This window comes from Acidovorax sp. Leaf73 (genome assembly GCF_916855635.1).
In the GTDB taxonomy this organism is placed as follows: Bacteria; Pseudomonadota; Gammaproteobacteria; order Burkholderiales; family Burkholderiaceae_C; genus Acidovorax; species Acidovorax facilis.
This window is the reverse complement of record NZ_CAKASI010000002.1, coordinates 401207-456298: the sequence shown is the minus strand read 5'-3', so window position 1 is coordinate 456298 and position 55092 is coordinate 401207. Positions and strand designations below refer to the sequence as shown.

Genomic DNA, 55092 nt, shown 5'->3' with positions numbered 1-55092 from the left:
CTGCGCCCGCCGGAATGCTGCCCCAGCGTTTGCCCCCTGCGCGTTACCTTTTGCAAAAGGCAGGCAGGTGGGCCGGACGCAGGCACCCGGCTTCGCATAGGCCATGTGTTTCATAGAAAGCGGCGGATCGTAGGAGCCGCCCCTGGCTGCCGTCATCATCTACCCGAATGAGAACATAGCGAGCGAGGCTCCTCCAGGTAGCGGATGGGCAAGGGCGCCGGGGCTTTCTACAGTCCCTGCGTGTCGCCGCTCGCGCCAGCGGGCGGCATGGTCCATTTTTTTCCAAGCCTCGCACCCATGAAACTCCGCCGCCGCATTTTCCGCGTTGCCCTGTTCCGCTCCGTGTCCGTCAGCGCCTGCCTAGCCGCAGGAAGCGCCCAGGCCCAGTGGGCCACCATCAACACCATCAGCAACCCGCCCGGCGCGTTCACCATTACCTGCACCGATTTCCCGGTGCCCGGCCCCCAACAGGTCTGCGCCGTTTCGCCGCCACTCCCCGTGGGCAGCACGGTCCGCGGCAACTGCGGCGGCAACGTCCGCATGGTCGATGACCCGGCCCGCCCCAACACCTGGCTGTACCAGGTGGGCCCCCGGCCCGCCAACCCACCCACGGCCACCTGCGACTTCACGGTGAACGCGCCCAACGTTCCCCCCGTCGGCGCCACCGCCGTGCCCACCCTGGGTGAATGGGCGCTGATCCTGCTGTCGCTCGCGGCGGCCACGCTGGGCATGGGGGCACTGCGTCGCAAGAAGTTTTAGAAATTTTTGGGTGCCAGCGCTTATCCATCAAGCGCTAATAGCTACACAAAACATAGCAAATCCACGCAACGCCGTCGCTCATCGTCGTTCATGTGAACGATGGCGGCTGCCGGGCCACAGCCTACGATCCGCAGCCCACCCCAGCCCGGCCTGCGCCGTTCCTTCCTTGTGATTCCCCGTCCGCCCCAGCCCACTCCCACCACCGTCAGCGACACGCTGTTCGACACCCAGGCCTGCTTGAACTGCGGCGCGACGCTCTCTGGCCCGTTTTGCGCGCAGTGCGGGCAGAAGAAGGCCGCGCGCATGGGCAGCAGCACCGTGCGCAAGGAAGCTTGGGAGCGTTTTCGCTGGTTTGAATGGAACACCCTCCGCAACGCACTGCGCGTGCTGCCCCAGCCCGGCACCACCGCACGCGAATACGTGCTGGGCCAGCGCAAGGACCACCCGCACCCGCTGACCCTGCTGTGCCTGGCCATCGGCTTCCTGCTGATCGTGCTGGGCCACACCGACTACTTGCGGCCTGAGCTACCCAGCGAAGAGGCGCAGCGCATGGTCGCTCTGGTCACGGGCTACTCCAAGTGGTCGTTCTCGCTGGGCGCGGTGGCGGCGTTTGCCAGCATGTGGCTGGTGTTCCGCCGGTGGGGCTACAACGTGGCCGAGCTGCTGACCCTGGCACTGTATTGCCAGGCGGTGTTCATTGCGCTGCAGATGGTCAACCAGCTGCCGCTGGTGCTGGCGTCGTCGCCCGAGCTGTTCAGGTGGCACAAGGCCTGGTCTCCCTGGTACATGACGGCGCTGCAGACGCTGATGCTCATGGTGGCGCTGCGGCAGTTTTTGGTGCTGGATTGGCGGCGCGATGGCTGGCGGCTGCTGCTGGCCGGTGCGCTGTTCGCGGCGCTCAAGTGGCAGGCCACCCAGCTTTATGCCCGCGCAGTGGTCGAACTCGTGCTGTGGCAAATGGGCGCGTGAAAAGCGTGAACAAGTTCATGAAAACCTGTCGGGCCGCAGCCACATCCTTCACCTGAATGATGTTGCCGCGCAGGCATCAACCCTACCATCCGGCGCAGTTCATTCAACCTGATGAGGAGGCACCCATTGAGCGGTGAAGAGCGGGACCCGCAGCCTGTGGGAATACCGGGTTTCGAGACCCTGATGGCCGAAAGTCTGGAGGCCCTGGGCGAGCCCGGCATGGTGGAGCGCCTGCTGCACCGCGTGGGCGAATCGCTGGGCAGCCACAAGGTGGTGCTGTTTTGCCCCCTGCCCGGCTCGGACGACCCGCTGGCCGCCTACCAATGGGGCATGCCCGATGATTTTCTGGCGCGCTATGCGAACCTGATCCAGGGCAGCGATGCGTGGAGCGAAGCACTCGTGCGCCAGCAGGGTGAGGCGCTGGCACGCGGCGGTTCGCTGAGCCAGCAGCTCGTCAGCACCCCAGCCCTGCGCCGTGGCGCGTTCTATGCCGACTACCTCAAGCCCCTGGGCATCGATGCCATGGTCAACAGCATCGTGGAGGCCTCGCCCGAGGTGGGCATGCACGTGCTGGCGATGTACAACGACCTGGGCCAGAACGAGTTCACGCCCGAGCAATTTGCCCGGCTGCGCGCCGTGACGCCCTGGGTGCGCAGCCTCATGCGCGCCCAGCGCCGTCTGCAGCAGGCCCGCCGCCACAGCAGTGCGCTGGAGCGCACGCTGGACCAGCTGCCGCTGGGGCTGATGCATGTGAACCAGCGTGGCGAGGTGCGCTACCTGAACGAACACGCCCGCGCCTGGCTGGGGGTGGAGGACGAATGCCGCATCCTGCTGCGCAACGCCACGGGCTGGCAGGCGCGCCAGCCCTTGCAGCTGGCGCAGATCCACCCCGGGCTGACGCCACTGCTCTCCGCCAGCCTGAGCACACGCTCGCCCGTCTCGGCCCGGCTGCAGACCCAGAACGACACCGCGCCGGGGACACTGGTGGCCCTGGCCGCGCCGCTGCGCAATGGCCCGGGGCCCGCCGCCGAGCCGCTGGCCCAGTTCATCCTGGTGCCCGAGGCGCCGCCGCACGCGGGCGCCACGGTGTCGGTGTGCAGCGCGCTCTATGGCCTGACCCCTGCCGAAGCCGCCCTGCTGCCCCTGCTGCTGCAAGGCATGACGCCGCGCGAAATGGCCGACAACCGGCACGTGAAGATGCCCACCGTGCGCTCCCAGCTGGCCAGCCTGTACGCCAAGACCGGCACACGCGGCCAGGCCGAACTGGCCCAGCGCGTGCTGCGCGTGGCGGCCCTCGTGACAGCATGAGACACCCCCTGAGTCGCCTTCGGCGCCTTCCCCCCCGCTCTCGCATTGCTACGCAATGCGGGCAGGGGGACGCGGCCCTCACTGCGGGGCGGCCGTTGCTCGGCCGCCCTGGCTTGGGGCGCGCCAGTTTCGACGGCTGCGCGCAACACGCAGCGCAACCGGCCACCGCATTCACTGATCCCAACCCAAGGAACCCATCCCCATGAAACACCGCATTGTTCGCCCTGTCGCCTTCGCCTGCGCCACCATGCTGGGCCTGGCCGTGGGCGGCCTGGCCATGGCCCAAAAGACGGCTGCCGTGGCCAAGCCCAGCAAGGCCCAGCTGGCGGCCGAGCTGGCCGCCACGCTGCAGGCCTGCTCGTACGACGGCAGCCCGCTGGCCTTCTCGCCACCCGACCTGTCCAAGGGCGGCGGCACCGGCAAACAGGTGGTGGCCGAGATCATGAAATACACCGGCCTGCCCGCCAACTTTGTGGTGGTGGAGGGCAAGGTGCCCAACGCGGCGGCGGTGATCATGCAGGGGCCTGACAAGGTGCCGCGCCGCGTGATTGCCTACAACCCGGCCTTCATGGGCGAAGTCATTCAGGCCACCAAATCCAACAACTGGGCGCCCGTGAGCATCATGGCCCACGAGATCGGGCACCACCTCTCGGGCCACACCATCGTGCCCGGCGGCAGCCAGCCGCCCATCGAGCTGGAGTCGGACAAGTTCAGCGGCTTTGTGCTCTACAAGATGGGCGCGCCGCTGGCCGACGCCCAGCGCGCCATTGCCACGCTGATCCCCGAGAAGGACGGCGAAACCCACCCGGGCCGCAAGAAGCGCCTGGCCGCCATTGCCAGCGGCTGGACAGAAGCCTGCGAGCTGCAAGGCGGTGGGCCGCAGTGCTCTGGCGGATTGCCGGTGCGCACCGCAGCGGCTGCCCCCGCTGCACCGGCACCGGCTGCCGCATCGCCCGCCCCGGCACCCGCCACCACGATCGCCAAGGCGCCAGCGCCCACGGCAGCACCGGCGGTCCCCTCGGCCAAGACGCCCGCCCCAGCCCTCGCCGCCGCGGCCGAAACCCTGCCCAAGGTGGACGCGGCCGCCATCCCGTCCAAGGGCACCCAGTTCATCTACGACGAGTTCGGCATCCTGGACCCGGCCATCCGTGCTCAGTTTGAAAAGCAGATGTACGAGCATGCGCAGAAAACGGGCGTGGAGATCGTCACCCTGCTGGTGAAAGACCTGGGCGGCAAGAGCGCCAATGAATATGCCCACGCCATGATGCGCCAGCTGCGCGTAGGCAAGCTCGATGTGGGCAACGGCGCCGTGCTGGTGGTGGCCCCCGAGCAGAACCAGGCCGCCGCCGTGCTGGGCGCGGGCGTGGCGCTGGAGATGGACGGCCACCAGGACAAGGCCGAGCAGCTCAAGCGCTGGATCAGCACAGCCTGGCCGCTGTGCAAGAAGAAGAACGCCTGCGGGGGCTGGACGGAAACCCTGATGCTCGCCGCCGACCACCTGCGCCGCGATACCAGCCACGCGGACTGGACCATCGCCTACCAGTCGCTGGGCGACATTCAGAAGGCCGATGCCGCAGAAAGCGGCAAGGTCACCAACCCGAAGGACAGCAAGGTCTGGCGCAAGATCGTGCGCCTGTCGGGTACCGTGGAAAGCCTGAACCCGCCCACCGGCAACAAGGCGGCCTGGGTGAGCGATATCAAGGTGAAAAACGGCAAGCAGGCCGTGCTGCTTCGCAGCGCCGAAGGGTTCACGGCCATGCTCTACGTAGACCCGCGCACCGCCGCCCTGCAACCTGGCGGCAAGCTGGAACAGGGCAGGGTGTACACGGTGATCGCCCGTGCGGACTGGATCTCGGGCAACCCCCAGCACACGCAGTCGCTGGATGTGCTGAGCTACGCCGTCACGGAGTAAGCCGCAGGCCCACCGCATGTCAGCCACGACCCTCACCATGCTCCTGGCGGGCGCTGCCAATCTGCTGCCCGCGCTGTTTTTCATGTTTACGGCACTGACCGGCAGCAACGGGATGAACTCCACCCAGGGCGGAAAGCTGCTGGGCGCCTTGGCCGTGCTGCTGGTGCTGGGCTGGCTCGCCGCGCTGGGGCTGGCCCGCCACCTTGCCCACTGGGGCCAGGCGCGCGGCTGGTCCACCGTGGTCAGCGTGGCAGCGGCCAGCGGTGGCGCGGTAGTCGCTTTCACCGTGCTCGCGCTGCTGTCCACCCTGGCAGCGCTCCTGTGGGTGGGCGCATGAGCTTCCTGCACTCCCCCTGAAAAGAGAAGAACGCCAGAAAGAAGGCCCCCCATGCACCACCCCCTGCACCAGCCCTTGTACAACACCACCCTTGCGCTGCTGGCCGTACTCACCCTGATGGCCGCCGGGACACACACAGCCCACGCCGCCGAACACTTCTGCGGCCAGACCTCTGCCCACCCCATCGACAAGACCCTGGCTGCAGCCGCCGAACGCAGCGGTGGCGTGACGGTGGACCTGCGTGACGCGCAGTCGGCCGCCTACGCCGCGTGGGACAAGGAGCTCAACCGCGTCTACGCCCAGGCCCTCAAGGCCGCTGGCCCCGCACGGCGTGACGCCCTGCGTTCGGCGCAGCGCGCATGGCTGGCGTTCGACACCGCGCAGGGCCAGTGGGACGCCATGCTGCATGCCGACCAGGGCACATCGGCCGCGCTCAACATCGCCGGTGCCGCGCTGGAACGCCGACGCGCGCGGGTGTGCGACCTGAGCAGGGACCTGCAAAACCTGAAGGATTCGGAATGATGCGTCGCACACTCCTGCGGCTGCTGCCCGTGCTGGCACCCGGACTGGCCCACGCGCAGGACCACCCCACGGTGTGGCTGCGCGTGCGCAACAACAGCCAGGAGGTGTTCGAGCATGTCTGGCAAGGCCTGCCGCGCACCCGCAGCGATGTGGACCTGGGCCCCTTGCGGCCCGGCCAGACCAGCCGGTGGCACGCCGTTCCGGCCACGCTGGCGCACTACCGCAAGACGCGCATCCAGCTGGCCCAGCGCCAGCTCACCGACGTGACCGACACCTCCTTCCCACAAGGCCGCGCCACCCTGGAGCCGGGCCGCTACACCTTCGCCTACACGCTGGAGGGAGATGCATTGCGGTTGACGGTGATACCGGAAGCCGAGACCACCGCGCCGGACAGATCACATCAAAAACAATAGCTGCTACCGCTTATCAGATAAGCGCTAGAGCCCAATTTCATTCAAAAAATGGCGTCCATGAACACCTTCAGCACCTTGCACCCCGTCCGCATGGCACGGCTCACGGCCCTGGCGGCCGCCCTGTTTGCGGCGGCCTGTGGCGGCGGGGACGCCAACGAGGCACCTACTCCCACTCCCACGCCAGCCCCAGGCACGGCGCCCGCACCAGGGCCCACGCCGGAACCCCCACCACCGCCCCCGCCGGCCCCCACAGCACCGCCGGTGCAGCCCCCGTCTGCACCACCCCCATCGCCGCCGCCGTCGCAGCCACCCTCGGTACCACCGCCGCCGCCACCTCCTGCGCCCCCGCCGCCCAGCGCGGGATGGAGCGTGGTTTCAGTGAACTCCCTGCTCGCGCCCCTGGCCATCGCCAGCGACCTGACCCCCAACCCCGGCCGGGGCTACTACCAGTGGCGCTCGGACCCGGGTGACGTGCCGCTCGCACAATCGGCACCACCCCAGGCCGCCTACCAGCGCTACCTCTGGAAAGACCTGGAACGCAACACACCCGGCCAATACACCCTCGGCAACCTGGTGGCCGCGCGCGATGCCGCCCGGGCCGCTGGGCGGCAGTTTGCGTTTCGCATCCAGGCCATGCGCGGCTACGGCACCAACACGCTGGACGTGCCCACCTACCTGCACGGTGCGGGCACGGCGCAGCCGCAATGCTCGGCACCCAACCCCGCCTGTGTGTGGGCGGCCCCGATGCCCGCCCCCACCCCGCCCGCGCCCGCATTGCCTCCCACGCTGGTGCCCAACTGGAACCACCCCTATGTGCTGGAGCGCATGCAGGCCCTGCTGCAGGCCGTGGCCGCCGCGCTGGGCGACACGTCGGACCTGGCCTGGATCGACGTGGGCCTGTACGGACAGTACGGCGAGTGGGCCATGAACACCACCAACGTGGTCTACACGCCGGCCCTGGAAACCCAAGGCATCACCCCGGCCTCCAACCCCACCAAGCGCAGCATTGCGCAGATGCATTTCGAGAGGTTCCCGGATGCGCAGCATGCAATGTTCATCCCGCATGCCAACCTGGACACGCTGCAGTACGCGTTCTTCCAGCAGACCACCACCACGCTACCGGTGGGCCTGCGCTGGGACTGCCTGGCGCAGGACGGCTTCATGAAGCAGTGGACCGACCGCCCGAGCGACTGGGCACAGATCTCGGACCGCTGGAAGACCGCCCCCTGGATCGCGGAGTTCTGCCCCTTCGGCCCCGGCGAGTCCAAGACCAACGCCGCCACCGCGCTGCAGCAGGTGCGCGACTTCCATGTCTCCACCGTGGGCAATGGCAACCTGAACGCGCCGTGGTCCAGCTTTACGGGCACCGAACAGGCCCACCTGGCCGCCGTGGGGCGCGAGGCGGGCTACCGCTTTGCGCTGGGGCCCATCACTGTCACGGCCCCCACGCCCAGCACAGTGCAGGTGCAGGTGCGCGTGGACAACACGGGTAACGCACCGCTCTACACCCCTTGGCAACTGCAGGCCCAGCTGCGCGATGGCACCGGCCAGGTGGTGGCCAGCCGGGAGCTGCTGAGCACCGCCCAGGCGCGTGCCATTCTTCCGGGTGCGCCCGCGCAGATCAACACTGCCTGGACCTTGCCGAGCCCACCTGCGGGCAGCTACACGGTGCACCTGGCCTGGGTGCGCCAGCCCACGCTGGCGGGGCTGCCGCAGATGCTGCGCTGGAACATGGCGGGCATCGAAGCCGACGGCAGCGCCCGGCTGGCGACGTTGAAAAGGTAGGCCGCTGCGGGTCTGCGGCCCTGCGTGCTTCAGGCGCTGCGCTGAAGCAGGTGCGCGTGCACGGCGCCGGCCTTGAGGTGGCGGTACAGCACCAGGCCACTCGCAGCCAGCTCCTCGTCCGTCCAGGCGCGGGGCGCTTCGAGGTAGACAAAGCCCTGGGCGGCCACAGCCTTGGAAGCGGCCTGCAGGGCAGCGACGAACAGGTCGCTGTCAAACGGCGGGTCCAGCAGCACCAGGTCGATGCTGGCGGGCGCCGCCTGTTTGAGGGCGGCAATCCCGTCGCCACGCTGCACGCGCACGGCCGTGGCCGAAAGGCGCTGCTGCAGGGTGTGCAGCTGGGCCACCAGAGCGGCATCGCTTTCCACCAGCTGCACGGCGGCCGCTCCACGCGACGCGGCTTCGAGCCCCAACGCGCCCGTGCCCGCAAAGGCATCCAGGCAGCGCCAGCCGGTCAGGTCCTGGCCCAACCAGTTGAACAGCGTTTCGCGCACGCGGTCGGGCGTGGGGCGCAGGCCGGGGCGCTGGGCCACGGGCAGGCGGGTGCGTTTCCATTGCCCGCCAATGATGCGGATTTCGCCCGCGCCCTTGGGCGCTGCTGCGGCAACGGCCTTGTCCTTGGGCGCGCCCTTTTTGCCAGCGGCAACCGGGGGGGTGGCCGCTGCAGCCTGGGCTTTGCGGATCTCGGCGTTGATGGCGGTGGTCTTCAGGGTTGAGCGGCTCATGGCTTGCCCCCCACCACCACGGTCACCATGCGTTCGGGTTGCAGCTTCTTGGCCATGGCCGTGCGCACATCGGCCACGGTAAGGGCTTCGACCTTCTTCGTCCACTGGTCCAGGTAGTCCAGCGGCAACTCGTTCCAGGCGATGTTGGCCACGTTGCCCAGGAGCTTCTTGTTGCTGTCGATGCGCAGCGCAAAGCCGCCGATGAGGTTGTCCTTGGCAGCGCGCAGCTCGGCCTCGGTGGGGCCTTCGGCCACAAAACGTGCGATCACGTCGCGCGAGACCTTCACGGCCTGGGCCGCCTGGTCGGGGCGCGTCTGCAGGCCCACGGTGAAGGCGCCGGCGTGGATGCCAGCGGCAAAGTAGCTGTACACGCTGTAGCTGAGGCCGCGCTTTTCACGCACCTCGTTGGTCAGGCGCGAGACAAAACCGCCGCCACCCAGGATGTGGTTGCCCACCAGCAGTGCCACAAAGTCCGGGTCGCGCCGCTGGAAGCCCGGCTGGCCAATCAGCACATGGGCCTGGGCCGAGGTGAAGGGGATGTTCTGCTCGGCGGGGGCAGCGAGCGCTGCGATCTCGCCCACGGGCGGCAGCGGCGCGCAGCCGGTGCTGGCGGGAAGGCGCGACAGCAGCGTGGCCACCAGCGCCTGGGCCTGTGTGCGCGACACGGCGCCCACAATGCTGACCTTGGCGCGGCAGGCGCCGATGTGCTGGGTGTGAAACGCCTGCATGTCGGCCACGCTGATGCGCGCCAGCGTCTCTGCGGTGGTCTGCACGCCGTAGGGGTGGCTGCCGTACACGGCGGCTTCAAACGCGTGGTTGGCCACGGTGGCCGGGCGTGTCAGCGACTCTTTGATGCTGGCGCTCCAGCGGGCGCGGTCGCGTGGCCACACGTCGGCCGGAAAACTGGGCTCGCCGATCTGGCGCGCGGCCAGGCGGGCGGCCTTGTCGAGCAGCGGCGGGTCGGTGAGCGAGCGCAGTGAATACTGCAGCCTGTCGTTGTCGGCGGCCACCTCGAAACTGGCGCCCAGGTCGGCCCAAGCCTCGCCCAGGCCGTTTTCGTCCAGCGCGGGTTCGGTGCTTGTGTCGCGCCCGGCCTTCACGCCCTTGCTGGCCATGGCGGCCACAGCGCTGGCCAGGCCCGACTGGCCCGCCGGGTCGCGGCGGCTGCCAGCATCAAAGTCGATCTGCACGTCCACCATGGGGATGACCGGGCTTTCGACCAGGTAGACCTTGGCGCCGTTCCCCTCCGTCCAGTGCTGAATGGGCAGCAGCGCCCAGGCAGAATTTGAATAAAAAACGGCTCCAGCGCCTATCAGTAAAGCGCGAGCAGCTATGTTTTTAATAGTAATCATGAAATAGGGCGCAAAGCGGGTTCAGTGGCGGGACGCACCGGGTGCGGGCTGTGCGCGGGGGCGGGGGGAATCCAGCGGCTGGGGCAGCAAGGTGGCCACCGTGAGCTGGTCGTCGCCAAAATATTTGGCGGCCACGGCCTGCACCTGGGCGGGTGTCACGGTGCGCAGCAGTTCCAGAAGGCGTTCGTTGGCGTCGAGCGGAAAGCCCTGAATCCAGTTGCCCCCCAGCTCCTGCGCCTGGTTCATCACCGAGTCGCGTTCGTACACGGTCGAGGCGATCCACTGCGTCTTCACGCGGGTCAGCTCAGCCTCGCTGACCCCATCGCGGGCGACGCGGGTGACCTCGGCGCGCAGGGCGTCTTCCACCTGCTGGGCCGTCTTGCCTGCAGCGGGAACACCGCTGAGCATGAACAGGCTGGGGCCACGGCCCGTGACCATGGCGCCGCTGCTGGCGCTGTCGGCCACGCGGTTTTCGCCCTGGGTCAGCGCGCGGTCGAGCCGCGCGCCGTCGTAGCCGTTGAACACCGCCGACAGCACCATGAGCGCCAGAGCGTCGCGGTCGGTTTCGGTCAGGTTCTCCACACGGTTCAGGCTGGGCGCACGAAACGCCAGCGCCACGTAGGCCTGCTCGGCCGGGGCCTTGACGGCGATGCGGCGCAGGCCCTGCTGCGCGGGCTCGGTGCGGGGCTTGCGCTCGGGCAGCGCGTGGGCGGGCAGGCTGCCGTAATACTTCTCGGCCAGTGCGCGGACCTGGGCCACGTCCACATCGCCTGCCACCACCACGGCGGCGTTGGTGGGCGTGTACCACTGGCGGTAGAAGGCGCGCGCATCATTCGGTGTCATGGCATCCAGGTCGCTCATCCAGCCCACGATCGGGCGGCGGTAGGGCGATGCGGTGAAGGTGGCGGCAAACAGCTGCTCGGCCAGCATGGCGCGGGGCTGGTCTTCGGTGCGCAGGCGGCGCTCTTCCTTGACGACCTCCAGCTCCTTCTTGAACTCGTCATCCGGCCAGTGGTTGTTGGCAAACCGGTCGGATTCGAGTTTCATCACATCTTCAAGCCGGTTGGACGGGATCTGCTGGTAGTAACCCGTGTAGTCGCGGCTGGTGAATGCGTTTTCGCGCCCGCCCAAAGCCGCCACACGCCGCGAGAACTCGCCCGGCGGCAACGTCTTGGTGCCCTTGAACATCATGTGCTCCAGCACATGGGCCACACCCGTGGTGCCGTCCACCTCGTCCATGGAGCCCACGCGCACCCACACCATGTGCACCGCAGTGGGGGCACGCCGGTCGGGCTGCACGATAAGCTGCATGCCGTTCTTGAGCGTGAACTGCTGCGCGCCAGAGGCCGTGGCGGACGGCGTGGTGGAAGGCGCAGCGGGGGGTTGAGAGGCGGGAGGCGTTGCCGCAAAGGCAGCCCCGGACGAGAGGCAGGCCAGCAGGCCCAGTAGGGTGAAAGCACGTTTCATAGAATGGATGATTCTAAGAACCCTCCAATGTTCAGTTTTTTCAAGAAAAAGCCCGCCGCTCCGCCATCGACGCCTGCACCGTCCGATGCGCCCTCCCCGGCCGTTTCGCACGGCGCTCCGGCGCCTGCCGCCCCCCACACCCCGGTCGTGCCAGCGGCGACAGCTGCGGTGGCGCAGCCGCCGTCTCCGGCTACTTCGCCCGCCCCGGCACCCGTGCCCGCGCCACCGCCCGTCGAAGCCCCGGCTGCAGCACCGGCAGCGTTTGGCTGGCTGCGCAACCCGTTTGCCCCCAAGGCGCCCGAGGCAGCTCCGGCGCCCACGCCCGCAACAGCGCCAGCCCCACCGCCTGCGCCAGTGCCAGCCGCAGCGCCCCCAGCCACACCCGTTCCCACACCTGTGCCGGTGGCAGCCCCGGTTCAGGCAACTCCTGCGGCACCCGTGCCGGTGGCAGCCCCCGCCATCGCTGCCCTAGCACCCGCTTCCGCACCGGCAGCCGCCCCCACGGAACGCAAGGGCTGGCTGGATCGCCTCAAGGCCGGCCTGCGCAAAACCGGCAGCAGCATCACCACGGTGTTCACCGGCACGCAGATCGACGATGCGCTGTATGAAGAGCTGGAAGAGGCCCTGCTGATGGCCGACACCGGTGTCAAGGCCACCACCCACCTGCTGGCCGACCTCAAGCGCCGCGTGAAGGAGGCCAAGGCAACCGACCCCGCCGCTGTCAAGGGTTTGCTGGCCGACGCACTGACCGACCTGCTGCGCCCGCTCGAAAAAGCCCTGGTCATCGGCGAACACACCCCCACGGTGATCATGGTGGCGGGCGTCAATGGTGCGGGCAAGACCACGTCGATTGGCAAACTCACCAAACACCTGGCAGGCGAAGGGGCGGCCGTGCTGCTGGCGGCGGCCGACACCTTCCGCGCGGCAGCGCGCGAGCAGCTCGGCGTCTGGGCCGACCGCAACACGGTCGAGATCGTGAGCCAGGAAGGCGGCGACCCGGCCGCCGTGAGCTTTGACGCCGTCACGGCCGGCAAGGCGCGCGGCAAGGATGTGGTGCTGGTGGACACCGCCGGCCGTCTGCCCACGCAGCTGCACCTGATGGAAGAGCTCAAGAAGATCCGCCGCGTGGTGACCAAGGCCGACGCCACGGCCCCGCACGAGGTGCTGCTGGTGATCGACGGCAACACTGGCCAGAACGCTCTGGCCCAGGTGCGGGCGTTTGACGACGCGCTGCAGCTCACCGGCCTCATCGTGACCAAGCTCGACGGCACGGCCAAGGGCGGTGTGCTGGCCGCCATCGCGCAGGAGCGCCCGATTCCGGTGTATTTCATCGGCGTGGGCGAAAAGCTCGAAGACCTGGAAACCTTTAACGCGCGCGAGTTCGCGCAGGCGCTGCTCACCTGATGCAGCCCGGCGGTCCGGGCCGCCCCCTTCCCCCGCCAGCGTGATCCATGGCCCCTTCGGGGCCATTTTCACGTTTACGAACTGCGGCAATTCCCCCATGATGGGCTTCCCCCTGGAAAGGCACGGAGGCCCATGTTCATTGAGCTGGTCAAAGGTGTTGCCCTGCTGCTGGCGCTGTGCTTTCTGCATGGGTTCAACATCCGCGTCTGGCGCCAGCACCCGCGCACCGGGCAGGTGTTCTCGGGCATTCTTTTTGGCACCATCTGCGTGGTGGGCATGCTCACACCGGTGGTGCTGATGCCAGGGGTGATCTTTGACGCCCGCTCGGTGGTGCTGAGCATGGCAGGCCTGTTTGGCGGCCCGCTGGTGGCCTGCATCGCCGCCGCCATGGCCGCCACCGGCCGCCTGTGGCTGGGCGGCGCGGGGGCGGAGGTGGGCCTGATGGTGATCGCACTGTGCACCGCACTGGGCCTGGTCTACCGCGAGGGCCGGGCGCGCGGGCGCCTGGGGGTCGAGCCCGTGACGCTGGCGCTGTTCGGGCTGCTGGTGCACACCGCCGTGCTGGCGGTGTTCCAGCTGCTGCCGACCGAAGTGGTTCAGCGCGTCAACCAGACCCTGGCCCTGCCCTTTCTGCTGACCTTCACACCCGCCACGGTGGCGCTGGGCCTGCTGCTGCACGACGTGGAAGAACGCCTGGCCACCGAACGCGCACTGCACGGCACGGCCGCCCGGCTTCGGGCCATTGCGCAGGCCATTCCCGACGTGCTGCTGGTGCTGGATGCCCAGGGGCGCTATGTGGAAGTGCTCTCGCCCGACGACGCCCCGCTGGCCGCCAGCCCTGCCCAACTTGTGGGCAAGCGGATGCATGACGTGCTGCCCGCAGAGCAGGCCGACAGATTTGTGGAACTGATCCGCAGCACCTTGCTGTCGGGCCAGACGCAGAGCGTGGAATACGAGATGCAGACACTCTCGGGAACGCGGCAATTTGAAGGGCGGGCGCAGCCCCTGGGTGTGAAAGTGGGAGGCCAGGCGGCCGTGGTCTTCCTGGCGCGGGACATCACCCAACGCAAGCGCGCCGAAAGTGCGCTGCGCGAGTCAGAGCTTCGCTTTCGCTCGCTGCTGCGCAATATCCCGTCCATCTCGGTGCAAGGCTATCTGGAAGATGGCACCACGAGTTACTGGAACCAGGCCTCCGAGGAGCTGTATGGCTACACGGCCGAGGAGGCACTGGGCAGCAACCTGCTCGACCTCATCATTCCGCCCCCCATGCGCGACGGCGTGCGTGAACACGTACGCCACATGTTCGCCACGGCCGAGGTGATTCCCGCTGGCGAGCTGCAGCTGCAGCGCAAGGACGGTACGCCCGTGCACGTCTTCTCCAGCCATGCCTACATCCGGGTGCCAGGCCACCCACCGGAGATGTTCTGTATCGACATCGACATCTCGGGCCGCAAGGCGGCCGAGGACGAGGCCCGCTACCTGGCCTTCTACGACGCCCTCACGCAGCTGCCCAACCGGCGCCTGCTGGTAGACCGCCTGCAGCAGGTGCTGGCCAGCGGCGCACGCTCGGGCTTGACCACAGCCGTGCTGTTTGTGGACCTGGACAACTTCAAGACCCTGAACGACACCCGGGGCCACGAGGTGGGCGACCTGCTGCTCAAGGAAGTGGCCCTGCGCCTGCGCGGCTGCGTGCGGGAGCAGGACACGGAGGCCCGGCTGGGGGGCGACGAGTTTGTGGTGGTGCTGCAGAACCTGAGCAGTGACCCGCCGGAAGCCGCCGCCCAGGCTCGCACGCTGGGAGAACTGATCCTGGCCCAGCTGCGCCAGCCCTACGACCTGGCCGGGCATGAACACCACTTCACAGCCAGCATCGGGGTGACGCTGCTGCGCGAGCACCGTGACTCGGTGGACGAGGTGCTCAAACAGGCCGACATGGCCATGTACCGCGCCAAGGACGCGGGCCGCAACACCCTGCGCTTTTTTGACCCTGACATGCAGCAGGCCGTGAACCGCCGCGCGCTGCTGGAAACGGAGCTCCACAACGGCCTGCGCCAGTCGCAGTTCCTGCTGCTGTACCAGCCCCAGGTGAACGCGCAGGGGCGGGTTACCGGCGCAGAGGCGTTGGTGCGCTGGCAACACCCCGCGCACGGCATGGTGCCGCCATCGGAGTTCATCCCGCTGGCAGAGGAATCCGGCCTCATCCTGCCCTTGGGTTATTGGGTGATGGAAACCGCCCTGCGCCAACAAGCCCGGTGGCGGCTGGACCCGGCAATGGCCCACCTGAGCCTGGCCATCAACGTCAGCGCGCGGCAGTTTCTGCAGGAAGACTTTGTGACACAGGTACTGGCCTTGCTGCAGCGGACTGGCGCCGACCCGGCGCACATCAAGCTGGAGCTGACCGAAAGCCTGCTGCTGGACAACGTGGACAGCGTGATCGCCACCATGCGCGCGCTCAAAGCCCAGGGCCTGGGCTTTTCGCTGGATGACTTTGGCACCGGCTATTCGTCCTTGAGCTACCTCAAGCGCCTGCCGCTGGACCAGATCAAGATCGACCAGGGTTTTGTACGCGACGTGCTGCTGGACCCCAGCGACGCGGCCATCGCACGCTCCATCATCGCGCTGGCCGGCAGCCTGGGTCTGGACGTGATCGCTGAGGGGGTCGAAACGGCGGCGCACCACCAATTTCTGCTGGCGCACGGCTGCAAGGCGTTTCAGGGCTATCTGTTTGGCAGGCCGATGGCGCTGGAAGACTTTGAACGGGTCGCGCGGGAGGTGCTGGGCCCGGAAGGCACCTCCAGCTGACCTTGGGCCGGTATCGGGATTGCATTCAAGGTGCCGCGCAGAAGTGCCGATAACCAGGGGCCACGCCAGCCCGCACCGCGCCGGACCTCCGTGGAAACCATGGAGGTGCCCCATGAGAATCGAGTCGTCCACCCTGCAGATGCAGTCCCAGCATGTCGCCACGCGCATGCACAGCCAGACAAGCCGCCTGGAAATGTGGGTGGGCGACCGCCCCGCCAGCACGCCCCTCGCCCGCCAGGCACCGCCGCTGCAAATCTCCACCGCTGCCCGCCTGGCCCAGGCCGCCCATGCACCCCATGGGGTCACCACCTCGGTCGAGCCTCTGCCGGAGCGCGCCCGCGACGAGGGCCTGACGCCCCAGCTCGCCATGATCCGCGATCTGATCGAACGCATGACCGGGGTGCTCGTCCGCGTCTATGCCGGGCCGCAGTCCACCGACGCGCCCTCAGCTCCCCCGCCCCCCTTGGCCCCAACGGACAGCACGGCCGCAGCCCCGCGCCAGCGCGCGGGCTTTGGCCTGATCTATGAGCAGCGCGAAGTGCTGGAAGAAACCGAGCGCACCCAGTTTGCTGCAGCGGGCACTGTGCGCACCGCCGATGGCCGGGAAATCCGGTTCACGCTGCAGCTGGATATGCAACGCAGCTACCGCGAGGAATCCTCCGTGAGCCTGCGGCTGGGCGACGCCGTGGCGGTGGACCCGCTGGTCATCAACTTCGACGGCACCGCCGCCCAATTGCAGGACCTGCGCTTTGCCTTCGACCTGGACGGCGACGGGCAGACCGAACAAGTGCCCTTGCTCGCTGGCAACCGGGGTTATCTGGCGCTGGACACCAACCAGAACGCGCGCATCGACAGCGGCCTGGAACTCTTCGGCCCGGACACGGGCAACGGCTTTACAGAACTGGCCCGGCATGACAGCGACAGCAACGGCTGGATCGATGAGGCCGACCCGGTCTTCCATCAGCTGCGCGTGTGGACCCCGAATGCAGATGGCAGCGGTAGCCTGCAGACCCTGGAGGAACTGGGCGTGGGCGCGGTGCAACTCACCGCCCAGGCAACGCCCTTCGCCCTGCGCACGGCGGACAACCACAGCCTGGGCGCCGTGCACTCCACCAGCATCTACCTGCGAGAAAACGGCAGCGCGGGCACGGTGCAGCAGATCGACCTGAGCGTGTGATCGCGATCCAAGAGTCTGAGCGACCCGTACCAGCAGCCGAGACGTCGGCAAACTGGGGAATGCCCAAGCTTCAGGCCAGCACCGTAGCGTGGGCCACCTGCGCATCCACCCAGTCAGCATATTCCGCAGACCCCTGCAGCGCGTGCGTGACCAGCTGCGGCAGCGCATAGGGATGCTGCGCCCGCAGCAGCGCCAGCAGCGGGTGCAGCGCACGGGGCACGGTCTTGCACACCAGCCGGAGCTCGCGGTCCTCCTGCAACGCGCCCTGCCAACGGAAGTAGGCCGTGATGGGCTCCACCTGCACACAGGCCGCCAGCCGCGCCTGCAACACCAGTTGCGCCAGCCGCCGCGCTTCCGCTTCGGTGGCCACCGTGGTAGTGACAACGAGAATGTCGCAAAGTGCGGTCGGCTCAGTCATGCGCGTCTCCCGAAGGCGTTGGGCGGTGCAGTCTGCCATAGCGGGGGATGCAATGCCAGCGGCGCGAAAACCGCCAGGGATCCTCTGCACGAATCGAGCGGTAAGTGTGTGCTGCGGATCGGGAGGGGCTGCCAGGCGCAAGACGCAGCAATAGCCGTAGCTATTGCGAGTACTTGCAACACCGCAGACCACGCGAGTCCGCAGATGCAGACGGCGCGGTGATTCGTGCAGAGGGTCCCTAGGGATGTCCTGCACAACCCTCGCGAGGCGGTGGCAGTGCGGATCGGGATGGGGCGCAAGGCGTCATTTGACAGCCAATAGACGGCCTATTGGCAAGAAAAGCAACGCAGCGAAACGCCTGGGGCCATAGGGAGTTATGCAGGTCATCCCTAGATCATGAAAACACTGTTCTATTTGTCGCAACAATCGGAAAAACTTGGCTACAAAGGGCTGGAACCCTGAACCCAGAACGCGCTCTGACAACGAAATACTGCGTTCATCGCGGCCTCTGCAGCCATAAAATTTCTTTTTGAATCAATGGCTTAGCAAAACCATCCAACCATATCGCGTTCGGATTCCTGGGCCAATGGTCCAGGCGACAGGCAGGCGGCATCGCCCACAACCGGAGGGGAACTCCTGGCTTAGCACTCTATCCTATGGAGTGCTAATATCATGGCTTAGAGGAAAGGATTCCCGGAATGAACATTCAATCTGGAACCGCTACGACGACTTTGGCGCCCGCCAACCCCTGGGCGCTGGTGCCCCCATTGGGCAACCTGGACGCATACATCTCCGCCGTCAATCGCCTGCCGCTGCTCACGCACGAAGAAGAGCAGACCTACGCGCGGCAGCTCAAGGACAACAACGATCTGGACGCCGCCGGTCGGCTGGTGATGTCGCACCTGCGCCTGGTGGTTTCGATTGCGCGCCAGTACCTGGGCTATGGCCTGCCCCATGGCGACCTTATCCAGGAAGGCAATGTGGGCCTGATGAAAGCCGTCAAGCGCTTTGACCCCGACCAGGGCGTACGCCTGGTGAGCTATGCGATGCACTGGATCAAGGCCGAGATCCACGAGTACATCCTGAAAAACTGGCGCATGGTGAAGGTTGCCACCACTAAGGCGCAGCGCAAGCTGTTCTTCAACCTGCGTTCCATGAAGCAGGGGTTCAAGGCCGATGCGTCTGCCGCCGATGCGGCCACACACCGCGATACGCTGTCGGACCAAGAAATCGACACGGTGGCTGCGCAGCTCAACGTCAAGCGCGAGGAAGTCATCGAGATGGAAACCCGCATGTCGGGCGGTGATGTGCTGTTGGACCCCGCACCCTCGGACGATGGCGAACAGGCTTTTGGGCCGATTGCCTATCTGGCCGACGCCTCGCACGAACCTACGGCCATGATCGAGTCGCGCCAGCGCGATGCCCTGGCCACCGATGGCATTGCCACGGCGCTGGGCAGCCTGGACGACCGCAGCCGCCGCATCGTGGAAGAGCGCTGGCTCAAGGTCAACGATGACGGCACGGGCGGCATGACGCTGCACGAGCTGGCAGCTGTGTATGGCGTGAGCGCCGAGCGCATCCGGCAGATTGAAGTGGCTGCAATGAAGAAGATGAAGAAGGCGCTGGCGGAGTACGCCTGAGCCTGAGGGCGGCGGGGTTAATATCCCCGGCTGCAGAAGTTGCCTCACGGGGCCCCAGTTCTGGGGCCCCGTGTCGTTTTGGCCCCTGAATGTTCTTGTTGAGGAGACCCCTTCCCATGTTGTCGTCACGTCCTGTTGTTTCTCGCCGTGCGTCTACGCTGCTGATTGCGCTGGCAGCCGCCTCCCCCTGGGCTCTCGCCCAGAACGCCGCCAAGCCCGGTGCCGCAGCAGCCGCCGCGCCCCTGGCATGGCCCACCAAGCCGCTCAAGATCATCGTGGGCTTTCCGGCCGGGTCTTCGCCCGACCTCACGGCGCGCACGTTCAGCGAGCCACTGTCCAAGGCCCTGGGCCAACCGGTGATCGTGGAAAACAAGGTGGGCGCAGGCGGCAATATTGCGGCTGATGCCGTGGCCAAAGCGCGTGATGACCACACCATCGGCCTGATGATCAACGGCAACATGACAATTGCCAAGCTGCTGAACCCGGCCGTGCCCTACGACCCGCTCAAGGACTTGGCACCGCTGAGCCTCATCGGCACCTCGCCCCTGATCCTGACAGCACCCGTGATCCAACCCGGGGTGCCCGCCAACAGCAGCGCCCGCGACTTCTTTGTGGCAGCCCGCAATGGCGGCGACAAGTGGAGCTATGGCACGCCCGGCGTGGGCACGGTGGGCCACATTGGCACCGAGTTGCTCAAGTCGCGCAGCAACATCAACCCGGTGCATGTGCCCTACCCGGGCTACCCACAGGTGGCCACCGCCATGCTGGGCGGGCAGTTGCAGATGGCCTTGCTGCCCCCGGCCCTGGCGCAGGCCCAGGTGCGTGCGGGCAAGCTGCGCGCGATTGGCGTGACGTCTTCCGGGCGCAGCCCGCTGGCACCCGATGTGCCGAGCCTGGTCGAGGCTGGCATCAGCAACTTCAACCTGGAAATCTGGAATGCCTTTGCGGCGCCTTCGACCCTGCCCAAGCCCATCCAGGCCAAGCTGGCGGCGCTGATCAGCGAGATTGCGCGCAGCGAAGAGGTGCGCGGCAAGCTGTTCCAGCAGGGCTGGCAGACGGTGGGCTCGTCGCCCGAGGGGCTGGCCAACCGCGTGAAGGCCGACACCAACTTGCTGGGCGGCGTGATCGCGATGCGCGGCATCAAGGCGGAATAAATCTGCGCGACGGAAACGCCGCACGCCTTTGCTGCTAGCACACATCAACCCGGGTCTGGCCGATGCGCCTGCCCGGGTTTTTTGTTGCAGGTGCTGTCAAACCAGCAGGCGGACTGGCGGGCCCGCAGAAACCTCAGCCCGCCTCGGCCAGCAGTGCCTTGACGTCTGCCGCCAGGGCCTGCGCGCCACTGCCATAGCGGTTATAGATGCGCAGGCGCCCCGCCGTGTCATACACGTAGCTGCCCGCCGAGTGGTCCATGGTGTAGCTGGTGGGCGTTTTGCCATCGACCTTCTTGTAGTAGATCTTGAAGTCCTTGGCGACCGCAGCCAGTTGCTCTGGCGAGCCATACAGGGCCAGAAAACTGGGATCGAAATTGGCCATGTAGGCCTTGAGCACTTCCGGCGTATCGCGTTCGGGGTCTACCGTGACGAAGATGCCCTGCAGGCGGTCGCCGTCCTTGCCCAGCATCTTCTTCACCTCGGCCAGCTCTTGCATGGAGGTGGGGCACACGTCCGGGCACTGCGTGAAGCCGAAGAACACCACCACCACCTTGCCCGCAAAGTCCTTGAGGTGTCGCGCCTGGCCGTTGTGGTCGGTCAGCGGGATGTCACGGGCATAGTCCGCACCGGTGATATCCACGCCACGAAACTCTGCCTTTTTCTCCGAACAGGCACTAAAAATGCCCGCAGCGCTTATAGATAAAGCGCTAACAGCTATCATTTTGAGAGCACTTCTTTTCAGCATGGTCATGGCGGTCTTCACAGCACGTAGTGGTCCACCAGGAGGGCGGCAAACAGGGCGCTCAGGTGGATGAGGGAAAAGCGGAAGGTCTTGCGCGCGAGCGCGTCCGAATAGTTGCGCCACAGGGCAAAACCGTAGCCGCAGAAGCCTGCGCTCAGCACCACCGCGGCGGCCAGGTAGATCCACGAGCTCATGCCGTAGACGAAGGGCATCAGGCACCCGGCAAACAGGATCAGGGTGTACAGAAACACCTGCAGGCGGGTGAACTCGTTGCCATGGGTCACCGGCAGCATGGGCAGGCCAGACTTGCGATAGTCCTCCACCCGGTACAGGGCCAGCGCCCAGAAGTGAGGAGGCGTCCACAGAAAGATGATGAGGAACAGGATGAGCGCTTCTGGGCCGACATCGTTGGTCATGGCCGCCCAACCGAGCACGGGCGGCATGGCGCCTGACGCACCACCAATCACAATGTTCTGCGGCGTAAGGGGCTTGAGAATCACTGTGTAGATGACCGCATAGCCCACAAATGTGGCGAACGTGAGCCACATCATGAGAGGGTTCACCCAGAAGTACAACAGTGCGGACCCCGCACCACACAACACGGCAGAAAACAGCAGCGTCTGGGCGTTGGACAACTGGCCCTTGGCCGTGGGACGCCAGGCGGTGCGCTTCATCTTGGCGTCGATGCCCTGCTCCACGATGCAGTTGAAGGCGGCGGCAGCGCCCGCCACCAGCCACACCCCGGCACAGGCCAAGGCCATCAGCCCAAGTTGCGAGGCCGACGGAAGCCCAGGCACAGCCAGCACCATGCCAATGAGGGCACAAAACACAATGAGCTGGACCACGCGCGGCTTGGTCAGCGCATAGAACTGCGCAATGCGCGACGGCGTAGAAACAGCGGCGGGGGCAGCAACACTCATGCGGAAACTCTCGATGCACCCGAAGGCGCGGAAAACTCTTGCGGCGCGGACACCGCGCGGCTGGACACCAAGGCCCAGGTCAACACCACCACCAGCGCCGCAGCGCCACCGGTATGCAGCACGGCGGCCAGCAGCGGCCAGTCCAGCACCACGTTGGAGAGACCGGTGGCCAGTTGCAGCAGCGCCAACGCGGCCAGCCAGCGGGACTGAACCCGGAGCACGCCCGCCTGGCGAAGGCGCCAGCAAACGATGCCCAGGGCCAAGAGGACCACATAAGCCATGAGCCGGTGTACATAGTGGATGGCTGTGAGCCCGGCAAAACTGATGTGGCTGCCGTCCTGCAGCATACCCAGCGCGCGCCAGACCTGAAAACCCTGGCCAAAGTCCATGGCAGGCCACCAACTCCCCTGACAAGTGGGAAAGGTGGTGCAAGCCAGCACCGCGTAGTTGGTGCTGACCCAGCCACCCAGCACCACCTGCACCGCCACGAGCACGCCGGTGATCACCAGGCCCCAGCGCACCCCGGTGGAGACACGCACAGGCAGCTTGCCCTGGGCGCTCTGGGTGTGGCGCACTGCCTGCACACACAGCAGCGCCAGCAGCACCAGCCCCCCGATGAGGTGCAGCGTGACGATGGCCGGAAAGAGTTTCATCGTCACCGTCAGCGCCCCGAAAGCCCCTTGCAGACACACCCAGAACAGCGTGAAGGTGGGCCACCACGGGCTGATGGGGGGACGCTCGCCCCCCATGCGCAAGGCCTTGCGGTGCTGCACCCACGCCGACACCGTGAGCACGATGATGAGCACGCCCACGCCCGTGGCCAGGTAACGGTGGATCATTTCAACCCATGCCTTGCCATGGGTCACAGGGCCGGTGGGCATGGCCTCCTGGGCCGCCGCGATCTCGGTGCGCGCCCCCACGGGGCTGGCGCTGCCGTAGCACCCGGGCCAGTCGGGACAGCCCAGGCCCGAGTCGGTCAGGCGGGTGAAGGCGCCAAAAAGCACCAGATCAAACGTCAGGAACAGGGTGAGCACCGTGAGTGCCTGCAAGCGCCGCATGGGGGAGCTGTTGCGGTTGCGCCAGCCCACCCAGGCGAGCGGCCCGAGCGCAATCAGCACGCCCAGCAGCATCAGCCGGGCGATGGGCGCCAGATCGTAGAGCGGCTGTGGGGTGTCCATCACGGCTTCCCGGGACGCCCGGCCTCATCCCATGACGAGGACGCACGCAACAGGCGTTCAAGATCCCGCTTGGCCTTGGCCGCGCCTGCCGCATCCATGGCTGCCGGAAAACGCATCATCCAGTTGCCCATCGGGTCCACCACATACAGGTGGTCCGCGATCTGGTGCCCCTCGGCAGGCGCAAGCCACGCATTGAGTGCAGCAGCATCCATGCGCAGCACCGTCGCTTTCTGCAATGCGGGCGTGAGCTCCGGGGGCACGCTGGTAGCGTCGTTCACCAGCCAGACCCAGTCCACGCGGTCTTTCTCCTTGCCCACACTTTCGCGCAGTTGCCGCTGCAGGTACAGGTGCTTCTGGCAGGCGGCATCACAGGCCCCTCCCGCAACGCTGACCAGAAGCCATTGCCCCTTCAGCGAAGCCAGGGGAACGGCCTTGCCATCGAGTGCCGTGGCGCTCAGGTCCGGCAGGGTGCGCTGCGGGTTGATCAACTCGCCATAGTTGCGCCGGCCTTCGGGGCGGATGACGTAGTACGTGAAATACGAGGCGATGACCGGCGCCGCGCAGATGAGCAGCACGCCCAGCATCTTCAAACGCCCATGGCGCGTGCGCTGCGTCAGGGCCACGGCGCCCGCCGCTTCGGGCAGCGTGTGCACGGTGAGCCCCAGGGGATGGTCCCCCTGGGCTTCAGGCGGCAGGGTGGCTGCGCGGGCGAATGAACCGTCGGACGATTTGGAACCAGACATAGAGAAGTGCAATCAGGCCGCAGAGCCCGAACCATTGAAATGCGTAACCGTAGTGTTTGTCGACGCCTGCGCCGACCACGGGCCAGTCGCGTTGAAGCCCCTCGCCCGCTTCGCCCGTCTGCAGCACCGTGAGGTGGGCAAGCGCCAGACCGGTTTCGGTGCGAAACGCCGCCAGGTCGAGATTTTGCCGGATGCGAGAAGACCCCTGGGCACTGTCGGCGCCCTGGAACTCATACAAACGTGAAGGCGCGGGCGCCACACGGCCTTGCACCCGCACCGCCACATCCTGTGGCGTCTGCACCTGTGGCAATTGCGTGCGGTCCTGGAAATTGCGCGGCGCCCAGCCACGCTGCACCAGAACCGCCGCGCCACTTTGCCCTGCCAGCTGCAAAGGCGTCACCACAAAAAAGCCCGGGCGCCCGTGCATCTGGCGGTTGTCGAGGTACACCGTGTGCTCCGACAGCCACCGCCCCTCCAGAACCACAGCACGGTGCACCAACGAAGAGGCGTCCTTCGAGGATGGATCTGCCACCGCAGCAGCAAGCAAGGCGCGGCCGTCAATGGCAGGCATGCGCCCCCGTTCGTCCAGCGCGGCCTGAAGCGCCTCTTTTTCGGCTGCGCGCGACAGCTGCCAGCGGCCCAGCGATGCCGTGACCAGCATGCCCGCCACTGCGGCGAGTGTGATCAACCAGAAACGCAGGCCTGCGGGACGGCGGAAAGTGGTCACGGGATAATGTGCTCCATGAAATACCTCGTAGTGCTGGCGTTCATCGCCATTCTTGCCAGCCTGGCATCCGCCCTGTTCTTCATGATGCGCAATGGACGCGATGACAAGTCCAAGGGCAACCACATGGCCAAGGCGCTGGCCGTGCGGGTGGGGATCTCCATCGTGCTGTTCCTGTGTATCCTGGTCGCCTGGCAGCTGGGCTACATCCAGCCTACTGGCCTGCCGGCAACCGCCCGCTAACCCCCTCCAACCGTGGCGAGCAGGACGCCGCCAGCGATGGACCAGGGTCTGCGCTGACAGCATGCATGCCAACAAAAAAAGCGCCGCGAGGCGCTTTTTTTACATGGCAGGCGCGGTTTACAACCAGTAGACCAGCACGTACAGACCCAGCCACACCACGTCCACAAAGTGCCAGTACCAGGCAGCGCCCTCGAAACCGAAGTGCTTGTCGGCGGTGAAATGGCCCTTTTGCAATCGCAGCGTGATCACCAGCAGCATCAGCATGCCCAGGAACACGTGGAAACCGTGGAAGCCGGTCAGCATGAAGAACGTCGAACCGAACACGCCCGAGTTGAGCTTGAGGTTCAGGTCGGTGTAGAGGTGGTAGTACTCATAGCCTTGCACCAGCAGGAAGACAAAACCCAGCAGCACGGTTGCCCACATGAAACCAATCGTCTTGCCACGCTGGTTCTCGCGCAGGGCGTGGTGGGCAATGGTCAGCGTCACACCCGATGTCAGCAGCAGAGCCGTATTGATGGTGGGCAGCCAGAAGGGACCCACCGTCTGGAAGGGCTCGACGATGCCAGCCGGCGAACCGGTCACGCCAGCAGCCAGACTGGGCCAGACCGCCTTGAAATCAGGCCACAGCAGTGCATTGTCCAGGCTTCCCAGGGCAGGTACAGAGTGCGAACGCGCCCACCACAGGGCCGTGAAGAACGCGCCGAAAAACATCACCTCCGAGAAGATGAACCAGCTCATGCTCCAGCGGTACGACAGATCGATCTTGTGGCCATACAGGCCACCTTCACTCTCACGCACCGCATCGCCGAACCATTGGTACAGCGTGAACAGCCACCACACCAGGCCCAGCGCCAGGGAATACTTGCCCCAGTCGTGGCCGTTGATCCACTGCCCTGCGCCCAGAATGACGAAGAACAGGCCTGCAGCCGCCATCACAGGGTGACGCGACTCGGCAGGCACATAGTAGTACGGGGTTCCGCCGTGGGTTGATGCACTCATTTCAGCTCCTGACTCTCAAAATCTTTGTTTTCAGTATTTGTTCGTACCAACCAACACACACTCACTCACACGATCCAGTTCACCAGCCCGATCAGGCCGATGACCAGCAGAAAGACCGCGATCAATCCCACCACGATGATGTGCAGTGGGTTGAGTTTTTCGACATCCTGCTGGTATTCGCTGCCCTTGCGCAGGCCGATGAGCGACCAGGCCACGGCGCGCACGGTGCGCAGCAACGAGCCTTTGCGCGCATGCGGCTTCACCACGGGCTGCTCCAGTGGGGTATTCATGATCCAGCCCTTTCCAATGAGGAAATGGCCGGAAGGGATACATCCACGGCAGCTGTGGACTGCGGTGCTGCGGGTGTCTTGCCACCCACTTCAAAGAACGTGTAGGACAACGTAATGGTCGTCACGTCCTTCGAAATACGGGGGTCAATCACAAACGCCACCGGCCATTCCTTTTTCTCGCCGGGCTCCAGCGTGTACTGGTTAAAGCAGAAGCACTCCAGCTTGTTGAAGTGTGCAGCAGCCTGGCGGGGCGCGTAGCTGGGAATGGCCTGCGCAGCCATGCGGCGGTTCTGAATGTTCTGAAACTGGTACATCACCGTGGTCAGCTCACCCGGGTGCACCTGCACCGATCGCTGGGTAGGTTTGAAATCCCAGGGACCCCGCGCGTTGGCATCAAACTCCACCGTGATCGTACGGGTCCTGTCCACCTGCGTGTTGGCAGGAACCTTGACATCCTTGCCCGCAACGCCGTTACCAGGCACCTGACGCTCAGAGAGCGACAGGATGTTGATGCCCGTCATCTCGCAGATGTGCTTGTAGATGGGAATCAGCACATAGCCGAAGGCGAACATGCCAGCCGCGATCACGACCAGCTTGCCGACCATCTTGGCGTTTTCGCGGTGCAGGCTCATGGCAGGTGTGGACTCAACGGGAAAGGAAGAACACCTTGGCCATGAACCCGACGAAGAACACCACCGCAATCGACGCCAGGATCAGCGCCATCCGCAGGTTGCTCTTTTTCTGCTCGGGTGTCATCGTCGTGGCCCTCAGCCGATCACACGGGTTGCCGTGGCATCCAGCTTGGGTGGATTCTCAAAAGTGTGGAAAGGCGCTGGAGAGGGAACTTCCCATTCCAGACCTTCAGCACCGTCCCAAGGCTTAGCAGCTGCCTTTTCACCCTTGCCACGCATGGCAGGAACAATCACCGCCAGGAAGAAGTAGACCTGCATCAGACCGAAGCCCAGCGCGCCGACCGAGGCAATCGCGTTGAAGTCAGCGAATTGCATGGGGTAGTCGGCGTAGCGACGGGGCATACCGGCAAGACCCAGGAAGTGCATGGGGAAGAAGGTGATGTTGAACGTGATCAACGAGCCCCAGAAGTGGATCTGGCCGCGCGTTTCAGAGTACATCACACCCGTCCACTTGGGCAGCCAGTAGTAGACGCCAGCAAACATGGAGAACAGGGAGCCTGCCACCAGCACGTAGTGGAAGTGGGCCACTACGTAGTACGTGTCTTGCAGCTGGATGTCGATGGGAGCCATGGCCAGAATCAGGCCGGTGAAACCACCCATGGTGAACACGAAGATGAAGCCCACCGCAAACAGCATGGGGGTCTCAAAGGTCATGGAGCCGCGCCACATGGTGGCGATCCAGTTGAAGATCTTCACGGCCGTGGGCACGGAGATCAGCATGGTGGCGTACATGAAGAAGAGCTGGCCCGTCACGGGCATGCCCGTCGTGAACATGTGGTGGGCCCACACGATGAACGACAGGATGGCGATGGACGACGTGGCGTACACCATGGAGGCGTAGCCGAACAGCTTCTTGCGGGCAAACGCAGGCACGATCTGGCTGATGATGCCGAAGGCCGGCAGGATCATGATGTACACCTCAGGGTGGCCGAAGAACCAGAAGATGTGCTGGTACATCACCGGGTCACCGCCGCCAGCGGGGTTGAAGAAGCTGGTGCCGAAGTGGCGGTCCGTCAGCGTCATGGTGATGGCGCCAGCCAGCACGGGCATCACGGCGATCAGAAGGTAGGCGGTGATGAGCCAGGTCCAGGCGAACATGGGCATCTTCATCAGCGTCATGCCGGGTGCGCGCATGTTCAGGATGGTCACGATGATGTTGATCGAGCCCATGATGGACGAGGCACCCAGGATGTGCATCGCGAAGATGCCGGCATCCATGGAGGGGCCCATCTGCAGCGTCAGCGGCGCATACAGCGTCCAGCCCGCAGCAGGAGCGCCACCGGGCATGAAGAACGATGCCACCAGCATGATGGCAGCAGGGATCATCAGCCAGAAGCTGAAGTTGTTCATGCGGGCAAAAGCCATGTCGGATGCGCCGATCTGCAGCGGGATCATCCAGTTCGCAAAGCCCACGAAGGCCGGCATGATGGCGCCGAACACCATGATCAGACCGTGCATGGTGGTGAGCTGGTTGAACAGCTCGGGGTTCACCAGCTGAAGGCCGGGCTGGAACAGCTCGGCGCGAATCAACAGCGCCAGGACGCCGCCCACCATAAGCATGGCGAAGGCAAACAGCAGGTACAGGGTACCGATGTCCTTGTGGTTCGTGGCATACACCCAGCGGCGCCAGCCGGTGGGACCATGGTGTCCATGGTCGTCGTGTGCGTGGTCGCCCGCGTGCCCGTGGTTGTCGAGAACTGCACTCATCTTGGATTCCTCAATACGTTAGGGCGCTGATTACTTGCCGCGCTGGGCCACGATTTCAGCAGGCTGCACCAGCTGGCCGGTCTTGTTGGACCACGAATTCTTGGTGTAGGTGGCAACGGCTGCGATGTCGGTATCGCTCAGTTGCGCCCATGCAGGCATGGCACCATTGGCTGCGCCCTTGAGCAGAACCTGGATCTGCTTGACATGGTCCGCGTCCAGCACGATGGCCGAACCGTCCAATGGCTTGATGGGGCCAGCGCCCTTGCCGTTGGCCTGGTGACAGGCCGCACAGTTGGCGGCATACACCTTCTCGCCACGCTTCATGATGTCGTCCAGCGCCCAGACCTTGGTGGGGTCGTCCAGCTTGGCAGCAGCCTTCTTCTTCTGATCAGCCACCCAGGCGGTGTAGTCCTCAGCAGACACGACCTTCACATGGATGGGCATGTAAGCGTGCTCCTTGCCGCACAGCTCGGCGCACTGGCCGTAGTAATCGCCAATCTTCTCGGCGCGGAACCAGGTGTCGCGCACAAAGCCGGGGATCGCATCCTGCTTGATGCCGAAGGCGGGCACCATGAAGGCGTGGATCACGTCGTTGGCCGTCGTAATGATGCGGATCTTCTTGCCCACCGGTACCACCATCGGGTTGTCCACCTTGAGCAGGTAGTCGGTCGGCGCATCCTTGACATTGCCGCTGTCAGACATCACGCGGTGGCTGCTGTCCAGCGTGGAGATGAAGGCCAGACCCTCGCCCTCGCCGGTGATGTAGTCATAACCCCACTTCCACTGGTAGCCCGTGGTCTTGATGGTGAGGTCGGCGTTGGTGGTGTCCTTCTGGGCCACCAGCACCTTGGTGGCAGGCAGGGCCATCAGGATGACGATGATGAACGGAACAATGGTCCAGACCACTTCCACCGTCACGGATTCATGGAAATTGGCCGACTTGGCGCCCTTGGAACGGCGGTGTTTCCAAATCGAGTAGAACATCACGGAGAACACTGCAACAAAGATCACCGTGCAGATGATCAGCATCATCCAGTGCAGAAAATGTTGCTCTTCTGCGATCTTGGTGACCGGGGGATGCAGGTTCAGCTGGTTGACTGCAGGGCCGCCAGGCAGGTCCTGAACGGCATGGGCTGCGGAGCCCACCCATGCACCGGCAATCAGCAGCAGAGAAGCCAGCTTGTTGGAAATGCTCTTCATAGTTCTCACTTACTTCTAAGCCTCAATTTAACCAATCCCTTTCGCGCGCCTGCGTGGGGTCAGGCTGCGCGCAAGGCCATGCGGATCTCCGATGCCAGAGCCGGTCGAAGTTCGGGGCGCATGAAGCGCCCCACTTCGACCGTTCGGCCCTGCGCAGACAGCATGATCAGCGAACGGTCCCCAGACTTGGGCTCTACGCGAACCCAACTCCGGTCAAACTCGGCGCGCTCCAGCTTGCCTGCTGTCTCCAGTTCCACCACAAGGCGTGAACCCTGCAGCGAAATCCTCTCGCCATCCGCCGCATGGCGACCGTACATGGCGAATGCAATTCCTACCGCCACCATCTCCAGCCACGCAAAGGGCATGACCAGGCGGGCGCCGAGTATCCAGAAGCACGTTGCAATACCCAGGGACACCACACACAAGGACAGATACATCCAGCCCAACTGCACCGGCGTGACCGAACAGTTGCGAACGAGACGCCAGTCAATGCGTTGACCCGACACCGTGGCAAAACGAAAAACCAAGCCCGTCACCAGAAGTGCTCACAATACTGCCAGCTGAGTGCCTGTCATGCCCAAGGCAAGACAGGCGCAGCCCGCAAAGTTGCGCGGGAAGATGCCCGAAATCTCAATAACCCAGAATTGTAGCGTGCCTTGTTCCATGTCATTGACACGCCGTTACAGGCTAGTTCTCTTTGCCGCCCTGGCGCAACATGGTGCGCATGTCCTGCAGCGACACAGCGCTGCTGGAACTGACGCGCACCCGAGGCGCGGGCTTGAAGGCATGGCCATAAATGATTTCGAAAGTCAGTGCCAACTGACCACCTTGTTGCGGATCTGCCAACCGGTCGGACAGCACTTGGTAGAGCTTCTCGCGCCAGCGCCGACCGCGCAATGAGGGAAAGCGATCAGGGTGCAGATTGCAACCCAGCTCGCGCAGCTCTTGAATCAGCCGCTCGGGCGTGGCAAACGTGAGCGTTATGCGCTCCATGTCCATCACCGGTTCGGCAAAACCGGCGTGCACCAGCATGTCACCCCAATCGTGCATGTCGGTGAAGGCATGCCCGGCCGGGGGCCAGCCCAGCTCGGCATACACCGCATGCAGTTCACGCAGGGTGTCGGGCCCCAGGCACGAGAACATCAGGTAGCCATCCACCGCCAGGGCACGGTGCCATTGCGCGATCAGCGCCTGCGGGTCGGCTGCCGTGTGCAGCGCCATGTTGGCCCACAGCATCCGCACACTCGCATCTGCTGGCATACCCAGCTGGGGGTTGCCTGCGCTCCAGCGTGCAGGGCTCCACCACGGCTTGGCCAGCGCCTGCCGGGCAGAGTCCTCGCAATGGGCTGCCGTTTCGTAGATCTGACAACGCGCTTTGGGATAGCGTGCGCTCACCAGCGCATGCGCCTGCAGGCCGCCACGCACTGCGTCCCAATGGCACCACGATTCAGGGGCCTGGCGAATCCATTGCAAGCGGTCCTCCATGCGGCGGGCCACTTCTTCATGAAGCCAGGGAGATACGGCGGGGGCTGCTGCATGCCAGCGGGCCGCAGCAACGGGATCAATGGTGGGGGGGCGCTCGGAGGACGTCATGGGCCGCGCGAGTATATTGATTCATGCTTTTTACGGGCCTGACAGGGATTTCGCGCCGTTTCCACACCTGGGCCCACCAGGTGCCCAGCCAGTGCGCGTTCTGCCACACCTGGCCCTCGCAGCGCATCTGCAACGCCTGCGTGGCGCGGTTTGCCCAGCCCACCACGCGCTGCCAGCGCTGCGCCCTGCGGGTGCCCGCAGGGGTAGAGGTCTGCGGCGCCTGCATCCAGACCCCGCCCAGCTTCGATGCCTGCATTGCCGCAGTGGACTACGCCTACCCCTGGGCCGATGCGCTGGCGCAGTTCAAGTTTCGCGGTGATCCGGGCTGGGCCAAGGCGCTGGCCACACTGATGCGCAGCACGCCGTGGATGGAACCGGCGCTGGAAGCGGCTGACCGCGTGCTTCCGGTGCCGCTGTCCACCGAGCGCCTGCGCGAGCGGGGCTTCAACCAGTCGGCCCTGCTGGCAAGGCACTTGGCAGGCCCCAAAACCGACCTCCACACCCTGCTGCGCCTGCACGCCACCGAGGCGCAAAGCAGCCTGCCCCGCGCCCAGCGCCTGCGCAACCTGCGCGGCGCCTTCGCCGTTGAACCCAGCCGCGCGGCAGCCCTGCGCGGCCAGCGGGTGGTGCTGATCGATGACGTGATGACCACCGGTGCCACGCTGCAGGCGGCCACCCTGGCGCTGCGCGAGGCAGGCGTGGCGCATGTCACCGCCGCCGTCCTGGCGCGCACAGGGCTCGACTGAGCCCCGCAACCTCGAAGTACCAGCGGGATACTTTTGATTACGAGCGGTTGCTCAACTCACACGCCCAGCGATGACAATTGGCGGCATGTTCCATATCGTCCTCGTCGAACCCGAGATACCGCCCAACACGGGGAATGTGATTCGCCTGGCGGCCAACACGGGGTGCACTCTGCACCTGATCGAGCCGCTCGGGTTCTCGATGGAAGACCGCCAGATGCGCCGTGCGGGGCTGGACTATCACGAATACGCCCAGGTGCAAGTGCATGCAGGCTGGACCGCCTTCCTGCGGGATACCCAACCAGACCCGACCCGCATGTTCGCGATGACCACACACGGCTCGCAGCCCGTGCATTCCACCTGCTTCCTGCCGGGCGACTGGATGGTGTTTGGCGCTGAAACGCGGGGGCTTCCGCCCGAACTGCGCGAGAGTTTTCCGCCCGCACAACGCCTGCGCCTGCCCATGGTGGCGGGCCAGCGCAGCCTGAATTTGTCCAACGCCGTGGCTGTGACGGTGTTCGAAGCCTGGCGCCAGAACAGTTTTGCTATGCCCGACGGCGAAATCGCCGTGGAGCCAGAGGGCACCATCATCAGCGGATTTGCGCAGCTGGGTTGATGCCTGGCTGATTGTTGGTGGGCGCGCCACCCTGGCCGATGGGCTTGGGTTACTTGGCCTGCTGCCCGCGTTGGTCCGCCACGGCCAGCGGCACCTGCTCGCTGAGAAAGTCCAGAAACACCTTGGTGCGCGCGGGCAGCATGCGGCCTGACGGCAGCGCGGCATAGATGGTGTAGCGCGAAAAAATCCACGCCGGCAGGATGTGCACCAGTTCGCCACGGGCCAGGTGTTCCTCGGCCAGCAGGCGCGAGGTGACGGCCACCCCCGCGCCGTCTACCGCCGCGCGCAGAAGCAGCTCGGTGCTGACCGACTGCAGCACTGCCGGCACATCGACCTCTTGCGCGGGCATGCTGCCGTTGAGCGATTGCAGGCGCAGCTTGCGCGCTGGCCCCAACTGCGCTCGCGCGGCCATGCCGGAGTCGCGCAGATAGTCGTGTTGCAGCAGGTCTTGCGGCTCGCGCGGAATGCCCTTGCGCTCCAGGTAGTCGGGTGATGCAACAACAATCGCCTCCCCCTTCAACAGGGGGCGTGCCACGATGTTGGCATCAAAATCCTCGCCCGCCACCATGATGGTCACATCATATTCATCCACCCTCGCCGAGGCATAGGCGTCCAGGTCGATGTCAAGCAACAGCTTGGGGAATTCCGCATGCCACAGCGCCACCATGGGCGCCAGAAAGTTGGTCGCCAGCACCGGCGCCGCAACGATGCGGATGGTGCCGCGCAGATCGCGCGTGTTGGCCGCCGCTGCCGCTTCGGCGTCGTCGATCTCGTGCAGGATGGTGCGTACGCGCTGCAGATAGGCATCACCCGCGTCGGTGAGCGCCAGCTTGCGGGTAGTGCGCTGCAGCAGCCGCGTGCCCAGATGCTGCTCCAGCTCGGCCACCATGCGGGTGACCACAGGGGGTGACATGTCCATGGCGCGGGCGGCGGCGGCAAAGCCGCCCTCCTCCACCACACGCTCGAAAATTTTCATGGCTTGCAGGCGGTCCATGGTTCAGACCTCCTGCCCAAAAACACGAGCATCTAACGAGAACACAGTCCGTGGAACACGCTGGATCCAGGCCAGCGACCGCCGCGCAAGGGCCGCCCCGCCGCGCTGGCGGTGTCTCCCTTCCCGAATGGCGCAGCCATTCGAGAGAAGGGGGAAGCGGCGCAGCCGCTCAGGGGGTTGTCCTGCTACGCCGGAGCGCCGAAATTGCGCGCCAAAGACTCGGCCACGCACACCGGCTTGTCGCTGCCCTCGCGTTCCACCGTCACCAGCCAGGTCATCTGCATGCCATCGGGCGCCACGGGCTCGGCAGCCTGCAAGGTGAGACGCGCGCGCAGGCGGCTGCCCACCGGCACCGGTGCCGTGAAGCGCACCTTGTTCAGCCCGTAGTTCACGCCCATGCGCGCACCCTCGATGGTCAGGCCCGTCTCGAAAAACTGCGGGATCAGCGACAGCGTGAGAAACCCGTGCGCAATGGGCGCGCCAAACGGCCCGGCCTTGGCACGCTCGGGGTCCACATGGATCCACTGGTGGTCGCCCGTGGCCTGGGCAAACAGGTTGACCTGTTCCTGCGTGATGGTGATCCAGTCGGTCACGGCGACCTCCTGGCCCACGCAGGCGCTGACTTCGGAATAAGAGCGGAAGATTTTCATCGTCGCAATGTAGCCCCGCACCCAGGCGCGCCTTGTCTGCCGGGTGACAGGTGTTTTCCCGAGGGGCTGGTTGTACGTTCTGCTTCACGCTGTCCTTCAAGAATTGAGCCAGGCACAAATGCCTTGCCACTGCTCCAGGTCGCGCGCCACGCGGCCGGGCGCCACGTCAAACAGCGTGAGACCATGCGCCGCCAGGTGGATGTAGTTCTGCGTATCGCGCAGGTAGCCCAGCACCGGGAAGCCCAGGCTGTCCACAAAGTGGTGCAGCTGCTCGGCGGCCTTGGTACGGGCGTCCACGCGCATGCCCACAATGCCGATCTGCACCCCTTCAGCGCGGCGGTGCTCGGCCAGTTGGTCCAGAAAACTGCGTGTGGCAAAGATGTCGAACACGCTGGGCTGCAGCGGCACGATGATCTTGTCGGCCAGCTTGAGCACATCGTTCAGCCGCCAGCCGTGCAGCCCGGCAGGGGTGTCGAGCACCGCGTGCGTGGTGCCCTTGGGCGGGCGGCTGATCACGTCCGAGCTGATGCCATCCCAGGCGCCAATGGGGCGCGCGGCTGGCGGGCGCAGACCCAGCCAGAGCTTGGCGGATTCCTGCCGGTCGGTGTCGCCCAGGATCACGGGATGCCCCTGGCTCGCGTAGTAGCCCGCGATGTTGGTGGACAGTGTGGACTTGCCCACACCACCCTTCGGGTTGGCGACAACAACTACTGGCATGACAACCTCCTTGGAATCTGCGTATCCATGAAAAACCAAGCCAAATCAGCCTCTAGCGCTTTATAGGCAAGCGCAAGCAGCTATTAAAATCGAAGCGCAACCATCCTATCAAGCGTGCTGCCCGCCGCGCTTGACGAAGAACAGCCCGGCGCCCACCGCCATCAGCAAGCCGCCAAACACACGGTTTTGCGCCCGCACCGCACGCGCGCTGCGCATCAGGCGGCGCAGCGCGCTGGCACCCGCAGCGTAGCCGTGCATCACCACCACGTCCACCGTCACCGTGGTGGCGGCCATCACCAACAGTTGCGTCCACAGCGGGCGCGTGTCGGTCATGAACTGGGGCAGCACCGCCACCATGAAGATGATGCCCTTGGGGTTGGTGGCGTTGGTCAAAAAACCCGTGAGGCAGCGTTTTTGCCAGGTGCCGGCCGACTCTGCTTCATCACCCTGCACCGGCGATTTGTCCCCGGCACGCCACTGCGCAAAGCCCACATAGATCAGATAACAGGCGCCCAGCACTTTCACCACGCTGAAAGCCACCTCGGACGCCAGCAGCAGCGAACCCACGCCCGCCCCGGCAATCAGCAAAATCAGCAACAGGCCCAGCTGCAGGCCCAGGATGGTGGCGCCCGTCTTGCGCACGCCGTACGACAGCCCATGGCTCATCGACAACACGGCCCCCGACCCCGGCGACACCGCAATCAGGCACGATGCCGCAAAAAAAGCCAGCCAAGTCTGAAAGTCCATGAATCACCAAGCCCGTGTGCGAAGAAGGGCGAGCATCTTAACAACGCCCCCGTGCCGCTGCCATGATCTGGATAAAAATGCCTGCTAGCGCTTGACCATAAAGCGCTATCAGCTATCAAAATAGAAGCATTTCAATGGCATGCCACGTGCACCCCCGCATCGCTACGGCAATGCCAGAATCCTGACACGCCCACGCCCGCCCGTCCGCCCCCTGCGACGCCCCTCCCAACGCCACCACTATTGCCGCGCCTCCATGGAACACGCCCCCACCTGGCTCACCTACGGTTTCCTGTACCTCACCGCTGCCGTGCTGGCCGTGCCCACCGCCAAGGCGCTGGGCCTCGGCGCCATCATTGGCTACCTGGCGGCGGGCATCGCCATCGGGCCCTGGGGCCTGGGGCTGGTCAGCAACGTGCAGGACATCCTGCACTTTGCCGAGTTTGGCGTGGTGCTCATGCTGTTCCTGGTCGGGCTGGAGCTGCAACCCAGCCGCCTGTGGGCGCTACGCCGCCCCATCTTCGGCACCGGCACGGCCCAGGTGCTGGGCTGCGCGGCCGTGCTGTTTGCGCTGGGCGCGCTGGCAGGCCTGCCCTGGCGCGTGAGCCTGGTGGGGGCGCTGGGCCTGGCGCTGTCGTCCACGGCGATTGCGCTGCAGTCGCTGGCCGAGCGCAACCTGATGCGCACGCAAAGCGGGCAGGCGGGCTTCTCCATCCTGCTGTTCCAGGACGTGGCGGCCATCCCCATCCTGGCCCTGCTGCCCGTGCTGGGCGCAGCCGCTGGCGAAGGCGCGGGCCACACGCCGGGCGAGATGGTGCTGGAGGTGCTCAAGATCGTCGGCGTGATCGCCGCCATCATCCTCGGCGGGCGCCTGCTGCTGCGCCCCGTGCTGCGCTGGATCGCCAAGAGCAACACCCCCGAGATCTTCACCGCCGCCGCGCTGCTGTTGGTGGTGGGCATCGCCTACCTGATGGTGCTGGTGGGCCTGTCGATGGCGCTGGGCGCATTCCTCGCCGGTGTGCTGCTGGCCGACAGTGAATACCGCCGCGAGCTGGAGGCCGACATCGAGCCCTTCAAGGGCCTGCTGCTCGGCCTGTTCTTCATCGCCGTGGGCATGAGCATCGACTTCGGCGTGATCCTGCGCTCGCCCGGGCTCATGGCAGCCATCCTGGTCTGCTTTCTGGCGGCCAAGGCCGTGGTGATCTACACACTGGCCAAGATCGTCGGCATCCCCTACCAGGAGCGGCCGGTGTTCACCCTGCTGCTGGCCCAGGGCGGCGAGTTTGCTTTTGTGGTGTTCCAGGCCGCAGCCGGTGCCAGCGTGTTCCCGGCCGAGACCGCGTCGCTGCTCATCGGCGCAGTGGCGCTGTCGATGCTGATCAGCCCGCTGCTGCTCGTGGTGATGGACCGCGTGCTGCTGCGCCGCTACGCCAAACTCAAAACCACCACGCCCCAGGCCGAGGAAATCTCCGAGCCCCAAGAGGCGCCCATCATCATCGCGGGCTTCGGCCGCTATGGGCAGATCGTCTCACGCGTGCTGCTGGCCCAGGGCATCCCCACCACCGTGCTGGACCACAGCGTGGACATGCTGGAGGTAGCGCGCACCTTTGGCTACCGCGTGTTTTATGGGGACGCCACGCGGCTCGACCTGCTGCGCATCGCCGGGGCCGAACATGCGCGCATCCTGGTCATTGCCGTGGACGATGCCGAGCAGTCCCTCCAGATCGCCAAGCTGGCGCGCGAGCACTTCCCGCACCTGCAAATCGTGGCGCGCGCGCGCGACGTCACGCACTGGAACAAGCTGCGCGACCTGGGCGTGACGCTGGTGCAGCGCGAGCTGTTCGAGTCCAGCCTGCAAAGCGCCCACACCGTGCTGGAGCTGATGGGCCTGCCACCCGCGCAAGCCACCGTCATCACCCAGCGTTTTCGCACCCACAACATCGCCCTGGCCGACCGCATGTACCCGCACCACAAGGACCGCGCCAAGTTCATCGCCGTGGCGCGCGAAGGCCGCAACCAGTTTGCGGAGCAGATGGCGCGTGAGCGGCAGGAGAGTGCGGCGCTGGGTGCGGCCGCTGGTGCATACCCGGGCTACGGCGCAACGGAGGATGGCCCTGGCGGGGACGCCCCCTTGAACACCAGTACCTCTGACAAAAACAAACCTTAGCGCTTATCTTTATTGCCCGCATTGCTATTCATTCAATAGCATCCAACAGCACCCCAGGAAAGTAGCCAACGCTATCGACTCAGGGCTGCAGCCCCTTGTGGCCTCAGTGCTTGCCCTCAACGCAGCCGGCTACCGCCGGCACAAGGGGGCGGCCTCATGGACCCGGCTGTATCCGAACACAGGGCTCAATGAAATACAGCCCGCCCCGGCATCACCGCTCGGCACCCAGGCAACGATGTCGGAGCTGCCCGGCGCTTGCTTCACAAACTCGCGCATGCGGCCATGCTCGTAGGACGCGTTGGCAGGCGATTCACAAAAGAGCTTCGTGCTCGTGTACCGCCGTCCTTCCAAGACATACGAAAACTGCACGTCTGGTACGCCCACCCGGTTGCCTCCTCGGGGGTGCTGCCGGGGCACCACGGAGGTGAAGGTCACGGGAACGGTGTAGAAGTTGCACGCAGGTGGAGGGCCGTCGTGGAACAGCATCATGGCCGTGACCCACAGCAAGGGGCCCAGGATAAGGGTCAGTCCCAGGACTGCAGCAAAGCGTCTCACCAGACGTCCTCTCAACGATCAGCAGCCCGGGAGTTTGCCCCAATTCGCCATCCCCAAGAAAAGCTGGCGGCCGGTCGCACGCGACCAAAGCCGGAGCAAAGGAATGCAGCGCCATCGCCGCAAAAGATAATCATTCGCATTACAATCCATCACCTTAAGCCAGCCAGCGTCCCGGGACATCACGCGAGCCAGTGCACTCCGCGTTTTGCCCACTCTCCAACGGGACACCCATGCCTTTCCAGCCCTCTCGCGCAGCCCTGGCGTCCAGCGCTGCCCGCACTTTGGCGCATGCCATTCCTTCGGTCTGCCAAGCCCGTCTGTTCGCCCTGACACCCCTTGCCCTCTGCCTGGCCCAGGCCGCAATGGCCCAGCAGGCTGACGCACCGGCAGCAGAGGCCGCGGCCTCTGCCCACAGCGCCACCGCCCCCCAGCTCCAAGAAGTCCGCATCAACGCCAGCACCGAAAAAGACATGGGCTTTGCACCCGTGGAGGCCCAAACCGCCAGCAAGGCGCCCATGCGGCGGCTGGAGACGCCGCAGTCCGTCAGCGTGGTCACGCGCGAGCAGATGGAGTCGCGGCAGATCACCAACGTGCAGCAAGCGCTGCAGACGGTGGCGGGGGTCAGCCCGGTCAACTTTGGGCGCCGGGGGTTTGACGATCTGAATATCCGGGGCTTTCGCTCCACCGAGTCCATCCTGGTCGATGGCCTGGTGCAAAGCCCGGGCATGTGGGCCAAGCTGCAGCCTTATGGCTACGAGCGCTTCGAGGTGCTCAAGGGCTCGGCCTCGGTGCTCTACGGGCAGGTGCAGCCGGGCGGCATCGTCAATGCGGTGAGCAAGCGGCCCAAGAAGGAGGCGATCAACGAGGTGGGTGTGGAAGTAGGCAGCTTCGGCCAGCGCACGCTGCAGGCCGACATCAACCGGCCCTTGTCCGAATCCGGCAAGACGGCGCTGCGCATCAATGCGCAGGTGTCCAACGCCGACGACCCCACGCAGTTCGTTTACCGCAAGGACCGGTGGTTTGCCCCATCGCTCTCCATCGACCTGGGCGCGCAGACCGACCTGGTCCTGTTTGCCACCTACAGCCAGAGCGAGTGGATGCGCCAGCAGGGCATCACGCCCTACGGCACGGTGCTGCCCAACCGCAATGGCACGTTGTCACGCACGATGTTCACGGGCGATCCGAGCTTCGGTGTGTATGACGTGGAAAGCACCACGGTGGGCTATGCGTTGGAGCATCGCCTGTCGGATGCCATGACCTTCCGCCAGAACGTGCGCTACGAGACCGAGAAGGGCACGGGCAACTTCGTCTCCAACCAGGCATTGCAGGCCAACCAGCGGCAGCAGAACCGCCAGGCCTCGCGCCAGTACATGGACTACGACCTGCTGGCCACCGACACCTCGCTGCTGTCACGTTTCGAGGCCTTGGGCGTAAAGCACCAGCTGGTGACGGGCCTGGATGTGCGCAGCGGCACCAGCCTGCTGGCCAGCCGTACCTGCCGCATCGGCGCGCTGGACCTGTTCGCGCCCGTCTACGGCATGCAGGCCACCTGCCCCGAGGCGCTGACGCAGGATGCGCCCGCCAAACTCACCGTGGCCGGGCTGTATGCGCAGGACCAGATCAAGTTTGGCCAGGGCTGGACGGCCCTGGTGGGCCTGCGCCGCGACTGGTCCACCACCGATACGAACAACCGCGTGGCCAACACGCAGACGCGCCAGAAGGACAACGCCACCACGCTGTCGGCCGGGCTGGTGTACGAGTTCAAGCCCGGCTGGGCCGCGTATGGCAGCTATGGCGAGTCGTTCCTGCCCCAGTCGGGCCTGACGTTTGGCGGATCGACCTTTGTGCCCGAAACTGGCAAGCAGTGGGAGGCGGGCGTGAAGTACGAAGCCCCCGGCGGCCAGGTCACCGGCGCGCTCGCCGTGTTTGACCTGGTGCGCGAGAACGTGACCACGGCCGACCCGGTGAACACGGGCTTCAGCGTGCAGACCGGCCAGCAGCGCGCTCGCGGGCTGGAGCTGGAGCTGGGCGCGGACCTGAAGAACGGCTGGAAGCTGACCAGTGCCTACACCTACACGCAGACCAAGGTCACGCGTGACACCAACGCCGCCATCGTGGGCAAGCCACTCAACCTCACGCCACGCCACACGCTCACGGCCTGGGCCACGTACAAGCTGCCGCAATACCAGCGGGTGACGCTGGGCCTGGGCGGGCGGTATGTGAGCGAGCAGATCGGCTCGTACCCGTTCACACTGCCTTCGTACTTCGTGGCCGATGCGTCCGTGAGCTACGTGGGCGAGAACTACCGCGTGACGGCGGGCGTGAAGAACGTGTTCAACAAGGCGTATTACGACGGCGCGATCAATGCCAACGTGGTCTCGCCCTCGCTGCCACGCAACTTCAACCTGGGCGTGACCTACTTCTTCTGACGCACTGCTCCACCCCTGCCGCCCGCACGCCATGACCAGCCAGCGCACGCTCAACCGCCTGTTCACCCTGCACTCTTGGGCAGGCATCGTCACGGGGCTGCTGATGTTCATCGTGTGCTTTTCGGGCGCGGTGGTGGTGTTCAAGCACGAGATCGACCTGTGGGCCAATCCGTCGCTGGCGCAGCTGCCGCGCTCTGACAAGCCTGCGTCGCTCGACACGGTGCTGACCCAGCTGCACACCCGCTACCCCGGCGCCACGGTGGAGACCATCGCGCTGCCGGATGCCGTCAACCCCAGCTACTTCGCCTTTGTGCGCGAGCGTGGCGCGCCCGCCAACACCCGCACCAAGGTGGCCTTGCGCTCCGACACCGGCACGGTGGTGGGCCCGTTGGACAGCCAGCTCGGCCAGTACCTGCGCATGCTGCATGTGTTCCTGTTCTTCGGGCCGCGGTGGATCGTGGGTTTCCTCGGGGTGGCGATGCTGGTGCTGATTGCCACGGGCATCGTCATCCACCGCAAGATCCTGGCCGAGCTGTTCACCCAGCGCTGGGGTCGCAGCTTCCGCGTGGTGATGTCGGACCTGCACAAGTCCGCAGGCATCTGGGGGCTGGGCTTTCACATCCTGATCGCGGCCACGGGGGCGTGGATGGGACTGGCGCCGCTGTTTGAGCAGGGCTACAAATACGTGACCACCAGCACCGATGCCACCGCCTCCAAGCCAGCGCGCAAGGCGGGCGGTGACGCCACCGAGCCGGTGCCCATGCAATCGCTGGATGCGCTGTACGCCACAGCGCAGCAGGCTGTGCCCGGCCTGGAGGCGCGCTACGTGTCGCTGCGCCGCTGGGGCACCAGCACGGCCGAAGCGGGCTTTACCGGCAATCTCAGCAACCATCTGGCCAGCACGGCGCGGGTGGACATCCACGCCACCACCGGCGTACCCAAGAAGGTGCACGACCCGCGCACGGCGGGCTTCTGGTCGCTGGTCAACGGCCTGATGGAGCCGCTGCACTTTGGCGACTTTGGCGGGCTGGCGCTGAAGTGGCTGTATTTCTTTCTGGGCATGACGCCCGCGTTCCTGTCCATCTCGGGCACGCTGATCTGGCTGGATGCGCGCCAGCAGCGCAGACGCGAGGCCGAGGCCGCACAGGCCACAGCGGGCGGCATCGCGGCTGCGGGCTGACACCAACGCCAAGCGGCCCCCTTCACAGCTCCACAGCTTCGCTCCCCATGCAACGTTTCTTTCTGGCCCTGCATGCCACCACGCCCGCCGCGCTCATCGTGGCGGTGTTCGTGCACCTGTGGGGGCCGGCGGGCCTGCCCTCGCTGGCGCAGCGGCCCGTGTGGGCGGTGTGGGCACTCATCGGCGTGTGGCTGCTGCTGTCGGCAGCGGCGGCGTGGGCGCTGCGCACGCTGGCGCTGTGGCGCGTCTCGCTGGGTAGCGCGGGCGTGCTGCTGGCCGTGGCCGGTGTGGCCGGGCTGGTGCTGGGCAGTGCCCAAGGACCCGCCATGTTGGTCAGCCTGGTCGCCATGGGGCTGATCTGCGGGGGCATCGCGGTTTTTATCGGGCCCCAGCGGGTGCAGGCGCACCGGCGCAGGGCGTCGCGGTCTGCGGCCGTGGCCCGACCGGGCTCTGCAGTGCACACAACCACCGCCCACCCGCGCTGGCACCCACGCGGTTGGGCCCGCTGGGTGGGGTCAGCCCACTGGCCCTTCTGGCTGACCGGTGTGCTGGCGGTGGAATCCTTCCGCCTAGCCCATATCGTGGCCACCGAACCCGCACGGTCGTCGGGCATGCTGGGCCTGCTGCTCGCCTTCTTCGTGGCCCTGCCCGCTGCCACCTTGCGCCACTGGGCGCCCCGCACCGCCGTGCTGCTGTGGGCACTGGCCGCGTTGGCCTATGGCGGCCTGGCGGCCAAGGCGGGGATGGTGCAGTGGGCCGTGGCGTCGGCGTTGTGTGCCCTGGCTGTGGGTGCACCGCTGCGGTGGCGCGCGCGGCGGGCGCTGTGCCGGCGGCGGGCGGGCCACGGGGCGCCGCACGCGCCCAACCCAGGGCCCGACCGCCACCCGCCGGAGGCCGCATGAACGAACTCATCGGCGCCAGCGCCGCGCTGGCCTCATTGATTGCACTGACCCGCTGGGCGCGCACCGTGCCCACGCGCGCCTGGGGCGACGGCACGCCCCCAGCCACTGCGGCATCCCGGCGCGCCTGGGCTGTGGTTCTGGCTACCCTGGTGCTGCAGGCCCTCGCGGCCACCGCTGCGGCGGGGCTGGCGGCGGGGCTGGCGCTGGTGGTGGCGGCCTGGATGGTGCTGGGCTGGCTGCTGGTGCTGGCCATGAACCAATGGCCCGCCAGCAGCCTGCGCTGGGGACACCGCCTGGGCGCACTGGGCGGCACAGGCTGTTTGCTGGCGCTGGCCTGGCAGCTTCTTCGGGCGGGGGGCTTGGCGTCATGAAGCACCCCAGTTGCCCAAGAGCAGGGACATTGGCGGATTGTTTTTGAATAAAAACAGGCCCCAGCGCTTGATCAGCAAGCGCTGTAAGCTATATTTTCAATAGCAAAAATTGACAGGCAGCGTGCTGCCAGCCCCTGCCCGCTCCCACAGCGCCACGGCACAATCGCGCCCATGGACCTGCCGCTCGACGCCCCCTGGATTCACACACTGCGCTTCACGCTGGAAGTGGCGGCCACCATCGCGTTTGCCCTGTCGGGCGTGATCATGGCCGCGCGCAAGCGGCTCGATGCCGTGGGCGTGTGTGTCGTGGCCTTTGTAGCCGCGTTTGGCGGGGGCACGCTGCGCGACCTGCTGCTGGACCAGCGGCCCTTCTTCTGGATCCGCCACACCGAATTCGTATGGGGCATTCTGGCGCTGTGCATCGGCGCCATGCTGTTCATGCGCCAGCGGCACTTTCAGCCCACCGAGCGCGCCATGCTGCTGCCCGACGCCATTGGCCTGGGCCTGTTTGCCGCCGTGGGTGTGGACATTGCCACCGCCATCGGCATGCCGCCCATCATCAGCGTGATGATGGGTGTGACCACGGGCGTGTTTGGCGGGGTGCTGCGCGATGTGTTGTGCAACGAGGTGCCCCAGGCCTTCAGCGACCATCGGCCCTATGCGCTGTGTGCGTTTGCCGGTGGCTGGGCTGACGTGGCGCTGCGCCAGCTGCAGGCGCCCGACTGGGCACCGCTGTTGGCCTGCGTGCTGCTCACGGCCGGGCTGCGCGGGCTGGCGTTGTGGCGCAACTGGGAGCTGCCCGCTTGGAGGGTGTGATGGGGGCATCGAGCCCCTGCCGCGCCGGGCTGGCGCGCCTGTGACAGCATCGGGTGCCCGGGGCCCGCACACTGGCCTTCGTCCGACTGCAGGAGACACACCACAATGACCACCACACCCACGCCCGCCCACCTGCGTGCCACGGCCCTTATCGACAGCGACGCACCTTCCATCCAGGCCTTTGCCGCCCAACACGCGCGCGGCACCACCGACCGTGACCGTGCCGTGGCCCTGTACCTGGCCGTGCGTGACGGCTTTCGCTACGACCCCTACCGCATCGACCTCTCGCCCCAGGGCATGGCGGCCAGCACCGTGCTGGCCAACGGCCACGGCTGGTGTGTGCCCAAGGCCGCTCTCCTCACCGCCGCATGCCGCGCGGCGGGCATCCCCGCGCGCATGGGCTTTGCCGACGTGCGCAACCACCTCAGCACCGAGCGCATGCGCGAGACGATGAAGACCGACCTTTTCATCTGGCACGGCTACACCGACATCTGGCTGGATGGCGCCTGGCGCAAGGCCACGCCCGCGTTCAACATCGAGCTGTGCGAGCGCTTTGGGCTGCTGCCGCTGGAGTTCGATGGCGAGAACGATTCGATCTACCACCCGTTCGACAAGACCGGCCAGCGCCACATGGAGTACGTACGCCAGCGCGGCGCCTTTGACGACATGCCGCTGGCGCAGATCGTGGCGGACTTTCGCACGGTGTACAGCGGCTGGCTGCCCGAGGACGGTGCCACCCACAGCAGCCTGGAGGGCGCCAGCTTTGCGCAGGATGTGGCGAAGGAGGCCCGCGCATGAGCAGCCACGCCGAGATCCCACCGGGCTTTGCACCGCTGCAGTCTGGCGGCCCGTTCATCCAGCACAACGGCCCGCTCTACCTGCGCCACGAAGGCAGTGTGGTGCAGTTCGGCTTCCGCGTGGAGCGCCGCCATGTGAACCCCATGAACAACCTGCACGGCGGCATGATGGCCAGCTTTTGCGACATGCTGCTGCCGCTGTCGGTGCACCGCAAAAGCGACCAGGTGGCCGACCGCTTCCTGCCCACCATCAGCCTGCAGATCGACTACCTGGCCCCTGCCTCGCTGGGCGCCTGGGTGCAGGGCGAGGCCGAGCCGCTGCGCGTCACGCGTTCGCTGGTGTTTGCTCAGGGACTGGTGACGGCCGATGGCGTGCCCTGTGCGCGGGTGAGCGGGGTGTTCAAGATCGGGCCTGCGGTGCCCAGCGACGCTGTGGAGTGAGCCCTGTAGGCCCGGCATGGCGGCGCGTAGCAGCACGTCCTTGTGCTGATTGCCCCCCTTGTTGCACGACCATGCCGACAGCTCAGCACCATTTAATTCATAGATATTATTTTTTATCGAATTAACACGCATCTATGAATAATTTATACCATTCAGCTCTTACCCTCAGTCACCTGCAAATAATTCATAGATGTTCAAAAATTCCTTCTTGAACTAATATCTATGAATGCCATCTCAAAACACCAAGCCCGCTGACTACCCCCAGGCGGTCCTCCAGCAGATCGCGTTGCTCGCGCAGAACATCGTGATTGCACGCAAGCGCCGCAAGGAAACACAAGCCCAGTGGGCCCAGCGGCTGGGCGTGTCGCAGCCCACCATGGCGCGCATCGAGCGCGGCGACCCATCGGTGTCCATGGCGTCGTATGTGATGTGCATGTGGCTCATCAACCAGGCCCAGGGGCTGGCCGACCTGATTGCACCGCAGAACGACCTCACATCGCTGGAGCTTGAGGTAGCCAAAGCCCGCCCCCGGCGCACAGCACAGAAGACGGCGCAGAAAGACGCAAAGACGCCAGCAAGCAACGCAAAGCCTGCCGCCTTGCCGTCCGTCTCCAGAACCAACGCACCTGCCCACTTGGGGACCGTGCACGTTGCCGAAGAGATGAAGGGCTCCTTCGAGGAAGCAAGCCCTGCCAAACCAACCATAGGGGCCGCGCAGAAGGTCACTGGACTGGGCCCCGAAGAACAGATCCGACAAGCCATTCGAGTTACAGGACTCGGCGCGCCAAAGCGCCAGCCCAACAGCACCGCCGCAGGCCTGGCCGCACTGATCGCGGGCCAGAAGAAAGCGCGGCCATGAGCCTGCAGCCCAACGCGCCGCAGGTCACTCCGCGCTCCTATGTGCCGCACGACACGCTGTATGTCTGGACGCTGGTCAACCCCGCCCAGCCCGTGCTGACCGGAGCGGTGGGCCTATCGCAGCTGGTGCCCAACTGCGCCACCTTCACCTATGCCACAGACTGGTGGCAGTTTGCGCTGAGCGAAGACCTGCCCCTGCTGGCTGGCCAGACGTTCAGCGCAGGCCACAAGGACAGCGCGCCCGGCGCCATCGACGATGCGCGGCCAGACCGGTGGGGCGAGCGCATCATCCGCCACATCGACCGCCCCGCGCGCCTTTCGATTCTGGAGATGCTGCTGTTCGCTGGCGACGACCGCTTTGGCGCGTTGGGCATCTCCACATCGGCCGACCACTACATCCCGCGCCGCATCGGGCCGTATCCGCAACTGCGCGATCTGGAGGCCATGGTGCGGGCGGTGGAAGACGTGCAGTCGCAAGCCCCGGTCACACCAGAAATTCAGCGGCTGGTGCAGCCCGGCGTGACGCTGGGCGGCGCACGGCCCAAGGCGCTGCTGCAAACCGACAGCGGGCCCTGCGTCATCAAGTTCAGCGAGCTGGACGACACCGTGGATACGCCTCTCATCGAACACGCCACCATGACGCTGGCAGCCCTGGCAGGCATCCACGTTGCCAGCACGGGTGTGCTGCCCATTCCATCGTGGCGGGGCCGGGGGCCGCAGCGCCATGCGCTGACCATCCAGCGGTTTGACCGGGTGCAGATGGGTGCCCTGAGCCTGCGCGTGCACTGCATCTCTGCCAAGACGGCACTGGCTGCGGCGGGCCTGACCGAAAGCTATGGCGCACTGGCCACCGTGCTGCTGCGCCAGGCGCACCCCGACCGGCAAAAGGCGCAGCGCGAAGAGCTGTTTCGGCGCATGGTGTTCAACATCCTCATGGACAACACTGACGACCACGAGCGCAACCACTGCCTGTGCCTGAGCTTTGACGGCTACTACGACCTGGCCCCCGCGTTCGACGTGGTGCCCACGCTGCAGAACATGGGCTACCAGGCCATGGTGGTGGGCCAGCACGGCGCGCAGTCCACGCTGGACAACGCGCTGACCGACTTGAGCGAATTCGGTCTCACCCGCGCCCGGGCCATCGGGTTGATTCAGGAGGTTGCTCACGCGATAGAGCAATGGCCGCTGCATTTTGCGCAGCACGGCGTCTGCGCGGCCGACATGGAACAGCTCGCGGCGAGCATCGACCGCGATGCACTCAAGGACCAGCGCAAAGCATTCTGCTGAGCCGGCTGCCGTATAGCTCAGTCAGTGGCCATCTACGCCCAGCGTCCCCACCACGTACTCCACAAACCGCGCCAGCTTGGGCAGTTGCCGCCGGTCGGGCGCGTACACCAAGTGCACATCGCGCTGTGCGGGCAGGCAATGCTGCAGCACGGGCACCAGCGCGCCGCTGGCCAGGTCGTCGGCCAATAGCACCTCGGGCTGCATGACGAGACCCAGCCCATGCAGCGCCGCCTGGCGCAGGCCATCGCCCTGGTTGCAAACGAAGCGCGCGTTCTCCGGCCAGAAGAACTCCGTGTCGCCGTCGCGCAGCGTCCATTCCACACGGCGCTGCCACACCGAGTGGCTCAGGCACTGGTGGCGGGCCAGGTCGGCCGCGCCCTGTGGCGTGCCATGGCGCGCCAGATAGGCGGGCGTGGCGGCAATCACCATGCGGTAGGGACGCAGTGAGCGGGCCACCAGGCCTTCGTCCACGATGCGGCCGATGCGGATGGCGGCATCGAACCCCTCACCCGCCATGTCCACCACGCTGTCGGTGAGCTGCAGGTCCACACGCACCTGCTCATGGCGCTGCAGAAACTCCGCCACCAGTGGCGCGATGACATGGCTGCCCAGGGTAAAAGGCGCACTCACCCGCAGCAGGCCCTGCGGCACGGCGCGGCTGCGCTCCACGGCCGATTCGGCCCATCGCACCTGCTCCAGCACGCGTTTGCTGTCTTCGTAGAACGCAGCGCCCACCTCGGTCAGGCTGTTCTGGCGCGTGCTGCGCTGGAACAGGCGCGCCCCCAGGTGGGCTTCGAGCTGCTGGATGTGCTTGCCCACCATCACCGCCGATATCTGCAGCTGCCGCGCGGCGGCGGCAAAGCTGCCGGCTTCGACCACGGCCACCATGACTTCCATGTTGCGCAGTTTGTCCACGACGGATTCCTAATCAATGGTTAGTACAAGAAGAACTTCAATGTACTTTATGCATTGATTGATTCGCAAAAGAATCAGGGCCTGTCTGTTCCTCCACCCTTCTTTTTCAACCTTCAAGGAAAACACCATGTCCAAGATTCTTCTCATCGGCGCCAGCGGCACCATCGGCCAGGCCGTGCTGGCCAACCTGGGCGCACGCCACGACGTGATCACCGTGGGCCGCAGCAGCGGCACGCACCGCGCAGACTTTTCGCAGCCAGGTGCGGTCGCAAAGCTTTTCGAGGCGGTGGGCAAAGTCGATGCCATCGTCAGCACCGCAGGCAACCTGCACTTTGGCCCGCTGGCCGAGATGACAGCCGAGCAATTCAACCTGGGCCTGCAAGACAAACTGCTGGGCCAGGTGCAACTGGCGCTGGTCGGCCAGAAGTATTTGAACGATGGCGGCTCCATCACGCTGACGGCGGGCATCCTCTCGATCGAGCCCATCCGCAACGGCGCCAATGCCACGGCGGTGAACGCGGCCATCGAGGGCTTTGTGGCCGCTGCCGCCATTGAGCTGCCGCGCGGCCTGCGCATCAACGCCGTGAGCCCCACCATCCTCACCGAATCTGTGGGCGTGTACGGGCCGTTCTTCCCGGGGTTCGACACGGTGTCTGCCGAGCGCGCCGCGCGCGGCTACCAGCGCAGCGTGGAAGGGGCGCAGACGGGGCGGGTGTACCGGGTTCAGTGAGCCAGACCACCTGGATTTGAAAGAAAAATAGCTGCTGCCGCCCGTCGAACAGGCGGCAGCAGCTATCAATTGGGTAGCTGCAGTGATCGAAGGTGCAGATCAGTCGAGACTTGCGCCCGACTCCTTCACCACCTTGCCCCACTTCACCGACTCGGCCTGGATGAAGGCGGCGAACTGCGCGGGCGTTTCGCTCATGGCTTCCGCGCCCTGGTCATTGATCTTCTTCTTCACATCGGCCTGGTTCAGCACCTTGACCAACGCGGTGTTCAGCTTGGCCAGCACTGGCGCGGGCGTGCCTGCGGGGGCAAACATGCCGAACCACGACGTGGCTTCGTAGCCCGCCACACCAGCTTCGGCGATGGTGGGCACGTTGGGCAGCTCGGGTGAGCGCTTGGCGGTGGTCACGGCAATGGGCACCAGTTTGCCGCTGCGAACATGCTGGATGGCAGAGGGCATGTTGTCGAACATGATGCCGATCTGGTTGCCCAGCAGGTCGGTGACAGCGGGTGCGCTGCCCTTGTAGGGCACGTGCACCATGTCCACCTTGGCGAGACTCTTGAACAGCTCGCCCGACAGATGGATGGAGCTGCCGCTGCCCGACGAACCGAAGTTGAGCTTGCCGGGGTTGGCCTTGGCGTAGGCAATCAACTCGGGCACCGTCTTGAACGGCTGGGCGGGGTTGGCCACCAGCAGGTTCGGAACATTGGCCACGCGGGTCAGCGGCGCGAAGTCCTTCACGGGGTCAAACGGCATCTTCTTGTACAAGCTGGCATTGATGGCGTGCGTGCCCACCGTTCCCATGAACAGCGTGTAGCCGTCCGCCGGGGCCTTGGCAGCCATGGAGCCGCCAATGTTGCCGCCCGCGCCTGCGCGGTTGTCGACGATGACGGACTGGCCGAGTTCGGTGGTCAGCGCCTGGCCGATGATGCGGGCCAGGATGTCGGTGGTGCCGCCTGCAGCGAAGGGCACGACGATGGTGACGGGCTTGCTCGGGTAGGCCTGCGCCAGTGCAGCACTGCTGCCCAGCAGGCCGATACCAGCGAGGGCGGTGACTGCAGCGGCCGACAGCGCCAAGCGGCGGGTGGTGTGGATGGAACGGGTCATGGTTTGTCTCCTTCAAGAAGGTGGATGAAATGGGTCTCACGGACGCGACATCCGGCCGCGCCGTGACCTCAACCGGGCGCCGAGGCCTCCGGGCGAGAACAGGGGTGCGCCCCTTGCAGGGCGGCAGGGAAGATCAGTTCAGGTTGCTAGACAGGCGCCACTCCCAGCGTGGTGCCGCCGCACACGTACAACACTTGCCCGGTCACGAAACCGTTGTCGGGCGAGAGGAAAAACAGCGCTGCGCGGGCCACGTCCTCGGGCGTGCCCATGCGGCCCACGGCGATGCTGTTCAGGATGCGCTGCGTTTGCGGCGCTCCGTCGGGGTTGCTCTGGCGGAAGAGTTCGGTGGCGATGGGGCCGGGGCCAATCGCGTTGACGGTGATGCCGTCGCGCCCCAGCTCCATGGCCAGCGTGCGTGTCATGCCGATCATTCCGGCCTTGGTGGCGGAGTAGACGATGCGCTCGCCCTTGCCCAAAGCGGCGCGCGATGACATGTTGACGATGCGGCCCTGCCCGCTGGCGCGCAACGTGGGCAAAAAGGCTTGCACCAGCAGCATGGGCGCACGCAGGTGCAGGCCCACCACGTCATCCAGCTGCGCGGTGGTGGCGGTGTCGATGGTGCCGGGGCGCGTGGCACCCGCGTTGTTCACCAGCGCCGTCACGTTGTGCTTGGCCGCGATCTCGGCCGCGCGCTCGCGGGTCGATGCTTCGTCGGTCAGGTCGCCCTGGTACGAGGTGAGTTGCGGGTGGCTCCACGTGGGCAACACGTAGTCCAGGTTGACCACCGCGTGGCCCTGGGCCAACACGGCTTCGGCAATCGCGCGGCCGATGCCGTTGCTGGCGCCGGTGACGACCGTGACGGGAGTGCTTTGATCAATTGCGGTCACACGCGCTCCAGGATGATGGCAATGCCCTGCCCCACGCCGATGCACATGGTGCACAGCGCGTACTGGCCGGCGTGTTCGTGCAGGCGGTTGACGGCGGTGGTGACCAGGCGCGCGCCGCTGGCGCCCAGCGGGTGGCCCAGCGCAATGGCGCCGCCCCAGGCGTTCACACGAGCGTCGTCGTCCTTGATGCCCAGCGCGCGCAGCACGGCCAGGCCTTGCGCGGCAAAGGCTTCGTTCAGTTCGATCACGTCCATGTGGTCGATGGTCAGGCCCGTCTGCGCCAGCACCTTCAGCGTGGCAGGCGTGGGGCCAAAACCCATGATGCGCGGCGCCACACCGGCCACGGCCATGCCCACCACGCGGGCGCGGGGCTTGAGGCCATATTTGGCAGCGTTGGCTTCATCGGCCAGCAGCAGCGCGCAGGCGCCGTCGTTCACGCCGCTGGCGTTGCCCGCCGTCACCGTGCCATCGGGCCGCACCACACCCTTGAGCTTGGCCAGCGCTTCGATGCTGGTCTCACGCGGGTGCTCGTCCTGGCTCACGATGATCGCGTCGCCCTTCTTTTGCGGGATGTACACCGGCACGATCTCGCGCGCCAGGTGCCCGGCCTTGATGGCGGCCACGGCATTGAGCTGGCTGCGCAGGGCCATCTGGTCCTGGGCTTCGCGCTCAATCTTGAAGTCAGTGGCCACGTTCTCGGCGGTTTCGGGCATGGAATCCACACCGTACTTTTCCTTCATCAGCTTGTTGACAAAGCGCCAGCCAATCGTCGTGTCGTACACCGCGTTGTTGCGGCTGAAGGCGCTCTCGGCCTTGGGCATGACGAAGGGCGCACGGCTCATGCTCTCCACGCCGCCCGCGATCATCAGGCCCGCTTCGCCCGCCTTGATGGCGCGTGCTGCGGTGCCCACGGCGTCGAGCCCCGAGCCGCACAGGCGGTTGATGGTGGCCCCGGGCACGTCGATCGGCAAGCCTGCCAGCAGGCTGCTCATGTGGGCCACGTTGCGATTGTCTTCACCGGCCTGGTTGGCGCAGCCGTAGAGCACATCGGTCACGGCCGCCCAGTCCACACCGGGGTTGCGGTCCATCAGCGCCTTGATGGGGATGGCACCCAGATCGTCGGTGCGCACGCTAGACAGCGCGCCGCCGTAGCGGCCAAAGGGGGTACGGATGGCGTCGCAGATGAAGGCTTGGCGTTGTTGGCTCACGGTTTTGTCTCCTCGTTGCTTGGGGGTGGATTCGTTCAGGCGGCAGGGCGGATGGGTAGGCCCACCAGCCGCTCCAGCTCAGTCTGCGACAGGCCGGGCACGGTGTCGATGAGCTGCAGCCCTGTGGGCGTGCAGGCCAGTGTGCACAGATCGGTGTAGATGCGCTTCACGCAGGCGACACCGGTGAGCGGGTAGGTGCACTGCGCCACGATCTTGCTCGCGCCCTGCTTGGTCAGCAGGTCCATCATCACCCAGGTCTGCTTGGCGCCGATGGCCAGGTCCATCGCGCCGCCCACGGCGGGGATGGCGCCGGGCTCGCCCGTGCTCCAGTTGGCCAGGTCGCCCGTGGCGCTGACCTGGAAGGCACCCAGCACGCAAATGTCGAGGTGCCCGCCGCGCATCATCGCGAAGCTGTCGGCGTGGTGGAAGTACGCGCCGCCGGGCAGCAGCGTGACGGGCTGCTTGCCCGCGTTGATCAGGTCATAGTCCTCCAGCCCTGCAGCGGGCGCAGGGCCCATGCCCAGGATGCCGTTTTCGCTTTGCAGGATGACTTCGCGGCCTGCCGGGATGTGGTTGGCGACCAGGGTCGGCTGGCCGATGCCCAGGTTGACGTAGGCGCCGTCGTGGATGTCTTGCGCCACGCGTTTCGCCAGCTCGTCTTTACTACGCTTTTGATAGCTGCTCATGCTTATTCTTTCTGCGCTTGGGCCGATATCAGGCATATTTCTTGAATCCGCCCGCCTGCGTGGCCGTGCGGTCGATCTTCACCACATGCGTCACATAGATGCCCGGGGTGACGATGGCTTCCGGGTCCAGCGCGCCCAGCTCCACCACCTCGTGCACGGTGGCAATCGTGGTCTTGGCAGCCGTGGCCATCACGGGGCCAAAGTTGCGCGCCGACATCCGGTAGGTGAGGTTGCCCCAGCGGTCGCCCTTCTCGGCCTTGACCAGGGCCACATCGCCGTGGATGGGGTATTCGAGCACGTAGTGTTTGCCATTGATCTCGCGCGTTTCCTTGCCCGCAGCCAGTTCGGTGCCATAGGCCGTGGGGCAGAAAAAGGCGCCGATGCCCGCGCCCGCAGCGCGCAGGCGCTCGGCCAGATTGCCCTGGGGCACCAGTTCCAGCTCCAGCTTGCCACTGCGATACAGGTCATCGAACACATAGCTGTCCACCTGGCGCGGAAAGCTGCAGATGATCTTGCGCACCTGGCCCGCCATGAGCAGCGCGGCCAGGCCCTGGTCGGCATTGCCTGCGTTGTTGTTGACCACCGTGAGGTCACGCGCCCCCTGGGCGATGAGGCCATCGATCAGCTCGCCCGGAATGCCGGCCGTGCCGAACCCACCTATCAACACCGTGGCACCATCCTTTACCCCCGCAAGGGCCTGGGCCACCGAGTCCGCCAGTTTGTTGATCATTGCAACGCTTTCTTGGTTTCTCTGTTGTCTCTTTGAAATTTGTTCGTATATAGAACAAATGTTCGCTTAAAGAATTATAGTTGGCATACGTATGAATTCCCAAACCCCTGAAGCCAAAGACCCCAAACCGAGCGACAGCTATGTGCAGTCGTTCGCGCGCGGGCTGGAGGTGATCCGCTCGTTCAGCGCTGCCACACCGCAGCAGACCTTGAGTGAAGTCGCCGCGCAGACCGGCCTGACGCGCGCCGGCGCGCGCCGCATCCTGCTCACGCTGCAGACGCTGGGCTATGTGGAGACGGATGGCAAGCTGTTTCGTTTGAGCCCGCGCATCCTGGATTTGGGGTTTGCGTACCTGTCCTCGCTGCCCATCTGGAACCTGGCCGAGCCGGTGATGGAAGACCTGGTGGAAGAGGTGCGCGAGTCGTCATCGGCCGCCGTGCTCGACGGCCTGGACATCGTCTATGTGCTGCGCGTGCCCACCCACAAGATCATGCGCACCACGCTGGGCGTGGGCTCGCGCCTGCCCGCGTGCTGGACGTCCATGGGCCGCATGCTGCTGGCCGGGTTGCCGGACGACGAACTGCAGGCCCGGCTGCAGGGCCACCCGATGCAGCGTTTTACCGAACACACCACCACCGATGTGGATGCACTGCTGGCCCACATCCGCCAGGCGCGGCAGCAGGGCTGGTGCCTGGTGAACCAGGAACTGGAAGAGGGTTTGATATCGATTGCCGCGCCGCTGACCAACCGCACGGGGCAGACGGTGGCGGCGCTCAACATCAGCGGTCAGGCCAATCGCACAAGTGCGGCAATGATGCAGGAGAGCCTGCTGCCCGCACTGCTGAGTGCGGCCCGGACCATTTCGCGCATGATGGGCGCACCGCGGGGGTGATGAAGGGGAAGGCACACCGAGAAAAGCCGGTGATCACCCCCGCAACGAGCAGCCCGTGCTAAAGCACCGACTCCCGTCTTAGTTGGAGAGGGCAAGAACCGGAGTCGCAACCCCAGTCGCTCGCCATGACAGGTGAAATCAGTTCTTGCGAAACCCCAGCACCAGCACCACGCCGCCCAGCACCATCGCACCCAGGCTCATCCACTGGGGGATATTGACGGATTCTTTTTCCTTCACGGTGAGCTCGAGCGGGCCCAGCTTGGCTTGGGTGGTGTCCTTGGTAAAGCTGAAGCCGCCGGTCAAAAACCCGGCCAGCCCCACCACCAACAACAGCACACCAACGATTCGCATTGCATTCATGACACTTCTCCCGATGCCGGGTTTGGAGGACTGCGACAAAGTGGACCCGGCTCCCGACCTTTGCGCCAGCCCAATGTAGGTGCGCCAGCGCAGGGCCAGCGTAGGACGCCGCCCCGGCGCGATGTAGCAGGCGGGCGCGAT

Annotated in this window: 57 protein-coding genes; 28 read left to right on the top strand and 29 right to left on the bottom strand. The window is 65.8% G+C overall.

The features are described from left to right. The first annotated feature begins 297 nt into the window (after positions 1-297). From LPA35_RS08460 to LPA35_RS08425, 8 genes are all read left to right on the top strand, one after another. The gene (locus LPA35_RS08460) at positions 298-759 is read left to right on the top strand and encodes an IPTL-CTERM sorting domain-containing protein (protein WP_218300414.1); all 462 of its coding nucleotides are present in this window, start codon (positions 298-300) and stop codon (positions 757-759) included. A 168-nt stretch (positions 760-927) separates the two neighbouring features. After that, positions 928-1728 (top strand): DUF3667 domain-containing protein, encoded by an 801-nt coding sequence (locus LPA35_RS08455; protein ID WP_228896461.1) that lies wholly within the window; start codon positions 928-930, stop codon positions 1726-1728. 183 nt (positions 1729-1911) lie between these two features. After that, positions 1912-3036 (top strand): helix-turn-helix transcriptional regulator, encoded by a 1125-nt coding sequence (locus LPA35_RS08450; RefSeq protein ID WP_228896459.1) that lies wholly within the window; start codon positions 1912-1914, stop codon positions 3034-3036. A gap of 202 nt (positions 3037-3238) precedes the next feature. Then, a complete protein-coding gene (locus LPA35_RS08445) occupies positions 3239-4948 on the top strand; it encodes a YgcG family protein (protein ID WP_228896456.1) in 1710 nt (569 codons plus the stop codon). A 16-nt stretch (positions 4949-4964) separates the two neighbouring features. Then, on the top strand, positions 4965-5285 hold the full coding sequence (locus tag LPA35_RS08440) for a hypothetical protein (protein WP_228896454.1): 321 nt from the start codon (positions 4965-4967) through the stop codon (positions 5283-5285). A gap of 51 nt (positions 5286-5336) precedes the next feature. Next, positions 5337-5807 (top strand): lysozyme inhibitor LprI family protein, encoded by a 471-nt coding sequence (locus tag LPA35_RS08435; protein ID WP_228896452.1) that lies wholly within the window; start codon positions 5337-5339, stop codon positions 5805-5807. Beyond that, entirely contained in the window at positions 5807-6220 is a 414-nt protein-coding gene (locus tag LPA35_RS08430; RefSeq protein ID WP_176886816.1) for a hypothetical protein, read from the top strand. Before LPA35_RS08435 ends, LPA35_RS08430 begins: the two co-directional genes overlap by 1 nt. A gap of 57 nt (positions 6221-6277) precedes the next feature. Beyond that, on the top strand, positions 6278-8005 hold the full coding sequence (locus LPA35_RS08425; protein WP_228896450.1) for a DUF4832 domain-containing protein: 1728 nt from the start codon (positions 6278-6280) through the stop codon (positions 8003-8005). A 29-nt stretch (positions 8006-8034) separates the two neighbouring features. On the opposite strand, the gene rsmD is transcribed toward LPA35_RS08425, so the two are convergent. The 3 genes from rsmD to LPA35_RS08410 are packed head-to-tail and all read right to left on the bottom strand — an operon-like array spanning position 8035 to position 11546. Continuing rightward, the gene (gene rsmD, locus LPA35_RS08420) at positions 8035-8727 is read right to left on the bottom strand and encodes a 16S rRNA (guanine(966)-N(2))-methyltransferase RsmD (RefSeq protein WP_121420944.1); all 693 of its coding nucleotides are present in this window, start codon (positions 8725-8727) and stop codon (positions 8035-8037) included. Continuing rightward, positions 8724-10079 carry a pitrilysin family protein gene (locus LPA35_RS08415; RefSeq protein ID WP_228896448.1) on the bottom strand — a complete coding sequence of 452 codons (1356 nt, stop codon included), beginning with the start codon at positions 10077-10079 and terminating at the stop codon, positions 8724-8726. Before LPA35_RS08415 ends, rsmD begins: the two co-directional genes overlap by 4 nt. Before the next feature lie 21 nt (positions 10080-10100). Further along, positions 10101-11546 carry a pitrilysin family protein gene (locus LPA35_RS08410; RefSeq protein WP_121420946.1) on the bottom strand — a complete coding sequence of 482 codons (1446 nt, stop codon included), beginning with the start codon at positions 11544-11546 and terminating at the stop codon, positions 10101-10103. A 27-nt stretch (positions 11547-11573) separates the two neighbouring features. Between LPA35_RS08410 and ftsY the strand changes: the two genes are divergently transcribed. The 3 genes from ftsY (at position 11574) to LPA35_RS08395 (ending at position 16929) form a co-directional block, all read left to right on the top strand. Beyond that, on the top strand, positions 11574-12950 hold the full coding sequence (gene ftsY / locus LPA35_RS08405) for a signal recognition particle-docking protein FtsY (RefSeq protein WP_228896445.1): 1377 nt from the start codon (positions 11574-11576) through the stop codon (positions 12948-12950). 132 nt (positions 12951-13082) lie between these two features. Beyond that, positions 13083-15752 carry an EAL domain-containing protein gene (locus LPA35_RS08400; RefSeq protein WP_228896444.1) on the top strand — a complete coding sequence of 890 codons (2670 nt, stop codon included), beginning with the start codon at positions 13083-13085 and terminating at the stop codon, positions 15750-15752. Between the two features lie 112 nt (positions 15753-15864). Further along, a complete protein-coding gene (locus LPA35_RS08395) occupies positions 15865-16929 on the top strand; it encodes a hypothetical protein (RefSeq protein ID WP_228896442.1) in 1065 nt (354 codons plus the stop codon). A 70-nt stretch (positions 16930-16999) separates the two neighbouring features. Here the strand turns inward: LPA35_RS08395 and cutA are convergent, their stop codons facing one another. Then, on the bottom strand, positions 17000-17347 hold the full coding sequence (gene cutA, locus LPA35_RS08390; RefSeq protein ID WP_121508607.1) for a divalent-cation tolerance protein CutA: 348 nt from the start codon (positions 17345-17347) through the stop codon (positions 17000-17002). Positions 17348-18045: 698 nt separating this feature from the next. On the opposite strand from cutA, the gene rpoH reads away from it, so the two are divergent. Further along, on the top strand, positions 18046-18987 hold the full coding sequence (gene rpoH / locus LPA35_RS08385) for an RNA polymerase sigma factor RpoH (protein ID WP_055398595.1): 942 nt from the start codon (positions 18046-18048) through the stop codon (positions 18985-18987). A gap of 116 nt (positions 18988-19103) precedes the next feature. Further along, entirely contained in the window at positions 19104-20141 is a 1038-nt protein-coding gene (locus LPA35_RS08380) for a tripartite tricarboxylate transporter substrate binding protein (protein ID WP_228896440.1), read from the top strand. Between the two features lie 133 nt (positions 20142-20274). Here the strand turns inward: LPA35_RS08380 and LPA35_RS08375 are convergent, their stop codons facing one another. Genes LPA35_RS08375 through LPA35_RS08355 form a run of 5 tightly spaced genes read right to left on the bottom strand, consistent with a single transcriptional unit; the run spans position 20275 to position 24451 of the window. Continuing rightward, on the bottom strand, positions 20275-20892 hold the full coding sequence (locus LPA35_RS08375) for an SCO family protein (protein WP_370641381.1): 618 nt from the start codon (positions 20890-20892) through the stop codon (positions 20275-20277). Positions 20893-20900: 8 nt separating this feature from the next. After that, positions 20901-21803, bottom strand: a complete 903-nt coding sequence (gene cyoE / locus LPA35_RS08370; RefSeq protein WP_228896438.1) for a heme o synthase — start codon at positions 21801-21803, stop codon at positions 20901-20903. Further along, a complete protein-coding gene (locus tag LPA35_RS08365; protein WP_228896436.1) occupies positions 21800-22981 on the bottom strand; it encodes a heme A synthase in 1182 nt (393 codons plus the stop codon). The genes cyoE and LPA35_RS08365 overlap by 4 nt, the downstream gene beginning before the upstream one ends. Next, positions 22981-23724, bottom strand: a complete 744-nt coding sequence (locus LPA35_RS08360) for a hypothetical protein (protein ID WP_055398591.1) — start codon at positions 23722-23724, stop codon at positions 22981-22983. Before LPA35_RS08360 ends, LPA35_RS08365 begins: the two co-directional genes overlap by 1 nt. Further along, positions 23666-24451, bottom strand: coding sequence for an SURF1 family protein (locus LPA35_RS08355; RefSeq protein ID WP_121420954.1), 786 nt, complete (start codon positions 24449-24451; stop codon positions 23666-23668). Before LPA35_RS08355 ends, LPA35_RS08360 begins: the two co-directional genes overlap by 59 nt. A gap of 15 nt (positions 24452-24466) precedes the next feature. Here LPA35_RS08355 and LPA35_RS08350 point away from each other — a divergent pair, with 15 nt between their 5' ends. Continuing rightward, complete coding sequence (locus tag LPA35_RS08350; RefSeq protein WP_055398589.1) at positions 24467-24691, top strand: twin transmembrane helix small protein; 225 nt, start codon at positions 24467-24469, stop codon at positions 24689-24691. Positions 24692-24808: 117 nt separating this feature from the next. Here the strand turns inward: LPA35_RS08350 and LPA35_RS08345 are convergent, their stop codons facing one another. The 8 genes from LPA35_RS08345 to LPA35_RS08310 all read right to left on the bottom strand — a co-directional run bounded on the left by LPA35_RS08345 (position 24809) and on the right by LPA35_RS08310 (position 31172). Beyond that, complete coding sequence (locus LPA35_RS08345) at positions 24809-25690, bottom strand: cytochrome c oxidase subunit 3 (protein ID WP_228896434.1); 882 nt, start codon at positions 25688-25690, stop codon at positions 24809-24811. Positions 25691-25755: 65 nt separating this feature from the next. Next, a complete protein-coding gene (locus LPA35_RS08340) occupies positions 25756-25980 on the bottom strand; it encodes a DUF2970 domain-containing protein (protein ID WP_055398587.1) in 225 nt (74 codons plus the stop codon). Then, a complete protein-coding gene (locus tag LPA35_RS08335) occupies positions 25977-26612 on the bottom strand; it encodes a cytochrome c oxidase assembly protein (protein ID WP_228896432.1) in 636 nt (211 codons plus the stop codon). The genes LPA35_RS08340 and LPA35_RS08335 overlap by 4 nt, the downstream gene beginning before the upstream one ends. 13 nt (positions 26613-26625) lie before the next feature. Then, complete coding sequence (locus LPA35_RS08330) at positions 26626-26736, bottom strand: cytochrome oxidase small assembly protein (RefSeq protein WP_212742253.1); 111 nt, start codon at positions 26734-26736, stop codon at positions 26626-26628. Between the two features lie 11 nt (positions 26737-26747). Continuing rightward, on the bottom strand, positions 26748-28379 hold the full coding sequence (ctaD, locus tag LPA35_RS08325) for a cytochrome c oxidase subunit I (protein ID WP_055398585.1): 1632 nt from the start codon (positions 28377-28379) through the stop codon (positions 26748-26750). A 30-nt stretch (positions 28380-28409) separates the two neighbouring features. Further along, positions 28410-29579 carry a cytochrome c oxidase subunit II gene (gene coxB / locus LPA35_RS08320; RefSeq protein ID WP_055398584.1) on the bottom strand — a complete coding sequence of 390 codons (1170 nt, stop codon included), beginning with the start codon at positions 29577-29579 and terminating at the stop codon, positions 28410-28412. A gap of 59 nt (positions 29580-29638) precedes the next feature. Beyond that, complete coding sequence (locus LPA35_RS08315; RefSeq protein ID WP_121420957.1) at positions 29639-30115, bottom strand: DUF2244 domain-containing protein; 477 nt, start codon at positions 30113-30115, stop codon at positions 29639-29641. 151 nt (positions 30116-30266) lie between these two features. Beyond that, positions 30267-31172: a biotin synthase gene (locus tag LPA35_RS08310; protein ID WP_121505567.1), complete on the bottom strand. Its 906-nt coding sequence runs from the start codon at positions 31170-31172 to the stop codon at positions 30267-30269. A gap of 23 nt (positions 31173-31195) precedes the next feature. On the opposite strand from LPA35_RS08310, the gene LPA35_RS08305 reads away from it, so the two are divergent. Continuing rightward, on the top strand, positions 31196-31918 hold the full coding sequence (locus tag LPA35_RS08305) for a ComF family protein (RefSeq protein ID WP_228896431.1): 723 nt from the start codon (positions 31196-31198) through the stop codon (positions 31916-31918). Positions 31919-32003: 85 nt separating this feature from the next. Beyond that, complete coding sequence (locus tag LPA35_RS08300; protein ID WP_055398580.1) at positions 32004-32531, top strand: tRNA (cytidine(34)-2'-O)-methyltransferase; 528 nt, start codon at positions 32004-32006, stop codon at positions 32529-32531. A gap of 49 nt (positions 32532-32580) precedes the next feature. On the opposite strand, the gene LPA35_RS08295 is transcribed toward LPA35_RS08300, so the two are convergent. The 4 genes from LPA35_RS08295 to LPA35_RS08280 all read right to left on the bottom strand — a co-directional run bounded on the left by LPA35_RS08295 (position 32581) and on the right by LPA35_RS08280 (position 35639). Beyond that, complete coding sequence (locus LPA35_RS08295; protein ID WP_055398579.1) at positions 32581-33525, bottom strand: LysR family transcriptional regulator; 945 nt, start codon at positions 33523-33525, stop codon at positions 32581-32583. A 185-nt stretch (positions 33526-33710) separates the two neighbouring features. Then, positions 33711-34175 carry a MaoC family dehydratase gene (locus tag LPA35_RS08290; RefSeq protein ID WP_056066019.1) on the bottom strand — a complete coding sequence of 155 codons (465 nt, stop codon included), beginning with the start codon at positions 34173-34175 and terminating at the stop codon, positions 33711-33713. A gap of 96 nt (positions 34176-34271) precedes the next feature. Beyond that, positions 34272-34892 (bottom strand): ParA family protein, encoded by a 621-nt coding sequence (locus LPA35_RS08285; RefSeq protein WP_121505563.1) that lies wholly within the window; start codon positions 34890-34892, stop codon positions 34272-34274. Positions 34893-35000: 108 nt separating this feature from the next. After that, on the bottom strand, positions 35001-35639 hold the full coding sequence (locus LPA35_RS08280) for a LysE family translocator (RefSeq protein WP_228896430.1): 639 nt from the start codon (positions 35637-35639) through the stop codon (positions 35001-35003). Between the two features lie 253 nt (positions 35640-35892). Between LPA35_RS08280 and kefC the strand changes: the two genes are divergently transcribed. Beyond that, positions 35893-37803 carry a glutathione-regulated potassium-efflux system protein KefC gene (gene kefC, locus LPA35_RS08275; RefSeq protein ID WP_228896429.1) on the top strand — a complete coding sequence of 637 codons (1911 nt, stop codon included), beginning with the start codon at positions 35893-35895 and terminating at the stop codon, positions 37801-37803. A 129-nt stretch (positions 37804-37932) separates the two neighbouring features. Here kefC and LPA35_RS08270 read toward each other — a convergent pair whose 3' ends face one another. Beyond that, positions 37933-38358, bottom strand: coding sequence for a hypothetical protein (locus tag LPA35_RS08270; RefSeq protein ID WP_228896428.1), 426 nt, complete (start codon positions 38356-38358; stop codon positions 37933-37935). Between the two features lie 230 nt (positions 38359-38588). Between LPA35_RS08270 and LPA35_RS08265 the strand changes: the two genes are divergently transcribed. The 9 genes from LPA35_RS08265 (at position 38589) to LPA35_RS08225 (ending at position 47439) form a co-directional block, all read left to right on the top strand. Next, complete coding sequence (locus LPA35_RS08265; RefSeq protein ID WP_228896427.1) at positions 38589-40787, top strand: TonB-dependent siderophore receptor; 2199 nt, start codon at positions 38589-38591, stop codon at positions 40785-40787. Positions 40788-40818: 31 nt separating this feature from the next. After that, positions 40819-41967, top strand: a complete 1149-nt coding sequence (locus LPA35_RS08260; protein ID WP_228896426.1) for a PepSY domain-containing protein — start codon at positions 40819-40821, stop codon at positions 41965-41967. A 47-nt stretch (positions 41968-42014) separates the two neighbouring features. Further along, positions 42015-42869, top strand: coding sequence for a hypothetical protein (locus LPA35_RS08255; RefSeq protein WP_228896424.1), 855 nt, complete (start codon positions 42015-42017; stop codon positions 42867-42869). Further along, entirely contained in the window at positions 42866-43240 is a 375-nt protein-coding gene (locus tag LPA35_RS08250) for a hypothetical protein (protein WP_228896421.1), read from the top strand. The genes LPA35_RS08255 and LPA35_RS08250 overlap by 4 nt, the downstream gene beginning before the upstream one ends. 171 nt (positions 43241-43411) lie before the next feature. Next, the gene (locus LPA35_RS08245; protein WP_055398569.1) at positions 43412-44056 is read left to right on the top strand and encodes a trimeric intracellular cation channel family protein; all 645 of its coding nucleotides are present in this window, start codon (positions 43412-43414) and stop codon (positions 44054-44056) included. A gap of 105 nt (positions 44057-44161) precedes the next feature. Beyond that, complete coding sequence (locus tag LPA35_RS08240) at positions 44162-44854, top strand: transglutaminase family protein (protein WP_228896420.1); 693 nt, start codon at positions 44162-44164, stop codon at positions 44852-44854. Next, positions 44851-45294 (top strand): PaaI family thioesterase, encoded by a 444-nt coding sequence (locus LPA35_RS08235; protein ID WP_228896419.1) that lies wholly within the window; start codon positions 44851-44853, stop codon positions 45292-45294. The genes LPA35_RS08240 and LPA35_RS08235 overlap by 4 nt, the downstream gene beginning before the upstream one ends. Positions 45295-45520: 226 nt before the next feature. After that, the gene (locus LPA35_RS08230; protein ID WP_228896418.1) at positions 45521-46153 is read left to right on the top strand and encodes a helix-turn-helix transcriptional regulator; all 633 of its coding nucleotides are present in this window, start codon (positions 45521-45523) and stop codon (positions 46151-46153) included. Continuing rightward, entirely contained in the window at positions 46150-47439 is a 1290-nt protein-coding gene (locus tag LPA35_RS08225) for a type II toxin-antitoxin system HipA family toxin (protein ID WP_228896417.1), read from the top strand. The genes LPA35_RS08230 and LPA35_RS08225 overlap by 4 nt, the downstream gene beginning before the upstream one ends. 21 nt (positions 47440-47460) lie before the next feature. On the opposite strand, the gene LPA35_RS08220 is transcribed toward LPA35_RS08225, so the two are convergent. Beyond that, positions 47461-48354, bottom strand: coding sequence for a LysR family transcriptional regulator (locus tag LPA35_RS08220; protein WP_228896416.1), 894 nt, complete (start codon positions 48352-48354; stop codon positions 47461-47463). A gap of 127 nt (positions 48355-48481) precedes the next feature. On the opposite strand from LPA35_RS08220, the gene LPA35_RS08215 reads away from it, so the two are divergent. After that, positions 48482-49084, top strand: coding sequence for a short chain dehydrogenase (locus LPA35_RS08215; protein WP_228896415.1), 603 nt, complete (start codon positions 48482-48484; stop codon positions 49082-49084). A 99-nt stretch (positions 49085-49183) separates the two neighbouring features. On the opposite strand, the gene LPA35_RS08210 is transcribed toward LPA35_RS08215, so the two are convergent. The 5 genes from LPA35_RS08210 to LPA35_RS08190 all read right to left on the bottom strand — a co-directional run bounded on the left by LPA35_RS08210 (position 49184) and on the right by LPA35_RS08190 (position 53699). Continuing rightward, the gene (locus LPA35_RS08210; RefSeq protein WP_228896413.1) at positions 49184-50188 is read right to left on the bottom strand and encodes a tripartite tricarboxylate transporter substrate binding protein; all 1005 of its coding nucleotides are present in this window, start codon (positions 50186-50188) and stop codon (positions 49184-49186) included. 146 nt (positions 50189-50334) lie between these two features. Then, on the bottom strand, positions 50335-51066 hold the full coding sequence (locus tag LPA35_RS08205) for an SDR family NAD(P)-dependent oxidoreductase (RefSeq protein WP_370641395.1): 732 nt from the start codon (positions 51064-51066) through the stop codon (positions 50335-50337). Between the two features lie 5 nt (positions 51067-51071). Next, positions 51072-52283, bottom strand: a complete 1212-nt coding sequence (gene pcaF, locus LPA35_RS08200) for a 3-oxoadipyl-CoA thiolase (RefSeq protein WP_228896408.1) — start codon at positions 52281-52283, stop codon at positions 51072-51074. A 35-nt stretch (positions 52284-52318) separates the two neighbouring features. Next, complete coding sequence (locus LPA35_RS08195) at positions 52319-52969, bottom strand: 3-oxoacid CoA-transferase subunit B (RefSeq protein ID WP_228896406.1); 651 nt, start codon at positions 52967-52969, stop codon at positions 52319-52321. Between the two features lie 28 nt (positions 52970-52997). Beyond that, entirely contained in the window at positions 52998-53699 is a 702-nt protein-coding gene (locus LPA35_RS08190) for a 3-oxoacid CoA-transferase subunit A (RefSeq protein ID WP_228896405.1), read from the bottom strand. A 91-nt stretch (positions 53700-53790) separates the two neighbouring features. Here LPA35_RS08190 and LPA35_RS08185 point away from each other — a divergent pair, with 91 nt between their 5' ends. Continuing rightward, positions 53791-54591, top strand: a complete 801-nt coding sequence (locus LPA35_RS08185; protein ID WP_228896403.1) for an IclR family transcriptional regulator C-terminal domain-containing protein — start codon at positions 53791-53793, stop codon at positions 54589-54591. 138 nt (positions 54592-54729) lie between these two features. Here the strand turns inward: LPA35_RS08185 and LPA35_RS08180 are convergent, their stop codons facing one another. Beyond that, positions 54730-54951, bottom strand: a complete 222-nt coding sequence (locus LPA35_RS08180) for a hypothetical protein (protein ID WP_176886849.1) — start codon at positions 54949-54951, stop codon at positions 54730-54732. Positions 54952-55092 lie beyond the last annotated feature (141 nt).

Bases quoted from the DNA above. Each gene is read 5' to 3' on its own strand.
- LPA35_RS08250 (WP_228896421.1), top strand. From the start codon at position 42,866: ATGAACGAACTCATCGGCGCCAGCGCCGCGCTGGCCTCATTGATTGCA.
- LPA35_RS08375 (WP_370641381.1), bottom strand. From the start codon at position 20,892: ATGACCATGCTGAAAAGAAGTGCTCTCAAAATGATAGCTGTTAGCGCT.
- LPA35_RS08265 (WP_228896427.1), top strand. From the start codon at position 38,589: ATGCCTTTCCAGCCCTCTCGCGCAGCCCTGGCGTCCAGCGCTGCCCGC.
- LPA35_RS08215 (WP_228896415.1), top strand. From the start codon at position 48,482: ATGTCCAAGATTCTTCTCATCGGCGCCAGCGGCACCATCGGCCAGGCC.
- LPA35_RS08230 (WP_228896418.1), top strand. From the start codon at position 45,521: ATGCCATCTCAAAACACCAAGCCCGCTGACTACCCCCAGGCGGTCCTC.
- LPA35_RS08260 (WP_228896426.1), top strand. From the start codon at position 40,819: ATGACCAGCCAGCGCACGCTCAACCGCCTGTTCACCCTGCACTCTTGG.
- LPA35_RS08340 (WP_055398587.1), bottom strand. From the start codon at position 25,980: ATGAATACCCCACTGGAGCAGCCCGTGGTGAAGCCGCATGCGCGCAAA.
- LPA35_RS08380 (WP_228896440.1), top strand. From the start codon at position 19,104: ATGTTGTCGTCACGTCCTGTTGTTTCTCGCCGTGCGTCTACGCTGCTG.
- coxB (WP_055398584.1), bottom strand. From the start codon at position 29,579: ATGAAGAGCATTTCCAACAAGCTGGCTTCTCTGCTGCTGATTGCCGGT.
- LPA35_RS08255 (WP_228896424.1), top strand. From the start codon at position 42,015: ATGCAACGTTTCTTTCTGGCCCTGCATGCCACCACGCCCGCCGCGCTC.
- LPA35_RS08240 (WP_228896420.1), top strand. From the start codon at position 44,162: ATGACCACCACACCCACGCCCGCCCACCTGCGTGCCACGGCCCTTATC.
- LPA35_RS08350 (WP_055398589.1), top strand. From the start codon at position 24,467: ATGAAATACCTCGTAGTGCTGGCGTTCATCGCCATTCTTGCCAGCCTG.
- LPA35_RS08235 (WP_228896419.1), top strand. From the start codon at position 44,851: ATGAGCAGCCACGCCGAGATCCCACCGGGCTTTGCACCGCTGCAGTCT.
- LPA35_RS08425 (WP_228896450.1), top strand. From the start codon at position 6,278: ATGAACACCTTCAGCACCTTGCACCCCGTCCGCATGGCACGGCTCACG.
- LPA35_RS08245 (WP_055398569.1), top strand. From the start codon at position 43,412: ATGGACCTGCCGCTCGACGCCCCCTGGATTCACACACTGCGCTTCACG.
- LPA35_RS08305 (WP_228896431.1), top strand. From the start codon at position 31,196: ATGCTTTTTACGGGCCTGACAGGGATTTCGCGCCGTTTCCACACCTGG.
- LPA35_RS08395 (WP_228896442.1), top strand. From the start codon at position 15,865: ATGAGAATCGAGTCGTCCACCCTGCAGATGCAGTCCCAGCATGTCGCC.
- LPA35_RS08460 (WP_218300414.1), top strand. From the start codon at position 298: ATGAAACTCCGCCGCCGCATTTTCCGCGTTGCCCTGTTCCGCTCCGTG.
- LPA35_RS08410 (WP_121420946.1), bottom strand. From the start codon at position 11,546: ATGAAACGTGCTTTCACCCTACTGGGCCTGCTGGCCTGCCTCTCGTCC.
- LPA35_RS08185 (WP_228896403.1), top strand. From the start codon at position 53,791: ATGAATTCCCAAACCCCTGAAGCCAAAGACCCCAAACCGAGCGACAGC.
- ctaD (WP_055398585.1), bottom strand. From the start codon at position 28,379: ATGAGTGCAGTTCTCGACAACCACGGGCACGCGGGCGACCACGCACAC.
- LPA35_RS08310 (WP_121505567.1), bottom strand. From the start codon at position 31,172: ATGACGTCCTCCGAGCGCCCCCCCACCATTGATCCCGTTGCTGCGGCC.
- LPA35_RS08440 (WP_228896454.1), top strand. From the start codon at position 4,965: ATGTCAGCCACGACCCTCACCATGCTCCTGGCGGGCGCTGCCAATCTG.
- LPA35_RS08280 (WP_228896430.1), bottom strand. From the start codon at position 35,639: ATGGACTTTCAGACTTGGCTGGCTTTTTTTGCGGCATCGTGCCTGATT.
- LPA35_RS08285 (WP_121505563.1), bottom strand. From the start codon at position 34,892: ATGCCAGTAGTTGTTGTCGCCAACCCGAAGGGTGGTGTGGGCAAGTCC.
- LPA35_RS08450 (WP_228896459.1), top strand. From the start codon at position 1,912: ATGGCCGAAAGTCTGGAGGCCCTGGGCGAGCCCGGCATGGTGGAGCGC.
- rpoH (WP_055398595.1), top strand. From the start codon at position 18,046: ATGAACATTCAATCTGGAACCGCTACGACGACTTTGGCGCCCGCCAAC.
- LPA35_RS08435 (WP_228896452.1), top strand. From the start codon at position 5,337: ATGCACCACCCCCTGCACCAGCCCTTGTACAACACCACCCTTGCGCTG.
- rsmD (WP_121420944.1), bottom strand. From the start codon at position 8,727: ATGAGCCGCTCAACCCTGAAGACCACCGCCATCAACGCCGAGATCCGC.
- LPA35_RS08225 (WP_228896417.1), top strand. From the start codon at position 46,150: ATGAGCCTGCAGCCCAACGCGCCGCAGGTCACTCCGCGCTCCTATGTG.
- LPA35_RS08330 (WP_212742253.1), bottom strand. From the start codon at position 26,736: ATGACACCCGAGCAGAAAAAGAGCAACCTGCGGATGGCGCTGATCCTG.
- LPA35_RS08290 (WP_056066019.1), bottom strand. From the start codon at position 34,175: ATGAAAATCTTCCGCTCTTATTCCGAAGTCAGCGCCTGCGTGGGCCAG.
- LPA35_RS08210 (WP_228896413.1), bottom strand. From the start codon at position 50,188: ATGACCCGTTCCATCCACACCACCCGCCGCTTGGCGCTGTCGGCCGCT.
- cyoE (WP_228896438.1), bottom strand. From the start codon at position 21,803: ATGAGTGTTGCTGCCCCCGCCGCTGTTTCTACGCCGTCGCGCATTGCG.
- LPA35_RS08335 (WP_228896432.1), bottom strand. From the start codon at position 26,612: ATGAGCCTGCACCGCGAAAACGCCAAGATGGTCGGCAAGCTGGTCGTG.
- LPA35_RS08430 (WP_176886816.1), top strand. From the start codon at position 5,807: ATGCGTCGCACACTCCTGCGGCTGCTGCCCGTGCTGGCACCCGGACTG.
- LPA35_RS08400 (WP_228896444.1), top strand. From the start codon at position 13,083: ATGTTCATTGAGCTGGTCAAAGGTGTTGCCCTGCTGCTGGCGCTGTGC.
- LPA35_RS08415 (WP_228896448.1), bottom strand. From the start codon at position 10,079: ATGATTACTATTAAAAACATAGCTGCTCGCGCTTTACTGATAGGCGCT.
- LPA35_RS08445 (WP_228896456.1), top strand. From the start codon at position 3,239: ATGAAACACCGCATTGTTCGCCCTGTCGCCTTCGCCTGCGCCACCATG.
- LPA35_RS08180 (WP_176886849.1), bottom strand. From the start codon at position 54,951: ATGAATGCAATGCGAATCGTTGGTGTGCTGTTGTTGGTGGTGGGGCTG.
- LPA35_RS08365 (WP_228896436.1), bottom strand. From the start codon at position 22,981: ATGGACACCCCACAGCCGCTCTACGATCTGGCGCCCATCGCCCGGCTG.
- kefC (WP_228896429.1), top strand. From the start codon at position 35,893: ATGGAACACGCCCCCACCTGGCTCACCTACGGTTTCCTGTACCTCACC.
- LPA35_RS08360 (WP_055398591.1), bottom strand. From the start codon at position 23,724: ATGTCTGGTTCCAAATCGTCCGACGGTTCATTCGCCCGCGCAGCCACC.
- LPA35_RS08345 (WP_228896434.1), bottom strand. From the start codon at position 25,690: ATGAGTGCATCAACCCACGGCGGAACCCCGTACTACTATGTGCCTGCC.
- LPA35_RS08190 (WP_228896405.1), bottom strand. From the start codon at position 53,699: ATGATCAACAAACTGGCGGACTCGGTGGCCCAGGCCCTTGCGGGGGTA.
- LPA35_RS08300 (WP_055398580.1), top strand. From the start codon at position 32,004: ATGTTCCATATCGTCCTCGTCGAACCCGAGATACCGCCCAACACGGGG.
- LPA35_RS08195 (WP_228896406.1), bottom strand. From the start codon at position 52,969: ATGAGCAGCTATCAAAAGCGTAGTAAAGACGAGCTGGCGAAACGCGTG.
- ftsY (WP_228896445.1), top strand. From the start codon at position 11,574: ATGTTCAGTTTTTTCAAGAAAAAGCCCGCCGCTCCGCCATCGACGCCT.
- cutA (WP_121508607.1), bottom strand. From the start codon at position 17,347: ATGACTGAGCCGACCGCACTTTGCGACATTCTCGTTGTCACTACCACG.
- LPA35_RS08295 (WP_055398579.1), bottom strand. From the start codon at position 33,525: ATGGACCGCCTGCAAGCCATGAAAATTTTCGAGCGTGTGGTGGAGGAG.